Source organism: Aureitalea sp. L0-47, from assembly GCF_026126405.1.
In the GTDB taxonomy this organism is placed as follows: Bacteria; Bacteroidota; Bacteroidia; order Flavobacteriales; family Flavobacteriaceae; genus Pukyongia.
Window position 1 is genome coordinate 1 of the sequence record NZ_JAFMTQ010000019.1, and the last position, 46,226, is coordinate 46,226.

At 43.2% G+C, this 46,226-nt stretch carries 43 protein-coding genes and 1 tRNA gene; 29 read left to right on the forward strand and 15 right to left on the reverse strand.

Features of this window, described 5'->3' with window-relative positions; translation table 11 throughout:
* Positions 1-9 precede the first annotated feature (9 nt).
* Positions 10-84 (reverse strand) — tRNA-Pro (locus J1N09_RS14140).
* Positions 85-268: 184 nt separating this feature from the next.
* On the reverse strand, positions 269-2,086 hold the full coding sequence (locus J1N09_RS14145; protein WP_265200900.1) for a pyruvate kinase: 1,818 nt from the start codon (positions 2,084-2,086) through the stop codon (positions 269-271).
* Between the two features lie 125 nt (positions 2,087-2,211).
* On the opposite strand from J1N09_RS14145, the gene J1N09_RS14150 reads away from it, so the two are divergent.
* From J1N09_RS14150 to scpA, 6 genes are all read left to right on the forward strand, one after another.
* On the forward strand, positions 2,212-3,348 hold the full coding sequence (locus J1N09_RS14150) for a PQQ-dependent sugar dehydrogenase (protein WP_265200902.1): 1,137 nt from the start codon (positions 2,212-2,214) through the stop codon (positions 3,346-3,348).
* An 8-nt stretch (positions 3,349-3,356) separates the two neighbouring features.
* Positions 3,357-3,794, forward strand: a complete 438-nt coding sequence (locus J1N09_RS14155) for a c-type cytochrome (protein WP_265200903.1) — start codon at positions 3,357-3,359, stop codon at positions 3,792-3,794.
* A 76-nt stretch (positions 3,795-3,870) separates the two neighbouring features.
* Positions 3,871-4,488, forward strand: a complete 618-nt coding sequence (gene udk / locus J1N09_RS14160) for a uridine kinase (protein ID WP_265200905.1) — start codon at positions 3,871-3,873, stop codon at positions 4,486-4,488.
* The gene (locus J1N09_RS14165; RefSeq protein WP_265200906.1) at positions 4,485-4,820 is read left to right on the forward strand and encodes an FtsB family cell division protein; all 336 of its coding nucleotides are present in this window, start codon (positions 4,485-4,487) and stop codon (positions 4,818-4,820) included. Before udk ends, J1N09_RS14165 begins: the two co-directional genes overlap by 4 nt.
* Positions 4,813-6,180: a methylmalonyl-CoA mutase subunit beta gene (locus J1N09_RS14170; RefSeq protein WP_265200907.1), complete on the forward strand. Its 1,368-nt coding sequence runs from the start codon at positions 4,813-4,815 to the stop codon at positions 6,178-6,180. Before J1N09_RS14165 ends, J1N09_RS14170 begins: the two co-directional genes overlap by 8 nt.
* 36 nt (positions 6,181-6,216) lie before the next feature.
* Positions 6,217-8,349, forward strand: coding sequence for a methylmalonyl-CoA mutase (scpA, locus tag J1N09_RS14175; RefSeq protein WP_265200908.1), 2,133 nt, complete (start codon positions 6,217-6,219; stop codon positions 8,347-8,349).
* Between the two features lie 35 nt (positions 8,350-8,384).
* Here the strand turns inward: scpA and J1N09_RS14180 are convergent, their stop codons facing one another.
* On the reverse strand, positions 8,385-11,153 hold the full coding sequence (locus J1N09_RS14180; RefSeq protein WP_265200909.1) for a M16 family metallopeptidase: 2,769 nt from the start codon (positions 11,151-11,153) through the stop codon (positions 8,385-8,387).
* 57 nt (positions 11,154-11,210) lie between these two features.
* Between J1N09_RS14180 and J1N09_RS14185 the strand changes: the two genes are divergently transcribed.
* Both J1N09_RS14185 and J1N09_RS14190 read left to right on the forward strand, forming a co-directional pair.
* Positions 11,211-11,861 carry a GNAT family N-acetyltransferase gene (locus J1N09_RS14185; RefSeq protein ID WP_265200910.1) on the forward strand — a complete coding sequence of 217 codons (651 nt, stop codon included), beginning with the start codon at positions 11,211-11,213 and terminating at the stop codon, positions 11,859-11,861.
* A 46-nt stretch (positions 11,862-11,907) separates the two neighbouring features.
* Complete coding sequence (locus J1N09_RS14190) at positions 11,908-12,789, forward strand: SDR family oxidoreductase (protein ID WP_265200911.1); 882 nt, start codon at positions 11,908-11,910, stop codon at positions 12,787-12,789.
* Here the strand turns inward: J1N09_RS14190 and J1N09_RS14195 are convergent.
* A complete protein-coding gene (locus tag J1N09_RS14195) occupies positions 12,786-13,940 on the reverse strand; it encodes a hypothetical protein (RefSeq protein WP_265200912.1) in 1,155 nt (384 codons plus the stop codon). The genes J1N09_RS14190 and J1N09_RS14195 overlap by 4 nt on opposite strands.
* A gap of 136 nt (positions 13,941-14,076) precedes the next feature.
* On the opposite strand from J1N09_RS14195, the gene J1N09_RS14200 reads away from it, so the two are divergent.
* Genes J1N09_RS14200 through J1N09_RS14230 form a run of 7 tightly spaced genes read left to right on the forward strand, consistent with a single transcriptional unit; the run spans position 14,077 to position 19,937 of the window.
* Positions 14,077-14,841, forward strand: a complete 765-nt coding sequence (locus tag J1N09_RS14200; RefSeq protein ID WP_265200913.1) for a ParA family protein — start codon at positions 14,077-14,079, stop codon at positions 14,839-14,841.
* 6 nt (positions 14,842-14,847) lie between these two features.
* Entirely contained in the window at positions 14,848-15,750 is a 903-nt protein-coding gene (locus J1N09_RS14205; RefSeq protein WP_265200914.1) for a ParB/RepB/Spo0J family partition protein, read from the forward strand.
* Positions 15,740-16,336, forward strand: coding sequence for a DUF5683 domain-containing protein (locus J1N09_RS14210; protein ID WP_265200915.1), 597 nt, complete (start codon positions 15,740-15,742; stop codon positions 16,334-16,336). The genes J1N09_RS14205 and J1N09_RS14210 overlap by 11 nt, the downstream gene beginning before the upstream one ends.
* The gene (gene dapB / locus J1N09_RS14215; protein ID WP_265200916.1) at positions 16,333-17,031 is read left to right on the forward strand and encodes a 4-hydroxy-tetrahydrodipicolinate reductase; all 699 of its coding nucleotides are present in this window, start codon (positions 16,333-16,335) and stop codon (positions 17,029-17,031) included. The genes J1N09_RS14210 and dapB overlap by 4 nt, the downstream gene beginning before the upstream one ends.
* Before the next feature lie 45 nt (positions 17,032-17,076).
* A complete protein-coding gene (gene lepB / locus J1N09_RS14220) occupies positions 17,077-18,690 on the forward strand; it encodes a signal peptidase I (protein ID WP_265200917.1) in 1,614 nt (537 codons plus the stop codon).
* Between the two features lie 6 nt (positions 18,691-18,696).
* Positions 18,697-19,311 (forward strand): signal peptidase I, encoded by a 615-nt coding sequence (lepB, locus tag J1N09_RS14225; protein WP_265200919.1) that lies wholly within the window; start codon positions 18,697-18,699, stop codon positions 19,309-19,311.
* A gap of 17 nt (positions 19,312-19,328) precedes the next feature.
* Complete coding sequence (locus J1N09_RS14230) at positions 19,329-19,937, forward strand: WbqC family protein (protein ID WP_321160818.1); 609 nt, start codon at positions 19,329-19,331, stop codon at positions 19,935-19,937.
* Here the strand turns inward: J1N09_RS14230 and J1N09_RS14235 are convergent, their stop codons facing one another.
* The 7 genes from J1N09_RS14235 to J1N09_RS14265 form a co-directional block, all read right to left on the reverse strand.
* Positions 19,938-20,963 carry an endonuclease/exonuclease/phosphatase family protein gene (locus J1N09_RS14235; RefSeq protein WP_265200920.1) on the reverse strand — a complete coding sequence of 342 codons (1,026 nt, stop codon included), beginning with the start codon at positions 20,961-20,963 and terminating at the stop codon, positions 19,938-19,940. It abuts the gene before it with no gap.
* An 18-nt stretch (positions 20,964-20,981) separates the two neighbouring features.
* Positions 20,982-21,848, reverse strand: coding sequence for a rhomboid family protein (locus J1N09_RS14240; RefSeq protein ID WP_265200921.1), 867 nt, complete (start codon positions 21,846-21,848; stop codon positions 20,982-20,984).
* Between the two features lie 2 nt (positions 21,849-21,850).
* The gene (locus tag J1N09_RS14245) at positions 21,851-22,588 is read right to left on the reverse strand and encodes a rhomboid family intramembrane serine protease (RefSeq protein WP_265200922.1); all 738 of its coding nucleotides are present in this window, start codon (positions 22,586-22,588) and stop codon (positions 21,851-21,853) included.
* Positions 22,589-24,442 carry a DNA mismatch repair endonuclease MutL gene (gene mutL, locus J1N09_RS14250; protein WP_265200923.1) on the reverse strand — a complete coding sequence of 618 codons (1,854 nt, stop codon included), beginning with the start codon at positions 24,440-24,442 and terminating at the stop codon, positions 22,589-22,591.
* A 6-nt stretch (positions 24,443-24,448) separates the two neighbouring features.
* Entirely contained in the window at positions 24,449-24,742 is a 294-nt protein-coding gene (locus tag J1N09_RS14255) for a hypothetical protein (RefSeq protein ID WP_265200925.1), read from the reverse strand.
* Between the two features lie 126 nt (positions 24,743-24,868).
* Positions 24,869-25,366: a 6,7-dimethyl-8-ribityllumazine synthase gene (ribH, locus tag J1N09_RS14260; RefSeq protein ID WP_265200926.1), complete on the reverse strand. Its 498-nt coding sequence runs from the start codon at positions 25,364-25,366 to the stop codon at positions 24,869-24,871.
* Positions 25,367-25,368: 2 nt separating this feature from the next.
* Positions 25,369-26,133: a tetratricopeptide repeat protein gene (locus J1N09_RS14265; RefSeq protein ID WP_265200928.1), complete on the reverse strand. Its 765-nt coding sequence runs from the start codon at positions 26,131-26,133 to the stop codon at positions 25,369-25,371.
* Between the two features lie 149 nt (positions 26,134-26,282).
* Here J1N09_RS14265 and recF point away from each other — a divergent pair, with 149 nt between their 5' ends.
* The 5 genes from recF to J1N09_RS14290 all read left to right on the forward strand — a co-directional run bounded on the left by recF (position 26,283) and on the right by J1N09_RS14290 (position 29,478).
* Positions 26,283-27,362, forward strand: a complete 1,080-nt coding sequence (gene recF / locus J1N09_RS14270; protein WP_265200929.1) for a DNA replication/repair protein RecF — start codon at positions 26,283-26,285, stop codon at positions 27,360-27,362.
* A 103-nt stretch (positions 27,363-27,465) separates the two neighbouring features.
* Complete coding sequence (locus tag J1N09_RS14275; protein ID WP_265200930.1) at positions 27,466-27,882, forward strand: lipocalin family protein; 417 nt, start codon at positions 27,466-27,468, stop codon at positions 27,880-27,882.
* A complete protein-coding gene (locus J1N09_RS14280) occupies positions 27,882-28,589 on the forward strand; it encodes a DNA alkylation repair protein (RefSeq protein ID WP_265200931.1) in 708 nt (235 codons plus the stop codon). The genes J1N09_RS14275 and J1N09_RS14280 overlap by 1 nt, the downstream gene beginning before the upstream one ends.
* Positions 28,590-28,657: 68 nt before the next feature.
* Positions 28,658-29,125 carry a hypothetical protein gene (locus J1N09_RS14285; protein WP_265200932.1) on the forward strand — a complete coding sequence of 156 codons (468 nt, stop codon included), beginning with the start codon at positions 28,658-28,660 and terminating at the stop codon, positions 29,123-29,125.
* A 56-nt stretch (positions 29,126-29,181) separates the two neighbouring features.
* Entirely contained in the window at positions 29,182-29,478 is a 297-nt protein-coding gene (locus J1N09_RS14290) for a DUF721 domain-containing protein (protein ID WP_265200933.1), read from the forward strand.
* Between the two features lie 52 nt (positions 29,479-29,530).
* Here the strand turns inward: J1N09_RS14290 and J1N09_RS14295 are convergent, their stop codons facing one another.
* Together J1N09_RS14295 and J1N09_RS14300 are read right to left on the reverse strand one after the other, a co-directional pair.
* On the reverse strand, positions 29,531-29,950 hold the full coding sequence (locus tag J1N09_RS14295) for a nucleoside-diphosphate kinase (RefSeq protein WP_265200935.1): 420 nt from the start codon (positions 29,948-29,950) through the stop codon (positions 29,531-29,533).
* A 65-nt stretch (positions 29,951-30,015) separates the two neighbouring features.
* Entirely contained in the window at positions 30,016-31,068 is a 1,053-nt protein-coding gene (locus J1N09_RS14300) for an alkaline phosphatase D family protein (RefSeq protein WP_265200936.1), read from the reverse strand.
* A gap of 80 nt (positions 31,069-31,148) precedes the next feature.
* Between J1N09_RS14300 and J1N09_RS14305 the strand changes: the two genes are divergently transcribed.
* Genes J1N09_RS14305 through J1N09_RS14315 form a run of 3 tightly spaced genes read left to right on the forward strand, consistent with a single transcriptional unit; the run spans position 31,149 to position 33,841 of the window.
* Entirely contained in the window at positions 31,149-32,171 is a 1,023-nt protein-coding gene (locus J1N09_RS14305; protein WP_265200937.1) for a DHH family phosphoesterase, read from the forward strand.
* A complete protein-coding gene (gldI, locus tag J1N09_RS14310) occupies positions 32,161-32,712 on the forward strand; it encodes a gliding motility-associated peptidyl-prolyl isomerase GldI (protein ID WP_265200938.1) in 552 nt (183 codons plus the stop codon). The genes J1N09_RS14305 and gldI overlap by 11 nt, the downstream gene beginning before the upstream one ends.
* Positions 32,713-32,725: 13 nt before the next feature.
* Positions 32,726-33,841 carry a peptidylprolyl isomerase gene (locus J1N09_RS14315; RefSeq protein ID WP_265200939.1) on the forward strand — a complete coding sequence of 372 codons (1,116 nt, stop codon included), beginning with the start codon at positions 32,726-32,728 and terminating at the stop codon, positions 33,839-33,841.
* Between the two features lie 31 nt (positions 33,842-33,872).
* On the opposite strand, the gene J1N09_RS14320 is transcribed toward J1N09_RS14315, so the two are convergent.
* Entirely contained in the window at positions 33,873-35,333 is a 1,461-nt protein-coding gene (locus J1N09_RS14320; RefSeq protein WP_265200940.1) for an aminoacyl-histidine dipeptidase, read from the reverse strand.
* 85 nt (positions 35,334-35,418) lie between these two features.
* Here J1N09_RS14320 and J1N09_RS14325 point away from each other — a divergent pair, with 85 nt between their 5' ends.
* From J1N09_RS14325 to J1N09_RS14345, 5 genes are all read left to right on the forward strand, one after another.
* On the forward strand, positions 35,419-36,489 hold the full coding sequence (locus J1N09_RS14325) for a DUF3810 domain-containing protein (protein ID WP_265200941.1): 1,071 nt from the start codon (positions 35,419-35,421) through the stop codon (positions 36,487-36,489).
* 86 nt (positions 36,490-36,575) lie between these two features.
* Positions 36,576-39,536: an amidohydrolase family protein gene (locus tag J1N09_RS14330; RefSeq protein WP_265200942.1), complete on the forward strand. Its 2,961-nt coding sequence runs from the start codon at positions 36,576-36,578 to the stop codon at positions 39,534-39,536.
* A 7-nt stretch (positions 39,537-39,543) separates the two neighbouring features.
* Positions 39,544-40,836, forward strand: coding sequence for an amidohydrolase family protein (locus tag J1N09_RS14335; protein WP_265200943.1), 1,293 nt, complete (start codon positions 39,544-39,546; stop codon positions 40,834-40,836).
* Between the two features lie 254 nt (positions 40,837-41,090).
* Positions 41,091-43,481, forward strand: coding sequence for a glycogen debranching protein (locus tag J1N09_RS14340; RefSeq protein ID WP_265200944.1), 2,391 nt, complete (start codon positions 41,091-41,093; stop codon positions 43,479-43,481).
* A gap of 8 nt (positions 43,482-43,489) precedes the next feature.
* Entirely contained in the window at positions 43,490-44,338 is an 849-nt protein-coding gene (locus J1N09_RS14345) for an alpha/beta hydrolase (RefSeq protein WP_265200945.1), read from the forward strand.
* 4 nt (positions 44,339-44,342) lie between these two features.
* Here J1N09_RS14345 and J1N09_RS14350 read toward each other — a convergent pair whose 3' ends face one another.
* Positions 44,343-45,155 (reverse strand): DUF6503 family protein, encoded by an 813-nt coding sequence (locus tag J1N09_RS14350; RefSeq protein WP_265200946.1) that lies wholly within the window; start codon positions 45,153-45,155, stop codon positions 44,343-44,345.
* Between the two features lie 133 nt (positions 45,156-45,288).
* Here J1N09_RS14350 and J1N09_RS14355 point away from each other — a divergent pair, with 133 nt between their 5' ends.
* Positions 45,289-46,074 carry a TrmH family RNA methyltransferase gene (locus tag J1N09_RS14355; RefSeq protein ID WP_265200947.1) on the forward strand — a complete coding sequence of 262 codons (786 nt, stop codon included), beginning with the start codon at positions 45,289-45,291 and terminating at the stop codon, positions 46,072-46,074.
* The last annotated feature ends 152 nt before the right edge of the window (positions 46,075-46,226 follow it).

A 46,226-nucleotide genomic window follows, 5' to 3' on the forward strand; every position in this document is an offset into this window, starting at 1 on the left:
TTTTCTCGGTCGGGGTGGCAGGATTCGAACCTGCGACCTCCTGCTCCCAAAGCAGGCGCGATAACCGGGCTACGCTACACCCCGAGTAAACAGCTTCCGCTGCAAAAAACAATATTCAAATCCCAAATTCCAATAAACTACCAATCCAAGTAGCCCGGGAACCGAGCGGAGTTTATCCGTAGTCTTCATTAGGATATGACTCCTTTTTGAAGTGTGCAAATATATTCTAAATTTTGAAACAGAGAAGTTTTTATAAAGAATTTCCTGCTCAGAGTTTCGCTAGTTTCGGGAGCATGTGTTCGTTCTTCTCATGGAAACGCTCCATATCGATCAAAATGGTATTGAGCAGCCTAATAGCATCAAGGATGTATGCTCCTTTATTCAGCATGACACATTCTGCCCGAAGTGAGGAAGTTGCATCGGTAATTTCAGAACGTGAAGGCAATCCTTTTTTAGCCAGGTTCTCAAGCACCTGTGTGGCCCAAACTACCGGGATATGGGCTGCTTCGCAAAGGGAAAGAATCTCGTTTTGGACCTGGCCAATACGGTCCCAGCCAATTTCCACGGCAAGGTCTCCCCGGGCAATCATGACTCCGATATATCGAGATCTCATGGCTTCAAACAAAATATCTTTTAAATTCTGATAGGCCATTTTGGTTTCAATCTTTAAAATTACACTGATGTCTTCTAAAGCATTCAACGATTTCAATTCGGCGAACAGTTCTCGGACATCTTCAGCATTATTCACAAATGAAAAGTTCACTATATCCGCATGTTTTGCCACAAATTTCAGGTCTTCTCGGTCTTTTTGTGATAATCCATTGATATTCAATTGACTCTGCGGGAAATTCATTCCTTTTTCTGCACGAAGCTTGGTTCCATTATCAAGTGAACGTGTAATGCGAACGATGAAATAATCTGAAGTACATTCAATAATCTTTCCCTCTATCTTACCATCGTCAAAAAGAACGGTCTCCCCTATTCCTACTTGATCTATCAATTCTGGTGTGAGACAAGAGACACGGGCTGGTTCGATCACCTTTCCTTCAGTATCCAATCTGGCTGGGATCCCGGGTAATTGTTCCCTGGTAATGTAAATTTCATCACCAACATTAAGCAATATAGCCTGTTCCATGGCGGGAAGTGTGCCTACTAAGGTGCTCGGAAGATTTATGTTCTTCGGAATAATTCGGGTTCCCGTACTGATATAGCAGGTTTTATATGTTTCTACCAGCACCCGTTCTCCCGTTTCAATGACGTGGAGGCGACGCTTCTTGTCCCTGGTATCAACAAGTTTTAACTTATCTCCTTTTTGCAGTTTTCTCAACCAGGCCGCATCTACCACCAACTCTTTTTGGTTACTGGTTCCCGATAGTTCCTTTACCAACTGAATCAAAGCAGGTTTGAGTATGTGCCCTGATTCATCCCTTTTAGGTGTGAACTTTCGAATTCGCGGTCCCGGTTCAATTGGACCTGTACGAATTTTAGGGCCCGCAAGATCCATGGCGATCTTTACATTCCTTCCAACCATTGCTGCCGCTGCATTCACATTCTTAATTATCTTAAGCCAGGTTTCTTCATTATCATGCGCGCAATTGATTCTTGCGCAATCCATTCCCGAAGACACCATATTTTGCACCATTTCGTAGTTTGTAGCAGCTTCACTGGGTAGAGTGACCATTATTCGAACTCGTCGCTTGTCTTTAATTTCTCCTAATAGGTCGATAGTTCGAGACCTGAGCATTAACTTTCCCACTTGAATCGGGAGACGATTGGGCGATTCGAGCCCCGGTTGTTCCCCTAGAAGTCGCTTCAGGATCAAGATTGTATTCAATAGGCTGGATTCAAGATGGCTTCCAGCATTTGCCAAACGTGAAAGGGCCAAATTTCGTAGTATCTTCTGTATTTCTCTCAGATCCTTCTCCCTAAAGGCATCGTAATGCACCATGTTAATGGCACTATCCCTGTAATAGGGATCCACATTATCTATTCTCAATCTCTCCGCAAGCTCTCTCTGATGAATGTGATCAACTATCGTTTCAATTCTTTTTACGAGATCAGCAACCTGGGATCGATCAATCTTCATTTTCCACCTATTTTGATTAGTAATATTTTGTTAATTCAAGCTTGAATTTGCTGAAAATGTTATAAATTTCAGTTATACTAAGATACGGCTCAGCGCCCTAAAAATCAATGAATACATGTTAAGCTATGAATAAATTTCATTTGAACTATTTCACGCTTTTCTTTTTGATATTTAGCCTGTTAACGTCTTGTAATGACATTAGGAATGAGAATGATATAGCGGTAAGATCTGAGGCACAGAGAACCTACTCGACAGAACGGATTGTTGATAATCTTGACAATCCATGGGGTATGACCTGGTTACCCGACGGTAGTATGCTCATTACCGAAAAAAGGGGAGATATCATTCGTTTCAAGAATGGAACAAAGACCAAAATTGAAAACGTTCCCGGCATCTATGTTCGAGGACAGGGAGGGCTCCTCGACATTGAATTGCATCCCGATTACAAACAGCACCCATGGATCTATTTCACCTACGTATCTTCAGAAGGAAAAGGAAGCGGCGGTAACACTAAAATATCCCGGGCAAAACTGCGAGGGAACTCGCTGGTTGAAATAGAAGATCTTTATAAAGCTTCTCCTAACAGCAGCAGGGGGCAACATTTCGGGTCGAGGATCGAATTCGACGACGAAGGCTACCTTTATTTTAGCATTGGAGACCGAGGAGATCGCGATGTGAATCCGCAGGATATAACTCGCGATGGCGGTAAGATCTATCGCCTGGAAGATGATGGAACCATCCCTTCTTCCAATCCTTTTGTTGGAGATCCCAATGCTAAACACGCTATTTTTACCTATGGAAACAGAAATCCCCAGGGTATGGCGAAACATCCGGAGACCGGAGAAATTTGGATCCACGAACACGGACCAAAAGGGGGTGATGAGATAAATATTGTAAAAAAGGGAACCAACTTCGGTTGGCCTGTAATATCCTACGGAATTAACTACAGTGGTACAAAATTCACCGAAGAAACAAAGCGGGAAGGGATGGCACAGCCCGTCTATTACTGGGTGCCATCAATAGCTCCCTGCGGAATGACCTTTGTTACCGGCAACAGATATCCCGAATGGAAAGGCCACTTACTTGTGGGGTCATTAAAATTCAATTATGTGGAATTAGTAAAACTGGACGGTGATAAAGTAATCGGAAGGGAAAAAATTGCCGAAGATATTGGACGAGTAAGAAATGTAAAACAAGGACCTGATGGTTATATATATATCGCAGTGGAAGGCGATGGAATTTATAAAGTAGTCCCGAATTAATATTAAATATGCGAATACTTATTTCTTTTATAGTCGTAGTACTTCTCTTTGGTTGTGAGTCGAAGCCTAAAAAGCGTGCTTCAGCAGCACAATTGAAACCAGATAGTGCCGAACAACTAGCGGCCAGTATCGAACGTGGTGGGATATTATACACGGATTTCTGTATGCAATGTCATATGGCCAACGGAAAGGGTATTGAAGGAACCTTTCCGCCACTTGCCGGATCGGATTGGCTAACCGATAAGCGATCCGAGAGCATTCATGCTGTAAAATACGGCCAATCCGGAGAGATCGTAGTGAATGGAAAAACCTATAACAGCGTAATGGTAGCCATGGGGTTGAGCGACAAGGAGGTGGCAGATGCTCTGAACTACGTGATGAACTCATGGGGAAACACCCAGCAAAAAATGGTCACTGCAGCGGAGGTTTCGAAAGTAACAGAATAGAGGCTATTGTTAAATAGGACGTGCGTCATGTTTTCGCTTTAACATTATTGCTACTTTTGTACAAACCGTAAAGCCTATGCTTACTATTGGTATTGCCGGGGGTACCGGTAGCGGTAAGACAACCGTTGTCCAACAGATTATCGATCAATTGCCCGAGGGCGAGGTTTGTATTATTTCACAAGATTCATACTATAAAGATACCAGTCATCTAACCTATGACGAGCGTGTGGATATCAACTTCGATCACCCTCAGGCCATCGATTTCGACTTACTCGTTCAACAGCTCAAAGAACTTCAGCAAGGAAAGTCGATAGAACAACCTGTTTATTCTTTCGTTGAACATAACCGAACCAAAGAGACATTAACAACACACCCAAAGAAGGTCGTTATCGTTGAAGGCATTCTGATACTTACACATCCCGAGATACGAGACTTGTTCGACCTGAAGATATATGTTCATGCAGATAGCGATGAACGATTGATCAGACGATTAAAACGGGATATCATGGAACGTGGCAGAGACCTTGACGAAGTGCTAAACCGCTATCAAACTACGCTGAAACCAATGCACCAGGAATTCATCGAACCTACCAAAGAATACGCCGATATCATCATTCCTACGAACCGTTATAATACCGTTGCCGTTCAACTCATAAGGAATATCATTAACCAGAAACTGGAGGACAAAGCGTGAAATTTTCCGAATTAAAAAAGAACAAATGGTTTTTGGTTATCAGCAGTACCTATGTGCTGATACTCATCTTTTTTATCGTGTGGATGATCTTTTTCGACACCAATTCATACTTTATTCATCGCGAACTTGACGAGGATATAAAGGGCCTGGAAGAGAATAAGGAATTCTATAAAAAGGAGATTGAGAAAGACAAGGCATTCATAGAGAAAATGAAGGACAGTTCGGAAATGGAGAAATTCGCACGCGAGAAATATTACCTTAAAAAGGAGAACGAAGATATTTATATCATAGAGGACGAGGACAGCCTTAAAAACAGTAAGGACAATGAGTAAACTATTTGAAGAATTTGAAGGTGTTTCCGCAAAAGCCTGGAAGCAGAAAATTCAGATGGACCTGAAAGGAGCCGATTACAACGAGACATTGATCTGGCAATCTCCTGAAGGTATTCATGTTAAACCATTCTACCATCGTGACGACTTCAAGAATGAATTCAGCCCTGTGCCGGGTCATCCGGATGAATGGCAGGTAATGCAGCAGGTGCATGTAGACGATGTCAAAATAGCAAACAAATTAACCCTGGATGCACTAGACCGCGGTGCCGAAGCGATCTTCTTTACTGCGAATAAAAGCTTCATCATCAATACGCTTTTTGATAAATTCGATTTCAGCAGATGTGCGCTATACTTCAGTTTAGATTTCCTGGATGCTGATTTCATACATTCTCTTGTTTCATTTCTGAAAGGGAATCATGCAAGGGCATTTTACAACGTCGATATCATAGGCCACCTGGCAAGATCCGGTAACTGGTTTGAAAACCTGCAGTCGGACCACACTGTCCTTGATAAACTGATGTCTACATTTCCTTCGGAAAATATACTGGGTGTAAACTCAGGGATATACCAGGAAGCAGGCGCGAATTTAGTGCAGCAACTTGCTTACACCCTCGCACATGCCAATGAATACCTGAATCACTTTCAGCAACAAAAATCAGTGCGAATTAACTTCGGCATTGCTGTTGGGAACAACTATTTCTTCGAAATTGCCAAAATAAGAGCCCTGCGGAAGCTCTACGCAATTGTAGCGCAAGAGTATGGTATGCCTACCGAATGCAATGTGCAGGCAGTGCCTTCGCGAAGGAACAAATCGATCTACGATTACAACGTAAATATGCTGAGAACAACTACCGAATGCATGAGTGCCGTTCTGGGAGGTGCAAATGCAATTAGTAATCTACCTTACGATGCTCTCTATCATAAAAGCAATGAATTCGGTGAACGTATTTCTCGAAATCAATTACTTATTCTGAAATCGGAAAGCTATTTTGATACTGTTTCAAATCCCGCAGACGGCACCTATTATATCGAATCCCTTACGGATCAACTAGCAGAAGCTGCCCTCAAGTTATTCAAGGAGATCGAAGCTTCAGGCGGATTTCTGAAAGCCCTGAAAGAAGGAACCATTCAGAAAAAAATAAAGGAAAGTGCCAATAAAGAGCAGCAAGCATTCGACAATGGGGAAATCGTACTACTGGGAACCAACAAGCACCCCAATCCGGATGATAGAATGGAGGACCAACTAGAACTATATCCCTTTGTAAAAATGGATCCCAGAAAAACATTGATCGAACCGATAATCCCTCGCAGACTAGCCGAAAACCTTGAAAAAGAACGCATCGCTGGCGAAGCAAAGTAAAATAGTATTGCAATCATCCAACAAAATTTGGAAATGATGAGTAGAAAAAACCTGGAACATTTAAACCTGAAAAATATTCCTAACAAAACCTCCGGAAGTGAAGCAAGAAGCAGCTCAACTGCCGAGGATATTAAGATAAAGGGTGAATACAGTGCATCGGATCTTTCTGAATTGGACCATCTTGATTTCGTTGCTGGCATCGCCCCTAACCTCCGCGGTCCATACGCTACCATGTATGTAAGGAGGCCCTGGACGATTCGCCAGTATGCAGGATTTTCAACGGCCGAAGATAGTAATGCATTCTACCGAAGGAATCTAGCGGCCGGTCAGAAGGGTCTATCCGTAGCTTTCGACCTTGCAACCCACCGTGGCTACGACAGTGATCACGAACGGGTAGTTGGAGATGTTGGGAAGGCCGGCGTAGCTATCGATAGTGTTGAGGACATGAAGATACTCTTCGATCAGATCCCGCTTGATAAAATGAGTGTTTCCATGACTATGAATGGCGCCGTTTTACCAATCATGGCATTTTATATCATTGCTGCTGAAGAACAAGGTGTAGCCCCCGAAGCACTAGCAGGAACCATTCAGAATGACATCTTGAAGGAATTTATGGTGAGAAACACATATATCTATCCACCTACTCCTTCCATGAAGATCATAAGCGATATTTTTGAATACACTTCCAGGAAGATGCCGAGGTTCAACTCCATCTCTATTTCCGGATACCATATGCAGGAAGCCGGAGCTACATGTGACATAGAATTGGCTTATACTCTCGCAGACGGTTTAGAATACATCCGTACTGGTTTGGAAGCAGGTATGGATATCGACAGTTTCGCTCCCCGTCTTTCGTTTTTCTGGGCAATTGGAATGAATCATTTCATGGAAATTGCGAAGATGCGAGCTGCTCGTATGCTATGGGCTAAACTGGTGAAGCAATTCAATCCGGAGAATCCAAAATCCTTATCGCTTCGCACGCATAGTCAGACAAGCGGATGGAGCCTTACGGAACAAGATCCTTTCAATAACGTTGCCCGAACCTGTATCGAGGCAGCAGCGGCAGCTTTCGGCGGAACACAGTCGCTTCACACCAATGCACTGGATGAAGCCATTGCCTTACCCACCGACTTTTCTGCCAGGATCGCGAGGAATACGCAGATCTACCTTCAGGAAGAAACCCATATCACTCGTACCGTTGACCCATGGGCGGGAAGTTATTATGTAGAATCACTCACTAATGAGATCGCCGAAAAGGCATGGGCACTTATTCAGGAAGTGGAGGAACTCGGTGGCATGACCAAGGCAATCGAGGCTGGAATTCCGAAGTTGCGAATTGAAGAGGCTGCAGCGAGAAAACAGGCACGTATTGATAGCGGACAAGATGTGATCGTGGGTGTGAATAAATACAGGCTTGAGAAAGAGGATCCGCTTCATATCCTGGATGTCGATAATCAAAAAGTTCGGTTGGGACAGATCGAGCGGCTTAACCGGATCAAGAAAGAAAGAAACAATGAGGCTGTTTCAAAGGCCTTGGATAAATTAACCGAATGCGCCAGCACGGGTGAAGGAAATTTACTAGATTTAGCGGTAGAAGCAGCCCGTGAAAGAGCTACTCTCGGCGAGATCTCCGATGCGCTGGAAACGAAATTCGGAAGGTATAAAGCACAAATTCGATCCTTTAGCGGCGTGTACAGTAAAGAAATTAAGAAAGACCCATCCTTCGAGAAAGCGAGGGAAATGGCAGATAAGTTTTCAGAAATGGAAGGTCGTCGACCCAGGATCATGATTGCCAAAATGGGACAGGATGGCCACGACCGTGGTGCCAAAGTAGTGGCCACTGGATATGCCGATGTTGGCTTCGATGTAGATATTGGCCCATTATTCCAGACGCCATTTGAGGCAGCTAAGCAAGCCATGGAGAACGACGTCCATGTCCTTGGGGTATCATCCCTGGCGGCCGGACACAAAACACTGGTTCCTCAGGTAATTGAAGAATTAAAGAAGCAAGGCCGTGATGATATCATGGTGATCGTTGGTGGCGTAATTCCTCACCAGGATTATCAGTTTCTATTTGACGCTGGCGCAGTGGCTGTATATGGCCCGGGTACTAAGATCAGTGAAGCGGCAATTGAAATGCTGGAAATCCTTATCGATTCTGTAGCATAAAAAAAAGCTGTCTTTCGACAGCTTTTTTTCGAATTTTAGTTCTTCAATTTATCATCCTTGGAGACTTCTAGCATATTCTTAAAGTCACCAGCGTTTACAACTGTCCATTCGGTGATTGGTTTGAAGTATTTTTTGATAATCGCATTGACATCTTCAACGGTGAGTTTTTTCACCTTTTCTTCTATTCCTTTTTGGAACATCATATCGCGCTCGAAGAAAATATTGTTGTTGATGGCACTTGCTAATTCATTATCCTTAGCTCGTCCAACTGCTTGTGCTTCCACCCAACCATTAATGGCATTGTCTAATTCTTCCTGGGTGATACCGTCGGCTATGAACCTATCGATCTCCTCCTTGAATCCCAGCTGAACTTTATCTTCATTGTCAGGTGCGTAGATAGCATATATAGACATTGATGAGTTTTTCTCTTTATTACTATCGTCTACGGTCACGTCTCCTCCGGCTCCATAGCTCACACCATCTTTCTGACGCAGGCGTTCCGCTATCCTCGAATTTAAAAATCCTCCACCAAAGATGGAACCTGCGATTTGCAAGGCTGGATAATCATCATTGTACTGATTGCATTCAAACGTCAAGGTTCCAACGGTAATAGCATTTTTCTTGTCCGGTGTCTTGATCTTTTCGTTTGCTGGTTTAACGGGATGGAAATTCTGAGGAATCTGTGTGAATGGCTTATCCGACTTGAAACCTGAAAATTCTGTATCAAAGAAATTCTTTAGCTTTTCTTCATCGTAGTTACCAATGGCAATCACTGTCGCGTTATTGGATATTCCGTAAAAGTCGGAATGATATTTCTTCATATCCTCGATAGTAACTGCCTTTATTGCTTCTTCTCTCTCCTCTGTGGTCATATTGTATAAGGGGTGCCCTTTAGGGTAATTCTGGTTAATTTGTCCCATTCGAACAGATGCCTGGTATCCTGGTTCACTTTTATTCATTTCAATATTTGCCAGGTCCTGTACACGTATCTTTTCCAGTTCTTCCTCAGGGAAGGCGGGATTTTTCAACATATCCGCTGCCAATGCCAGGGTTTCCATCAGGTTTTCTTCTTTCGAATTTATATAAGTAAATATTTTGCCGTTGTTTCCACCGAAATAAATGGAAGACTTCAATTCGCTTAATTTATCTTCGATCTCCTGCCGTGTTTTGGTTTTAGTTCCTTTGTTCAGCATACTGGCGACATAGGATGCCGTCATTCCCTTGTTCATAAGATCGTCAACCGTTCCGTTTCGCATGGCGAAATTCAAATAAACCGTCTTACCTCGGTTGTCTTTTTTGATCAAGCCATAGTCTATACCGCTCTTTTCCCATTTGCCCTGCTCCAGGCGTTGTTGAATGTTATCATAGGAAACATCAAAGGCTTCTCCGGCGGCATATCCTTCACGGCCTTTGTAGTTGGCCACTAACTCGTCCAATCCATCTGTATGAGGAATTCCAACCCTGACCGGGTTTTTGGTAGGAACAAATCTTCCTACGGTGCGGTTGGTTGGAATAAAATATTTTTTTAAGGCATTGTTTATCTGTTCTAAAGTAGCTTCCTCTACCCTGTCACGGTGTATAAATGCCAATCGCCAATCACCAGCACCAATAAACTCACTCATATAGGTTCCCAGATAGGAAGAATTACGGAATATCTCGTCCATCTCTTTCAGCAAATTAGCTTTGGCTCGTTTTAATTCTTCTTGTGTGATTGGGTTATCCTTTAGTTCATCGAATAATGTCAACATCGTCTTTTCAGCCTCTTCATACGATTTCTCCGAAGGAATATCCATATTGAAATACATAAACGATGGCTCTTTGGTAAATGGTGCAAACGACCAAATAGACGAAGCTTTCTGAGAATCGATCAGGGCTTTGTAAAGTCTGCCCGAAGGTTGATCCGTCAGCACATTTTCAATGATAGACAAGGCAGCATAGTCTTCATGAGACCCGGCCGGTGTGTGATAAAGAGCCGCCATCACCTGAAGGTCCCCTACTCTTTCCAATTTTACCATTCGCTCCCCGTCTTGCGGAGGTTCAATAGTAGGAACATCCCTGAGCGGTAGGGGTGGGTTTTTAAGTGGACCGAACTTCTTCTGAACCAATTCCAGGGTTTTGTTCTTATCGAATTTACCGGTGATCATTAGCACCGCATTATCCGGACGATAGTATTTCTTGTAGAAAGCTTTCAGGTTATCAATAGGTACACGTTCAATGTCGGATCGATTACCAATAGTGGATTGTCCGTAATTGTGCCAAAGGAAGGACGCGCTTATCACTTGCTTCATAAGTACATTGGTAGGTGAATTCTCGCCTGCTTCGAATTCGTTTCTCACTACCGAAAACTCAGATTCGAGGTCTTTTTTGGCGATATAGGAATTTACCATCCTGTCGGCTTCCAGGTCCAGGGCCCAATCGAGGTTTTCATCGGTTGCATTGAAGGTTTCAAAGTAATTGGTCCTGTCGTACCAGGTGGTGCCATTAGGCCGCGCCCCATGAGAGGTGAGTTCCTGTGGAATATCCGGGTGGTTGGGTGTCCCCTTGAAAACAAGGTGCTCCAGAAGGTGAGCCATACCTTTTTCTCCATATCCTTCGTGGCGTGAACCCACTTTATAGGTGATGTTCACCGTGATGGTCTGGGCCGAATTATCAGGGAACAACAATACTTTTAATCCATTGTCAAGCTGATATTCAGTAATACCTTCTACCGAGGCGGTTTGCTTTATTTGAGCGTAGGACACAAATGAAGCAATGAATAGCGTGATTAGAAATATTCGATTGATTGTCTTGAAGTTAGCTTTCATTTTTTATTGAAGTTGATGTTACCGATTAAAATTACACCAAAGACAAAAAAAGTCTAAATGAAAAGCGTTAAAAGTGTGTTAAGCAGGATTATACTGACAAAACCGTGGATTTATCCAACATACTTATTTCTGAAGTTATTCTTTTCTGAAAGAAATATATACATTAGTCAGATGGAATATGTTATTACAACCGAGCGCCTGGGATTACGCAATTGGAAAATTTCAGACGAAAAACCCTTTGCTGAAATGTGCGCGGATTCTGAAGTTATGAAGCATTTTCCTAAAGTACTTGCCAGGGACGAATCCATAGCTCTAATCCGAAGGCTACAGGCGCATTTTGAACTTTACGGTTATTGTTATTTTGCAGTCGATCTTTGGGAAACCGGAGAGTTCATTGGCTTCATAGGGCTTGCAAATCAAAACTGGGAAAGTGAATACACACCTTGTGTCGATATTGGCTGGCGAATGAAACGTTCTGCCTGGGGAAAGGGCTATGCCACCGAAGGGGCCATGGCCTGCATCGAGGCTGCGAAAGACAAATTCGGTATTGATGAAGTACTGGCTTTCGCAACGGATACAAACATCGGTTCACAAAAAGTGATGCAAAAGATCGGGATGAAGAAGATCGGAACTGTTCAGCATCCCCAAATAGAGGGAGATCCCAGATTTAAGCATTGTGTAGTTTATAAATCTATTATGCAAGCATAATAATTTTGATTTATTCCGTACTTTTATCATTCTTAAAATTCAATTCATGGATCTTCATGCTAAAATGCTTCGCGATGACGCACTCAAAGGAAAAACAATAGTTGTTACCGGCGGGGGTAGCGGACTCGGAAAATCGATGACGACCTACTTTCTGGAACTAGGTGCCAACGTAGTGATCACTTCACGTAACCTGGAAAAACTGGAAACGGTGAAGGCAGAACTGGAGGCCCAAACGGGTGGAAAGGTCTTGGCTGTGCAATGTGATGTTCGTCACTACGACCAGGTGGAGGCCTTGCTGGAAGCTTCTGTAAAGGAATTTGGCTCCGTGGATGTACTTCTGAATAATGCCGCGGGTAATTTTATATCTCCTACCGAAAGATTATCGGCCAACGCCTTCGACACTATCATTGACATTGTTCTTAAAGGAACAAAGAATTGTACGCTGGCATTTGGTAAGCATTGGATCGAGAAGAAGGAAACTAACAAAGTCGTGCTCAACATTGTCACCACTTACGCCTGGACCGGATCTGCCTATGTAGTACCTAGTGCCACCGCTAAGGCTGGAGTATTGGCTATGACTCGCTCATTGGCAGTTGAATGGGCCAAATACGGTATGCGTTTTAATGCCATCGCGCCAGGCCCCTTCCCTACCAAAGGAGCCTGGGACCGACTATTACCTGGAGAACTAAAAGAAAAATTCGACCCTGCTAAGAAAGTGCCGGTAAAACGTGTAGGTGAACACCAGGAACTGGCGAATCTCGCGGCCTATATGGTATCCGACTTCTCCTCATACCTCAATGGAGAGGTTATCACCATAGACGGCGGAGAATGGCTTAAAGGCGCAGGACAAATGAACCTACTGGAAGAAGTACCACAACAAATGTGGGATATGCTGGAAGCGATGATCCGCTCTAAGAAAAAGTCCTAGTTAAGATAATTAGTCGATTGAAGGTGCTCATCCATCTCCCTGTCGTACACATACATAAACAGCACTGCCATCATATCCCTAAATTCATCCGAAGGATTGTTTGTAAGTAATTGTAATTCATATTGGTGATCGACGTAGATGGGAATCCCTTCAACACTTGAATAGGAAGAAACGTTTTTGAGTCCGATCTTCTCCTCGTAATTCTCGCATTCGATGGTGTACACCTCCTTATCGGCAGTTAGATCGTAGAGTGTAAATCGCTGGGCATCGGGATGCAAGTGAGCAGTCATGGCATGAATAGTTGTATCCTCTTCAAAGTGAAGTTGATAAGTAACGTCGAATTTGTAGAGGTGTTCTCCCTTAGGTAGTACCCAATGGCCTGCTAATCGAACACCTTCGGCATCTGGGAATGAATGATTTTTAAGATCCAGCGGTAAGCAAAGATTAGGATCGTCGCTTCGCTCCGGGTGATCGGGGTTATCACGGTTGAAATCCTGTAGCAGTACCAGGGCTTTAGGAACCAATGGTTTTAACTGTTTTTCGGCAGGTTCGATTCTAAATTCAATATTATGCTTCACTTTGAAGAAGGCGTCCTCAATATTGTGATTCAGAGTACGGGAAGCGATGATAAATGCATCTTTGCCTGTTATGGGAAAGCCAAATCCTTCCGGAAAATTAACTTCATTAATACCATTGGATAAAGTACCCAGCCTGGGATATCGAACATTAATGCGCTTTGGAAGTTTTAGATTCTGGTAATGAATCCCACTAGAGAAATCGATATTGGTATGGCAAAGAAAATCATTGTTGTGTTCGTAAGTTCCCTCCCTAAACACCTCAGTCTTAAAACCCGTGATCCATTTTAAATTGTCGTCTTCGGGATTCAATTCCAGATTGAGTATGGCCTGGGGGCCATCCATGGATTGGTAAATGTTATCCACGAGCAGATCGGGAGACTCCAGTGCAATAGTGCTATCGGAATGTGAAATTTCCCAATCGTGATCAATAATCCGAAGGCCGTGCAGTAATGTAGTCTTTACAATCGCTTTATGGCGATTGGATAGTTGAGCGTACCAGATTCCTCCGGCAATGATTCCGAAGAGAACAATGCCAGCAATTATCTTAGGGCGGAATAAACTTTTCAACTTCATCAGGTACTTCTTAAAGGCTAAGATACGCAATAGACTGAGACAAACGGACACACTAATTGTTCACTTTCTGTTAACAAAATTGATTTCGATTCCCCGTAATTAATCGTATTTTTAGTGCTTAATTTCAACAAACCTAATGGGTAAAATAATTGCTGTCGCAAACCAGAAAGGAGGCGTGGGTAAGACCACTACATCGGTAAACCTCGCCGCTTCACTGGGAGTATTGGAGAAAAAGGTGCTATTGATTGATGCAGATCCCCAGGCAAATGCTACTTCGGGGCTGGGAATTGATGTGGAAAATGTGCAGCATGGAACCTACCATCTCATAGAACACACTGTTTCAGCAAAAGATGCCATAGTACAGACTTCCTCTCCAAATCTTGATCTTATTCCGGCCCATATAGACCTTGTGGCCATAGAGATCGAGCTCGTGGATAAGGACAATCGCGAATACATGCTGAAAACTGCCATTCGTGAATTAAAGGAGGATTACGACTATATCCTGATCGATTGTGCGCCATCTCTTGGGCTGCTTACCCTGAATGCACTTACTGCGGCAGATTCGGTTATAATTCCCATCCAGTGTGAATATTTCGCGCTGGAAGGCCTTGGCAAGCTTCTGAATACTGTAAAGAGCGTTCAAAAGATACACAATCCTGAACTCGACATTGAAGGTTTGTTACTCACTATGTACGACTCTAGGTTACGACTCTCAAACCAGGTTGTGGATGAAGTAAAAAAGCACTTCGATGAAATGGTTTTTAAAACAATCATTCAGAGGAATGTCCGTTTAAGTGAAGCACCCAGCTTTGGTGAAAGCATAATTAGTTATGACGCCAGTAGTAAAGGTGCCAATAATTACTTAAGTTTGGCAGAGGAATTAATAGAAAAATCCGCATAAGTTTTTATGGCGAAAGCGACGAAAAAACAAGCTCTGGGCCGAGGCCTTTCAGCGCTGCTGAAAGACCCTGCCAACGATATCCAGTCTGTTGAAGACAAAAACGCCGATAAGGTTGTTGGAAATATCGTTGAGCTTGAGCTGGCCAGTATCGAGGTGAATCCATTCCAGCCAAGGACGAGTTTTAATGAGGAAACCTTGAGAGAGTTGGCTTCTTCCATACGTGAATTAGGCGTCATCCAACCCATTACCGTTCGCAAGCTGGGTTTCAACAAATACCAGTTGGTGAGTGGTGAGCGCAGATTTCGTGCTTCCAAGCTTATAGGTCTCGAAACCATACCTGCATACATCCGCATTGCCAACGACCAGGAATCCCTGGAAATGGCGCTGGTTGAGAACATTCAACGGCAGGACCTGGATCCTATAGAGATCGCCTTATCCTATCAACGGCTCATCGAAGAAATACAGGTAACCCAGGAAGCCTTGAGCGATCGAGTTGGTAAGAATCGCTCCACCATCGCTAATTATTTACGACTTCTGAAATTGGATCCCATTATCCAAACCGGTATGCGGGATGGGTTTATTTCCATGGGACATGGACGGGCTCTGATAAATGTTGACAATACTGATACACAGCTGGACATTTACGAAAAGATACTCAGCAATAAGCTTTCCGTTAGGGAGACTGAAGCTATGGTACGAGCGCTAAAGGCGCCATCCACTACCACAACCAAGGCCGCTTCGAAAGCAATTCCTTCTTATGCACTGGACGCAAAAAATGAACTTTCCGAGTTCCTTAACAGCAAGGTCCAGGTGAAAGTCTCAGGCAAAGGAAACGGGCAGTTTGTTGTACCTTTTGCCAATAAAGAAGAATTCCTCCGAATACTGAATCGCATAAAAGGTGAAAAGTAGGCTCGTATATATCCTATTCATACTCTCGGCAACTTCGATCTTCGCTCAAACCACAGATTCCCTGAATGTTTCGAGGGAAGAAGTCCTTGTAGTGCGCGATTCTGTAACCACTAAACAGGTGTATGATCCCCTTGCTCCTTCCAGGGCAGCTTTCTATTCTGCAGTTTTGCCAGGCTTGGGACAAGCCTACAACAAAAAATACTGGAAGATACCAATCATATATGCCGGGATGGCTACCGGGGTCTACTTTTATATCCAAAACGATAATGATTACGATCGATTTCGCAATGCTTACAAACGAAGACTTGCCGGCTTTACTGACGATGAATTCTACGGTAATGGAGACTCTCCGGTGATATCTGATGAACGATTGATAGACGCTCAACGATCCGCTCAACGTAATAAAGATGTAAGCATCATTGTCTCTCTCGCCTTTTACCTGGTAAATATCATCGATGCTAATGTCGATGCGCATCTTAGTCAGTATAATGTGAGCGACGATCTTACTTTGAGTCCGAATCTTTATGTAGATCCGTTGAGTGCACAGGCAAATTACGGATTGTCCTTTAAACTGAATCTCAAATGAAAATTGCACTTCTTGGCTACGGTAAAATGGGTAAGACTATCGAAGCACTGGTAAAAGAAGCAGGGTATGAGGTAGTGTATACCTCAGACAAAGATCTTGAACGGGGAGTCTTTAAAGAGGCAGATGTAGCCATTGAATTCTCTACTCCGGAGGCAGCATTTGAGAATATTCAGAAGTGTTTGAAGGAAGGAATTCCCGTGGTGAGTGGTACAACCGGATGGTTGGACAAATACGATGAAGTGCTAAAACTATGTGAAGACCGTAACGGAAGTTTTATCTATGCGTCCAATTTCAGCATTGGGGTAAACCTCTTTTTCGGTTTGAATGAATATCTTGCAAAGCAGATGAAACAGCGATCCGAATACGATGTTCGGATTTCAGAAACACATCATACCCAAAAGAAGGATGCTCCCAGCGGCACGGCGATTACGCTTGTTGAGGATATACTCGAAAACCTGGGGTACAGCAATTGGTTTTTAGAAGGTACTACAGGAGACGGAGTTCCCATAAAAGCCAGGCGAGAGGGCGATGTGAAAGGAATTCACGAGATCGAATATCGTTCGGAAGTTGATAAAATCAGCATCCGTCATGAAGCGTTCAATAGAGACGGATTTGCTCGAGGAGCATTGTTGGCGGCCGAATGGCTTCAGAATAAAAAAGGAGTTTTCAGCATGAAAGATGTGCTGGGATTATAAAACAACAACATTAGAGGGAAAATTTCCTTCTGAAAAGGATACAAAATGACGTTAACTGGTTGGTTATTATTCGCATTAATATTACAGGTTGTTCACTTTCTGGGAACCTGGAAATTGTATGTCAAGGCAGGTAGGAAAGCATGGGAAGCTGCAGTGCCAGTGTACAATGCGGTTGTCCTGATGAAGATCATTAACCGCCCTTGGTGGTGGGTTATACTGCTGTTTATCCCTATTGTGAATCTTATCATGTTTCCGGTGGTTTGGGTGGAAACCATTCGGAGTTTCGGAAGGAATAATGCCACGGATACGGCCCTAGTGCTAATTACCCTGGGACTTTACATCTACTACATCAACTACACCCAGGATGTGACCTATATTGAAGATCGCGACCTAAAACCACGCACCAGTACCGGTGAATGGGTGAGCTCTGTACTATTTGCGGTTGTTGCTGCTACTATTGTACACACCTACATCATGCAGCCCTACACGATTCCAACTTCATCTCTTGAAAAAACGCTTCTTGTTGGAGACTTCCTGTTTGTGAGTAAATATCATTACGGAGCTAGGGCGCCGATAACACCGGTTTCACTCCCTATGGTACATGATACAATTCCCTTGGCGAAGACAAGGTCGTATTTCAAAGGTCCGGAATACCCTTATTTTCGTTTTCCCGGATTCGAAAATATCGACAGAAATGAGATCGTTGTATTCAGTTGGCCGGTGGATACATTGGTCGATATTGTACGGCCGTATAAAGGTACATACATCAAACCCATCGACAAGAAGACTAATTATGTGAAACGCTGTGTAGGTTTACCTGGTGACTCATTAGAGGTTAGAGATGGCTATGTGTTTATCAATGGCAAACAAAATGAACTTCCAGATCGGGCGAAATTGCAGTTCTCATATGTGGTAGAGTCTAAGAATATTTTGGTACTAGTCAGAGATGGTAAAGCAACGTCCACTCCTACTCCATTTATTGCCAATCGCTATGATATATCAGACGTTCAGTGGGCGGGACAGGATCCGAATACTCAAAATCATCTGCATATCGCCCAATTAACGGACGAAACCGCAGCAAAGTTGAAGAATAATCCGTCTATCGTAAGTATCGAAAGAAGGGTACAGGATTCTTCACAAAGTGACGCAAACACCTTTCCACAGCACCCTGCTTACGCCTGGAACACGGATAATTTCGGACCAGTTTACATACCGGAAGCTGGAAAAACGGTTGCCATAACCCCTGAGAGCATTCCTCTTTACAGGCAGATCATCGAAGTGTATGAAGGACGTGAATTGGGAATTGAAAACAAGATCAGCCAGAAAGGCAACCAGGTATTGCTCAACGGAGAGCCAATAACTGAGTATACTTTCAAAATGGATTATTACTGGATGATGGGTGATAACCGTTCGTACTCACAGGATGCAAGAGCCTGGGGGTATGTGCCGTTCAACCACGTAGTTGGAAAGCCGGTATTCGTCTGGTTCAGCTGGAACACTAATGGACAGGGAATAGCGAACAAGATCCGTTGGGAACGACTATTTACCACAGTTCATGGAGAAGGAAAACCTGTATCCTATTTTAAATATTTCGTTATTCTATTAGCGGGATGGTTTGTGTTTAATTTCTTCAGAAAAAGGAAGAAGAAAAAAGCGTAATTTCAAGTGAATATAAAAAGTAAAATTCTGATTTTTTCGGGCCTTGCTTTTATCATTGTACTTGTTGTTTTTTATCATTTTCAACATTTCTTCAGACAATACCATATTCCTACCAACTCTAATGAACCGGCATTGCCTGTAAATTCAACAATTTGGGCTTCAAGTTTTAAGGATTATGATCGATATGATTTTGTGATCTTTGAACAATCTGACACTACATATTATGTCTTCAGATTAATTGGCTTACCCGGAGAAACCATTACTTTCAAGAATGATGTGACCTATGTGAATGGCAGGAATGTGGATAGCCTTCTAACTTTAAAGCATGCCTATTTGGTAGATCGAAGTGAAATTGAAAACCCACAATACGGATATAATATCAGCCATTTTCCGATCAACGATTCAACCTATGTAAAATTTATGATAGATTCGATCGCACTAAAACGCAATTATAAAAAATGGAAGAATCCATCGGATTTGAACAAGATAGATCAAACCATCAAATTAGGTGATGATGAGATATACGTAATGGGCGACAATCGTGATAATGCAATGGATTCAAGGGAAATCGGTCCGGTAAAGACAAATAAGATAGTTAGTGTAGTATTAAATAAAAGATAGTTATCCAAACTCTATTAATCCATCCAAGCTATTTTCCATCCATCGCCCACATGGTTTCCATAGCTATTGCCGAAGAAGTGATCTTCGAAGTGGAAGACAATTACCAAAAGCAAACCTATCGGAACAGGTCCCATATCGCTCACACCAATGGACGCTTATTACTAAATGTACCTATCAAACACAGTAAGGATGGCAGAAGGCAAAAGACAAAAGATGTTTTTGTGGAAAACAGCTTTCCCTGGCAATCACAGCATTGGAAGTCACTTCAGACAGCCTACCGCACCTCACCTTATTTCGAATTTTACGAGGATGATCTGGAACCTCTGTTCAACAAACCGGTGGAAAAGCTAATGGATCACAACCTGGAGATTTTTAGTGTTATTTCAGAATTGATTGGGCTCGATGTGCACACTTCTCAAACTGATCAGTATGAAGTAAATACCAATTATTTTGACCTGCGCTCCCTTGTAGTTTCCAAAAGTGAAAAGGAGCAGAGTTTTTCTTCCTATACCCAGGTATTTCAGGCGAACCACGGCTTTTTGCCAAACCTATCCATCCTGGATCTCCTTTTTAACGAAGGGCCCAACACATTAGATTACCTGGAAGAACAGAAATTAGTGTTATGATCACTCCGTTCGCCTGGGCCACCCTAAGGTCGCGAAAACGGGCTTGTGATCAGAGAAGGAGGTTTCAAGCGTCTCAAAATTAATTACATCGAAAGAATTTTCTGAAGCCATGATATAGTCGATACGCATAGGGTAAAAATCGAATTTAAAGGTCGACCCTATTCCATTTCCCCTCACAAGAAAAGCATCCGTCATATCCTTCGTGAGCTTTCGGTAAATGTAGGAGAACGCGGTGTTGTTGAAATCACCAGCCATTAATACCGGATAAGGCGATGTAGCCTTGTGTTTCAAGATTTCTTCTACCTGTCCTTGTTGTTTCTTGAAATTACGCGCCATGCGCAACCTGATACGCTCCGTATCGCCATCCTGCAAATAACCTACATCGGGAAGAATGCCGATTGACTGTAGGTGCAAATTATAGACGCGAATAGTATCACTTCCTTTTGCTATATCGACATAAATGCTGTTGTTATAGGATTTATTAAAATCGAAAGCTCCCTTGTTTACAATTGGAAATTTGGAGAAGACAGCATGCCCTAATTTATTCCCTTTTTTAAAGTGAATGAAGCTGTAGGGGTAACTGCTGAAGTCGACGCTGTTTGGGTTATAGTACTCCTGAACCGCTATCACATCGGGTTGTTGTGTTGCGATCATTGTCGAGAGTACTTCTGAAACTTCGGCGGTGTCCACTTCTTTTTCATAGGCATTGAATAAGCGTACGTTGTAGGACGACAAAGACAGCGTTTCGCGGTATTCTTTCGTATCCCCTTCCGAAGAGAATTCAATGAACGGACCAAAATGCAAATAAGCGATAAATAGTACCAGGGCGGTTAAAATGCCTTTCTTCCATCGCTTAAGGAACCAGTAAATCAGGAAGATGATATTCAGAAAGATAAGGGGAGAAACCGCAAGACTCGCCATGGACAGATTGGGAAAACGTTCAGGAGCAAGAAAGGGAACAATGAAGGAAAGTGCCAGTAAAAGCACGGCAATTCTGCTGCCCCAAAGCATTAATCTGTAAAGCATCCCTATATTGGTTTCGTTTTAGTCTTCTTTTCCTGCCTTGAACAGGAAATCTTTTTCCGCCTTTGTCAGGCTATCATAACCACTCTTACTGATCTTATCCAAAATTGCATCCACTTTGCGCTGGTGGTCACTTTTATCCATTGACTTATCTCCGGCCGATCTTTTTGGCGTTCGATGAACTTTCTTAAACGGCTTTTGTTTTCTGGTTTTAAAGAGTCCGGCGAACCAATCCATAATGTTTTCGAACCACTTCCCAATATCGTTTCCTTTTGCCAGTTGAACGGCATACACATATCCGAAGATCGCTCCTCCTATATGCGCCAGCATGCCTCCCGCATTTTCACCGGTTGAAATACGAATAAGATCAGCCACAATAAGAAATACCGCAATTTGCCATAATTTTATATTGAATACAAAAAGCCGGAGCTGTGTATTGGGAGAATAGGTAGCCATGAAGGCTATTATCGCCATAACGGCACCTGATGCTCCTAAAAGATATCCATGTCGTTCGAATACCGGGAAAATATTATATGAAAGCACGTATAGCAGCCCTCCTGAAAAGGCTCCCAGCAAATAGATGGTGAGCAATTTTTTTTCAGAAAATAAATTTAAGATCATCTTTCCGAAAACATAGAGGAAGATCATATTGAATAAAATGTGGAATACTCCGAAGTGGATAAAACCGTAGGTAAAGAATGACCAGGGCTGTGTCACGAATTCCGATACATCATCAGGAAGAGTGAGCCAGGACGTGATATATTGAATATCCGCTTGCATGAAAAAACTCACCAACCGAAATGCCAGGAAGAGGATGGCGTTGATGATGATAAGCTTCATCAGCATATCCGCTGTTCTGTATTTATATGTAAGGGAAGTGGCTGCCATTCCTAATAAAGTCTTGTGTTGTCGAAACTATTCTTTTTCCAATACCACGCCATAATAAATCCAAAGATCGCCCCTCCTATGTGCGCCCAGTGAGCAATACCCATTTGCGTACCGGTAATACCAAATATAAGGTCCATTGCGATCAATCCGGGTACAAAATATTTGGCTTTTATTGGAACCGGAAGGAAAATAAGCATGAGTTCAATGTTTGGAAACATAATGGCAAAGGCTACGAGTATCCCGTAGATTGCCCCGGAAGCTCCTACAGCAGGTGTATGGAAACTTGACGCCATTTTGGTAATTGAATCCATTGGAACAGTTTCAAGTACGGCCCGGCTTCCACCCTCTCCGAAATTAAGATAGCCGGCTATTTCGGCCGGGCTCCATCCTCCCTGCAACAAGGCATCCGATACCGACGTAACATTGTAGTAATTCACTAGTGTATGGATCAATGCTGCTCCCAATCCTGCTGAAAAATAGAAGAACAGGAATTTTTTCCTGCCCCAGCGCATTTCCAAAGGAGTTCCAAAGGCCCATAGAGCATACATGTTAAACAGTATATGCATAAAACCACCATGCATGAACATGTGAGTAACCGGCTGCCATAACTGGAAATTAGGATTCTCAAAATAGTATAATGAGAAAAGCCTGAAAGAGACTTCTTCATTCATCAATGTGCCAATAAAAAACAGCGCATTGATAACGATAAGTACTTTTATAGTTTCCGAAATTCTTCCCATCTACTTAAATCGTTTATCCAGGTCGTTAACATCCAACGTAACTACTACAGGAGTATTGTCGGGAGAGACACTGGGTTCCTTGCAAGCGAATAATCTATTCACAAGATGTTCTCTTTCCTCTATATTTAGAACTGTCCCGGTTCTTACCGCCATTCCACGGGCCATACTTTTTGCTAGCAGGTCGTTCATACTAAAACTGGCATCAGGAACCTCGTTTTTAATATCAGCGATGAGTTGTTCCAGGAGTTCTCCAATGTCTCCGTGCTTAAGTGCTACGGGTGTACCAGCGATGGTTAGTTTCTCTTCTGAAAAAATATCGAACTGAAAACCGGTATTCTCCAGTGCTTCACGAACTTTGGATAGCACGTCCATGTCCGGTTTGCTGAATTCCAGCTCCAATGGAAACAACAGTTGCTGACTCACGGCTTCCTTTACGGTTATATTCTGAAGGAATTCCTCGTACAAAATACGCTGATGGGCCAGGTGCTGATGAATTACCATCAAACCACTTTTTATCGGACTTAAGATGTATTTATTCTGAAGCTGAAAGCTGAATTGCCCTTTTTCCGTTTCATTAGTATCGAAAAGACGACCGCTAACTTCCTCACTTTCGAATTCTATCTCGGTGGCGTCCACTCCCGAAGGCATGGTTCTAAATTCATCTTTCAAACCTACATAGAGCGACTCCCAATTAGCCGATTTATCCTTGAATTTCGTATATCCCCCGGCTCCTTTTCCTCCACCCGATTTGAATGGATTAAAATCCTGATCAACCTCTATGGTTGGCGCCACGGGCGACTTTTTACTGTACTCATAAGGTGTGTCGAAACTACTATCCTTGTCGAAATCGAGCACGGGTGCCACACTGAATTGCCCCAGGCTATGCTTAACCGTAGCCCTGAGCATGGCATATATGGCGTGCTCATCGTCAAATTTTATCTCGGTTTTGGTGGGGTGTATGTTGATATCGATTGAAGTAGGTTCTACTTCCAGGAAAAGAAAGTATCCGGGATGCATACCATCTTTGATCAAACCTTCAAAGGCCGAATTCACCGCATGGTGCAGATAAGGACTCTTAATAAAACGATCGTTTACAAAGAAAAACTGTTCTCCCCTGCTTTTACGCGCAAATTGAGGCTTCAATGCGAAACCACTCACTTTAACAATCTCGGTTTCTTCCGAAACTGGCACGAGTTTTTCGTTTGCTTTACTTCCAAAGATATTTACAATGCGCTGGCGTATGTTGCTTTCCGGTAAATTGAATACGGTGCTGCCGTTGTGGGTCATGTGGAAGGAAACCTGCGGATGTGCGAGGGCCACTCTGTGAAATTCATCAATGATATGACGCGTCTCAACAGGATTACTCTTAAGGAAGTTTCGCCTAGCCGGGATATTATAGAAAAGATTTTTTACTGAAATTGTAGTGCCTACCGGAACTACTTCAGGATCCTGGGATACCACCGAACTCCCCTCAATTGAGATCCTTGTTCCTACTTCTGCCTGCTCGGTCCTGGTTTTGAGTTCTACGTGGGCAATGGCCGCAATGGATGCCAGTGCTTCCCCCCTGAAACCTTTGGTGTGTAAATTGAAAAGATCCTCTGCCGATTTTATCTTGGAAGTTGCATGCCGTTCAAAACTTAACCGGGCATCCGTAGTGCTCATCCCACAACCATTATCGGTAACCTGGATAAGAGTTTTTCCGGCATCTTTTACAACGAGATTGATCTTTGTAGCACCAGAATCAATGGAGTTTTCCAGCAGTTCCTTCACTACGGAAGCAGGGCGTTGAACCACCTCTCCCGCTGCAATCTGGTTAGCAACATGATCCGGTAAAAGCTGAATAATGTCTGGCATCGACAGTTACTGTGTAAAAATTGATAGGTCGAAATCAATAATCCAGAGGAAAATAAATACGAGTACCATAACAATGATCAAAACAGTACGGTTGAGCTGGAAATTTCTCCGACTCCTCATATCTTTCCTCGCATCCCGCCAATGCGCACCAAAATCGTTTTTATTATAGGTGTCAGCAAACTTGTCGAACTTCGTACCAAACTCATACGGAGTGGTATCCTCGTCCTTTCCTTTGTAATACCGAGGTGTATAATTGTATCGATTATTGGGCTTAACGCGTTTTAGAAAACTGATTTTCATAGGAACGGAATTAGGTCAAAGGTACTTAAAAACCTGAAGTTTTTAACCTTCAATATACGGCTTCTTATCAACAATTACCGTACCGTAAATTGTTTGTCAGTCGGGCTCAGAAAGTAGAAGTAAAGATCAGAATCTGGCGTCCTTCCTGAGTTGCGCCATTTTTATGGCTGCTATGGCCGCCTCGGTACCTTTGTTACCATGCTTTCCACCACTGCGGTCTATGGCTTGCTGCATGGTGTTGTCGGTAAGCACACAAAAGATGACCGGAATATCTCCCTGAACGTTCAAGTCTTTGATTCCCTGGGATACAGCTTCACAAACGTAATCAAAGTGTTTGGTCTCACCCTGGATCACAGATCCAATGGCAATTACGGCATCCAGCATTTCGTAGGCTTCGGTCATTTTCTTGCATCCGTATACCAATTCGAAACTTCCCGGAACATTCCACCGAACGATGTTTTCTTTTATTCCACCACAATCGATGATGGCATCGAAGGCTCCCTGGAACATCCCCTGGGTGATATCCGAATTCCATTCAGAAACAACAATCCCAAACCGAAAGTTTTTCGCGTTTGGGATTTCTGTGTTATCGTAAGATGATAAATTTTTATTTTCAGTAGCCATTGCTATTGCATTGCCTCTGCCTGACCAACATAGATCTCGGCTCGAGCCGCTTCAGGTGCATCCGGGTGGTTGTCCTCGATTGTTTTGAAGTGCTTCAAAGCCACATCGGGCTTATTTAATTTAAGTGCGATGATTCCGGCTTTCAGAAGAAAACGAGGAGCCGTAACTCCATTAGCACTCATCGTAGCCGCTTCTTCGTAGTATTTCAGAGCTTCATCGTTTTGATTCAACTGAACAAAAGCATCACCTATAGCCCCTTTGGCAAGTGGGCCTGTCAATTCGTCTTTTCCTTTATACCCGTCCAGGTAGTTAATGGCATTCTGGTAATCATTGAGATTCAGGTAAGCCATTCCTGCATAGTACTTTGCCCTGTTACCGGCACTGGTTCCTCCGTAGTTATCGATGATATCAAGAAAACCATACTTCCCTTCTCCCCCATTCAAAGCAAGGTTATACAACGAGTCGGACGCAGTAGCATTCATTGCCTGCTCATAATATTGTTGTGCCTGGAAGATCTCGTTGGCAGCTTCCGCCTCCTTTGGTTCCTGGATAAATTGCTCGTAACCAATATATCCCAATACACAAATAGCGATGGCTCCAACAACCCCCAAAATGTACTTCTGATTCTTCTCAACCCAAGCCTCCGTTTTGGATGCACCAGTGTCCAGCGTTTTGAACACCTCTGCCGTTGTGCTTCCTTCCTCTATCTTCGCCTCCCGCTCAACTTTGGTTTTTGGTTTGTACCCTCGTTTCTTGTACGTTGCCATAATATCTTTTTTCTGAGGGGCAAAAATATAATTTTTATTAGAAATTTAAAGTGAAAAAAGTGCTTATTTTTCAATAATTTGCAGCCAGTTTTCCCAATTTCTTTGGCCTGAAAGCGACTTTCTAAAATATTCGCAACGCGCTCAGATTTATGATCTTACAGTCTTTGACCTTATTGAACTACAAAAATTTCGAGTCGGAAGCCTTCGACTTCGACCCTAGAATCAACTGTTTTGTGGGGAATAATGGTATTGGGAAGACCAACGTACTTGATGCTATTTATCATCTTTCCTTCGGAAAAAGTTACTTCAATCCTATTACAAGTCAGAATATTAGACATGGTACCGACTTCTTCGTTATAGAAGGCCTTTACGAAAAAGATGAAAAAGATGAAAAGATCGTGGTGAGTGCGAAAAAAGGGCAAAAGAAGATGATCAAACGAAATGGTAAGGCCTATGAGCGCTTTAGCGAACATATTGGATTTTTGCCTGTGGTGATCATTTCACCCGCAGACCGAGACCTCATTATTGAAGGAAGTGAAACCCGCAGGAAATTTATGGATGGCGTGATCTCCCAGGGTGATGCACAGTATCTACGTGACCTGATTACTTACAATAAAGTCCTAGCACAGCGAAATTCCCTGTTGAAATACTTTGCTGCGAACAATACTCACAACCAGGATACCCTCGATATTTACAATGAGCAAATGGATGCCCTGGCAACACCAATTCACGAAAAAAGAAAGGCGTTCCTCGAAGAGTTCACCCCTATCTTCCTTAAGCGTTACGAAACCATCAGCAAACAAAAAGAGGAAGTTGACCTGGTGTATAAGAGTCAGTTGGACGAATCCGGCCTCAAGCAATTGCTCGATGAGAATATCAACAAGGACAGGATCACCCAGTATACCAATTTTGGGATTCACAAGGACGACCTGTTGTTCCAGATCGAAGGCCATCCCGTGAAGAAATTCGGGTCCCAGGGACAGCAAAAAAGTTACCTCATCGCACTAAAATTGGCACAATTCGATTTTCTGAAAAGACACAGCGGTGTGCAACCGATTCTGTTACTGGACGATATTTTCGACAAGCTGGACGAACAGCGGGTTGGGCAGATCATTAGACTCGTGGACGAAGAGAATTTCGGACAACTATTTATCAGCGACACCCACCCGGAGCGAACAGAAGCTGTTGTTAAAGAGGTACATCAATCGTATAAGATGTTCAGACTATAGTGGTTAGTATATTAGTATGTTGGTATTTTAGTACGATAGTTGTCTGTTCGAGTGATCTGCCAGTGGTGGATTGTATCGAGAACCAATGCAAAACTTAATTTTTATGAAGAAACTATTAGTATTGATCGTCCTTTCATTTCTCCTCTCCTGTGGGCAAAACCCCGAAGAGATGAAAACTAAATTAGCCGGATACTGGGTCATTGAAAAAGTTGAAATGCCTGATGGAGCCGAGCGACAATTTCAGATGAGCAACACCATCGATTTCATTGAACTCACCGGCGATTCGGGGGTTCGGAAAAAAGTACAGCCAAGGTTAGACGGTGGATTTACAACCAGTGAATCTGCGGAACGTTTCAAACTAAAAATAGAGAATGATAGCCTGAACGTGTATTACACCACGCCTTACGATAATTGGAAGGAAAGTGTGTTAGAGGCTCGTGACAGCCTGCTAGTGGTTCGGAACAAAGACGGTAAGATCTATACCTACGCTAAATTCAAGGGTTTTTCCTTATCCGAATAATGGAAGAGATTATTTCTGAAATTCGCCGTCGGTTGAATGAGGAGGCTTCTTCAGAAACCAAAAATAATAGTCAGCGATTCTTTAAGGACGAGATCAAGTGCTATGGTGTGCGAAACCCCGCAGTTCACAGTATTGCCAAATCAGCTTTCAAAATATTCAATTCAACAAATAAGCAGGAGATCTTTGCGATATGCGAATCTTTGTTTCAGTCAGGTTACAATGAAGAAGCAATAATAGCGGCAGATTGGACATTTTTCGTAAAACGCAAGTATGAGATATCCGACATTCACATCTTCAAGCGATGGATAGACATGTATATTACCAACTGGGCCAGTTGCGACACCTTTTGCACAAAAAGTATAGGATATTTAATAGATAGATTTCCTGAAACTATTCAGGAGTTAAAGAGTTGGACTTCTTCGGAAAATAGATGGATGCGCAGGGCGGCCGCAGTATCTCTGGTAGCACCCGCCAGGCGAGGGAAGTTTCTACCCGATATCCTGGAAATTGCAAGTATTTTGCTCACAGATGAAGACGATCTGGTTCAGAAAGGTTATGGCTGGATGCTCAAGGAGGCCAGTAAGTCACAGCAGCAGGAAATATTCGACTTTGTAATACAACATAAAGATGAAATGCCACGCACAGCACTAAGGTATGCCATAGAAAAAATGCCTGACGAACGTAAGGCTTTGGCGATGGAAAAGTAATTTCTGGTAAAGGAAATTATTCTCCAACTCACTATCTTTATTCTGTAATCTATTGTATTAATGATCGTATGAATTATAAGAAGTCACAAACCGGATGGCTAATAGTGTTACTACTTGGCCCGATCTTAATCATGTTGTATTTCGCTTATGCGAATCAATGGGGAGACAACCCGCTGCCATTGACCCCATATATCATTATCTCTGCAGTTCTGTTATTTGCTATTGCGCTGTTTTACAAACTTACTATTGAAGTTGACCGGGCTTCTGTTAAGGTGACTTATGGCATTGGGTTGATACGCTTCAAATTTACCATTGATGAACTTCTCGGTACGCAGCTTATAAGAACTCCATGGTATTATGGATATGGAATCAGGATAACTCCTAAAGGCATGTTATATAATATTCAGGGATCTAAGGCGGTGGAAGTAAAATTTTTGTCGAAAGGAAAAAACAAAACGGTACTAATTGGTAGTGCGGAACCTGAAATACTACAGCGGGTCATTGAAGAAAACTTCAAAAAAAGAGGATGGAATTAAGCAGCCTGATGTCTATTTCCCATCGTTAAACAAAACTTTTCCCCTACCTTTACCCTATGCCAAAACGACAAGGTGAAAATACTTCCCTGGGTGAGGTTTTAAAGGAATTCATCCAGGCCAACAGGCTACAAACTGGTCTCGACAAGGTGTCTGTACAGGAGGCCTGGCATTCGGTGATGGGTGAGGCTATTTCAAAGTATACCACTGCTGTGAAATTAGACAGAGAAACGCTGCACGTTAATTTAACCTCTTCTGTTTTACGTGAAGAATTAAGCTATGGAAAAGAAAAGATCATCAAGCTGGTTAATGATGAACTGGGCAAGGACCTCATCAAAAAAATAGTCTTGCGATAAAAAAAACGCCTTTCGATTGAAAGGCGTTTTTAATTTATATAATTTCTACTTATTAAAAAGTATCGCGCCCTGAGAAGTGGAATGCACCTTCGATGGCAGCATTCTCGTCGCTGTCGCTTCCATGGATAGCATTCTCACCTATAGAAGCTGCGTATAATTTACGGATAGTTCCTTCAGCTGCATCGGCAGGATTGGTAGCACCGATCAAAGTTCTGAAATCCTCCACCGCGTTGTCTTTCTCCAGGATGGCTGCAACGATAGGACCTCTGGTCATATATTCTACCAATTCCCCGAAGAACGGACGCTCTTTGTGGATGGCATAGAACTCTTTAGCATCTGCCGTCGTCATATGCGTAAGCTTCATAGCTGCTATACGGAATCCCGCGGAATTGATCTTTTCAAGTATCGCACCGATATGGCCTTTTTCAACGGCATCGGGCTTGATCATGGTAAACGTTCTGTTTGTTCTCATCTGTGTGTTAAAATTTTGTGCAAAAATAGCCATTTGAAAACAGAAACCAAGCAATTAACGTTCATTTAATATTGCTGGGTGAAACGTTCGAAAATAAAGTTATCTTCCCCTCTTATTTCGAAGGTTACCGAATTTTTTTCAAAGTCGAAGAACAACACCCCGAAGTTGAGTCGTTTTATGATGTTACTTACCCGATATTCGTTTCCTTCCGTACTGAAATGCGGCCAGGTATGCGTCATCCCGCTAGTGGTAAAATCCACCAGAGGATAGCCCAATCCCGCGTCTTTATCTACAGAGATCTCTGCCATATGCCTGTCTCCGCTCAGGATCATAATATTTTTTGCCTTAGCATCCTTCAGCATAGACCTCATTTTTTCTACTTCGCCAGGGAAATTCATCCATTTCTCCCAGCCGTGTTCTTTACTTAGAAATTGAATACTACTTATTATAACGGTAAAATCTGCTGAGTCATCTTCAAGTTCCTTCTCCAACCAGTTCCATTGTGTCTCTCCCAGCATAGTCCCTCGGTGGTCCAGGGGCCAATCGTCGTATCGGCGTCCTTTGGTATCACTATTATTTAATTCAGTTCGGAAGTATCGCGTATCCAGCGAAATTAGTTTGATACTACCATTCTCGGTATCGATAATTCTGGAATAGTACACCCCTTCCCTGCTTCTCCTCGGGTCATCATTCGAAACATCCAGGAAGTCGAGCAGGATGTTCTTGGCTTCGTCTTTCTTTTCCCATTCCGCTCCGGCATCATTCTTTCCATAATCATGATCATCCCACGTCCCTTCGATCTCGGCCTGCGCCGCTATCTCAGTATAAAATTCATTCGACTTCACCTTTTCGTAGTCGGACTTCATTTTAGCCATGTCATCGGTATCCGCATACACATTGTCCCCTCCCCAAACAAACATATCAGGTGACACCTCTAAAATGGGCTGCCATAGTGGTTGCGGCCTATCCTGGTGATTACAACTGGCGAATACCATTACGTAATCCGCAGCTTGGTTCAATTCCTGGTCGTTATTTAAATTCTCAGCAGAGTTTACTTCTTGTTTTTCAGCACAGGATAGCAACAGAAACAAGGAAAAAATGGTGGCGATGGCTTTCATAAGATCAGCGATTAAGTTTAGGTCAAATTTAAGGAAATTGGACATGAAATTCGTATTAAGAAATTGTATCTTAGCCGCCTATGAATGAGGCCACCACTGCCAAAGTCAGGCAGCTTCTCGCTGTCCCTAAGAAAATTGTTGTTGTGGGTCACAAGAATCCCGACGGAGATGCCGTTGGTTCTTGCCTGGCGCTCGCGAAGGTGTTGAAAACCATGGGACACCATCCACAGGTGATCATGCCGAACGACTTCCCAAATTTTCTGAAATGGCTCCCGGATTGGGAAAGTATTTTAATTTACGACAAGAATGTGGATTCGAGCAATGCACTAATAGCTTCGGCCGAAATAATATGCACTCTTGATTTTAATGCCCTGAATCGTACAGGCGAAATGGAAGAGGCTCTTGAAAATGCTTCTGCCGACTTCATCCTTATTGACCACCATCAACAACCGGACGATTTTGCAGTAGTTCAGTACAGTGATACCAGTATGAGTTCCACTTGTGAGATGGTATATCACTTTCTGAAGGCATTGGATGCGGATCAACTGATTACTTCGGAAGTTTCTACACAATTATACACCGGGATAATGACGGACACCGGCTCATTTCGTTTTCCGGCTACCACCGCCACCACTCACAAGGTTATAGCAAAACTGATCGAATGTGGCGCAAAAAATTCAGAAATACATCAGAATATTTATGATACCAATACTCCGGATCGTCTGGCACTGCTTGGTGTGGCGCTTCGGAATATGAAGATCTTACCGGAATTTAGAGCAGCCTACATTACCTTATCTCAAAAGGAGTTGGACGATCACAACTTCCGGAAGGGCGACACAGAAGGATTTGTGAATTACGCCCTGTCCTTAGCCGGGGTGGTTTTTGCCGTCATATTCATTGAAAACAAACAGGAGAAGATAATCAAGATCTCTTTCAGGAGTAAAGGTGATTTCTCGGTGAATGAATTCGCCAGGAAATATTTCAATGGAGGTGGACATACAAATGCCGCGGGTGGCCGCTCCACAGACTCTTTAGCGAAAACTATTCGCTATTTTATTAGTATATTGCCGTCCCATAAAAATGAGCTTTCCCATGAATCCTAGATCTTTACTAATCATCGCGACAGGGATTTTTGCGCTTGTTTCCTGTAAAACACCGGAAGCACGCAGGCCGGTTCAGCAAAGTTCCGGAAGCTTCATTAAGCAGTCTGCAGAAAGAAACAAGGTTCTTTACAAAAAAGAAGAAGAGCGAATCGCTACCATCATGGAGGCCAATCCCGAGCAGGAGTACTTATCGTCTCCCAGTGGATTCTGGTACTATTACAATATCAAAGACAGCCTTGACATCCCAACACCTGAATACGGTGATATCGTGACCTTTACATACGATGTAAGATCATTAGAAGGCACCTCCATACTCACCGAAAGTGAAACCGGTTTGCAAATCTATAAAATAGACCAATCCAACCAGGATCTGATCTCCGGGTTAAGGGATGGGGTTAAACTTATGAAGGTAGGTGAACAGGTTACGTTCCTGTTTCCGTCCTATAAGGCATATGGTTACTACGGATTACAAGATAAATTGGGTACTAATGTTCCCATCCAAAGTACTGTTACTCTGAAATCAATTCAACAATCACAATAAATCTATATTTAAAATGAAGAAACTTTCCCTGTTATTGGTCCTTGCATTAGCTTTGGTCGTAACAACTGCATGTGAGGATAAGTATCCGGATCTTCCGGAAGGTGTTTATGCAGAATTCGTAACGAATAAAGGAACTTTTGTTGCAAAGCTCTACAACGAACAAACGCCAATTACCACTGCCAATTTTGTCACACTCGCCGAAGGTACCAACGATTTAGTAGACTCCGTTTATCTGGGCAAGCCTTATTTCAACGGGCTTATCTTTCACAGAGTGATCAAGGATTTCATGATCCAGGGTGGTGATCCTAATGGTGATGGGTCCGGTAGTCCTGGTTATCGTTTTCCGGACGAATTCGTGGATAGCCTAAAACACGATCGCAAAGGAATACTTTCCATGGCTAATTCGGGTCCCGAAACAAACGGGAGTCAATTCTTTATTACTCTTAAAGAAACACCCTGGCTGGATAATAAACACACAGTTTTTGGTGAAATCGTCTTAGGACAAGAGATTGTGGACACTATTGGTGTAACTCCAACTACTAAGCCAGGTGATAAACCCGTTGACGATGTAGTAATGCAAGAGGTAAATATTATCAAGAGAGGTAATGTTTCAGTTATCGCCTTTGCTGAAGAGATGCGACGGGTCGAAGCTGAAAGAGAAGAAGCTCGCAAGAAACTGGAGAGACTGGCGATTGATAAAGCCGTTTCCTTTGTAAATATGAAGCAGGAAGCTGAAACTTCAGAAACCGGACTTCAATATTTGTTCCAGGTAAGAGGCGAGGGTCCAAAACCGAAAGATGGTGAAGACATGTTGATCAATTATACTGGTTACTTCACTAACGGGCAGATGTTCAATACGAGCTATATGGAAGTTGCGGAATTATATCAAAATGTAAATCCGGGTAAGAGAGACAGAGGTCAATACACTCCTATAGTCACCAACACTAATGATCCACGTCTTATCCCTGGATTCAGAGAGGCATTACAGCTGTTACGTGTAGGTGATAAAATTACAGTTTTCATCCCTTCACACCTTGGATACGGAGAAGCTGGCAACAGGCCAATAATCCCGCCAAACACAGACTTGATCTTCGAATTGGAGTTACTTCCAAACGAAACAAACGAATAAATAAAAGCCCGGTTCAACCGGGCTTTTTCTTTTATGAAACCTTTTCGGGAATGTTCTCCAAGATCTCGAGGACGAACTTCCAGAATTTATGTGTGGAAGAAATACTGGCTCTTTCATCTGGCGAGTGAGCTCCCTTGATGGTTGGACCAAATGAGATCATATCCATTCCCGGGTAATTCTGGCCCAGGATACCACATTCTAATCCTGCGTGACATGCTGCTACATTAGCCTTTTCACCGTTCATCTCTTCGTAAAGTTTGTCCATTACTTTCAGAATGGGGCTATCCATGTTTGGTGCCCAACCCGGATACGAACCTGTAAAGGACACTTCATAGCCGGAGAGCTCAAAGGCAGCTCGTAAGGATTCTGCCTGGTCGAACTTTGAAGATTCTACTGAGGATCGTGTTAAGTTGTCAATCTGTATTTTTCCTTCGGAAACCATCACCTTGGCAATGTTGTTTGAAGTTTCAACTAGATCGGCTATAGCGGGGCTCATTCTGAACACTCCGTTATCCGCCGTGTGCAAACTTCGAAGCAATTTCATTTTATCTTCGGAAGACATCACCGCCGAAGGTACTGCTGTTTCCACAGTTGCTATTGAAAGCTCCTGCTCCAGCAATTTGTATTCATTCAGAATTGCCTCCTTCATAGTATTGAAAGTAGAGAGGAAACCTTCTTCAGCATCATTGGGAACCACCACAACAGCAAGACTCTCCCGGGGTATCGCGTTTCTAAGGCTTCCACCTTTGATCTCTGAAAGTTCCATGTAATTGGCAGTGGTATAAAGCAGACGGTTCATCATCTTATTAGCATTTCCCAGCCCTTTGTCGATATCCATACCACTGTGACCACCCTGAAGGCCTTTTACTTTGATGGTGTATCCTTTCGAATTCCCAGGAGCAGCCACACTTTGGTAGGTGCCTCTGGCAGTAACATCAACACCACCAGCGCAACCCACACCTATTTCGTCATCTTCTTCAGTATCGAGGTTAAGTAGGATCTCTCCTTTCAGCACACCTCCCTGCAATTCCATAGCGCCTGTCATTCCGGTTTCTTCATCAATGGTAAAAAGAGCTTCCAGATCCGGGTGTGGAATAGAATCACTTGCCAGGACTGCCATAATGGTTGCAACACCCAGGCCGTTGTCCGCTCCCAGCGTTGTGCCGTTGGCTCTCACCCAATCGCCGTCGATCAACATCTGTATTCCCTGGGTATCAAAATCGAATTCCGTATCGTTGTTCTTCTGATGTACCATGTCGAGGTGCGACTGCATGACGATGGCTTTTCGGTTCTCCATACCTGGAGTTGCCGGCTTTCGGATGATCACATTTCCGATGTGATCGACAACAGTTTCAAGATTCAGATTTTCTCCAAATTCCTTCATAAAGGCAATTACTCTTTCTTCCTTCTTGGAAGGTCTGGGAACCGCGTTGAGATCGGCAAAATAAGACCAAACTTCCTTGGGTTCGAGTTGGCGTATAGCTTCGTTCATTTCAGTATAATTTACACTTCAAATTTAAGGTTTTCAGAAGGGGAGAAAAAATATTAGATACAAGAATTCTTTGTATGTTTGGCACATGCCCAAAAAGAGGACAAGACTCATACTCGCCCTACTGCTGCCAGCTCAAATACTGCTGCTCCAGTTGTTGAAATTCTTCCCTGAGTTTGTAGAAACCTATTATAGCAGAGGGTTTTATCCAATCCTTTCCAAAGCATCCCGATACCTTTTTGGATGGATCCCCTTTTCCCTGGGGGATCTGTTCTACTTGCTAATAGGTATAATGGCGATTCGTTGGCTGATAAAGAATTTCAGACGATTATGGACAGAGCCCGTCCGTTTCCTAATTGATATAGTTGCTACCGTATCCATAGTTTATTTCATGTTCCATATACTCTGGGGACTCAATTATTACAGACAGCCTTTACACAAGACATTAGATCTGGACTACGACTATACCACAGAGCAATTGATTGAAACAACGAAACGACTAATTACAAAGTCGAACAACATGCACCGTGAGCTTGGTTACGCAGATAGTGTGAAAATCGACCTGCCTTATTCTCAAAAGGAGATCTTTAAAAAATCCCTGGATGGCTATGAGACTCTTTCAAAACAATACCCGGATCTGGCGTACAGTCCGAAAAGCCTTAAAAAAAGTGGTTGGAGCCTGGGGCTCACTTACATGGGATACAGCGGATACTACAACCCTTTTTCGGGAGAAGCACAGGTGAACAACCTCATTAAAACCTACAAATTCCCTGTTGTAAGTTGCCATGAAGAGGCTCACCAAATTGGCTTTGCCGCTGAGAATGAGGCAAATTTCATTGCTACCCTTGCCACAATTAATAATAGTGATCCCTACATACAGTACAGTGGATATATTTTTGCGCTTCGATACTGTGTGAACGAGATAGCGAGAAGGGATATTGACACTTATCACCAATTGATTGAGACTATTAATCCGGGGATATTGGCGAGCTATAAAGAAATGCGGGATTTCTGGCTGAGCTACGAAAATCCCTTTGAAAATATATCCAAGGGTTTTTGGGACCAGTTTCTGAAAGCAAATAACCAATCCAAAGGGATCATGAGTTACAGCTATATGGTGGCCCTGGTGGTGAACTACTTCGAAGACCGTCGGTTCTAGGGGTTTTCGGCTGTTAAAGGAAGGTTAAGAATTCAATACTTGCGATATCGCTTCCTTATCTTTAGCTTCTTTAATAAATCAACCAAATGAAAAAACACTATCTATTCTTAGTGGTGTTCTTCGCTTTTACTTTTGTTCACGCACAGGAATATTTTCCCAAAAATGACGGGGTAAAAGAGAAAAATACCAACTTCACTGCATTTACAAATGCCACAATTTACATTACTCCATCTCAGAAAATAGAGAATGGAACCTTACTCATCCGGGATGGAAAAGTAGTTGCTGCTGGTAAATCGGTTAGAATTCCCGGCAATGCCGTGACCACCAACCTTGATGGTAAATACATTTATCCTTCTTTCATAGATGCGTACACGGGCTTTGGAGTCGAAAAACCAAAACGAGCTGAAGGCCGGGGTAGGTCACCTCAGTATGATCCTTCCCGAGAAGGATTCTACTGGAACGACCATATCAAGTCGGAGCAGCAGGCCATTTCTAAGTTCAAATACGATAAGAAGAAAGCCGGTGATTTCCGAAAGGCCGGATTTGGAGTTCTGAATACTCACGTAATGGATGGAATTGCCAGGGGAACAGGAGTTCTTGTAGCGCTGAACGATGAAGACGACGCCGCAACACGCATCCTGGACGATGCTTCCGCTCAATTCTTTTCGTTCGATAAAAGTGTTACCAGCCGACAGTCATACCCTTCTTCCCTTATGGGTTCCTTGGCGCTACTTCGTCAGCTTCACTGGGATTTGGATTGGTACGAAAAAGGCAACTCTACTACCCGGGACAGGTCTTTGGAAGCTCTATTGGCCAACAAAGGACTCCCCGCAATCATAGAGGCGGGTGACAAAGGCAACAATTTAAGAGCCGATAAGATCAGTGATCAGTTCAATCGCAACTACATCATCGTTGGTGGTGGAGATGAGTATGAACTAATAGACGAGATCAAAGCGACGAATGCGAATTACATCATTCCTATCAATTTTCCCGATGCGTACGATGTAAGTGATCCGTTTGCGACAAAATATATTTCTCTTGAAGATATGCGTAACTGGAACCAGGCGCCGGGCAATCCTAAGGCCCTGACGGATAAAGGTGTGAATTTCGCATTAACTACTTTTGAATTGAAGTCACCTTCAGCCTTCAAAGGGAAGTTAATGAAGGCATTCGAATACGGCTACGACAAGACAAAAGCACTAGAGGCGCTAACTACCGTGCCGGCAGCAATACTGGGAAAAAGTGACGAAATAGGCACATTAGAAAAAGGAAAGTACGCCAACTTCCTGATTACCTCGGGACCTGTTTTTGAAAAAGAGACAACGCTCTACGAGAACTGGGTTCAGGGACGTAAACATGTGATCAATAACATGACCCAGAAGGACATTCGTGGAAAGTACAATTTAAATGGCGGAGGAAAGACCTATGAATTGACCTTGTCCGGGGAAGCTTCTAAACCTAAGGCAGAAGTGAAACTGGGAGAGAAAAAATTTCCAGCCAAACTCGAGTATAAAGATAACTGGCTCACCTTGTCCTTTAAGGATGATGAAAAGGGAGAATCGTATCGCACTAATGCAGTTATTCCCTCGGAGGGAAGCTCTTTCTCAGGAAAAATGGTTTTGCCTAGCGGAGTAGAGACTAGATTTAGCGCATCCAGAACCGGCGAGGCAGACCCTTCAGAAAAGAATGAAAAGAAAGATGAAAATGAAGCTCCTGAAATAGTTGCGGTTACCTATCCGAATGTGAGCTACGGATTCAAGTCGAAGCCCAGACCGCAAAACATGCTGTTTAAAAATGCAACCGTATGGACCGGTGAAGATGCAGGAGTTCTTAATAATACAGATGTTCTGGTTAAAAATGGAAAGATCGTTCAGGTAGGCAAAAACCTAAGCGCGTCAGGTGCTTTGGTGGTAGATGCCACAGGTAAACACCTTACAGCAGGTGTTATTGATGAGCATTCTCATATTGCGGCATTGTCCATTAACGAGTCGGGGCAGAATTCATCTGCAGAAGTATCCATAGAAGACGTTGTGGATCCCGAAGATATAGGCATCTACCGAAACCTCGCGGGCGGTGTTACATCCATACAGGTCCTTCACGGTTCGGCTAATCCAATTGGTGGGCGTTCTGCTATCTTAAAACTAAAATGGGGTGAGAGTGCCGATAAACTTATCTACGACAACAGTCCGAAGTTTATCAAATTCGCTCTGGGTGAAAACGTGAAACAATCGAACTGGGAAAGTTATTCGCGATTCCCTCAAACCCGTATGGGTGTGGAACAGCTGTATGTAAACTACTTCAACCGTGCCAAAGAATATGAAGCGAAAAAGAAAAGTGGACAACCCTACCGCTATGATGAAGAGATGGAAGTACTTGTTGAAATACTGAATGGCGAGCGCTTCATAAGTTGTCACTCCTATGTACAGAGTGAGATCAATATGTTGATGAAAGTTGCCGAGAAATTCAATTTCCGGGTGAACACGTTCACGCACATATTGGAAGGTTACAAGGTTGCAGATAAAATGGCGGCCCACGGTGTTGGCGGCTCTACCTTCAGTGACTGGTGGGCTTATAAATACGAAGTGAATGATGCCATTCCTTATAATGCGGCAATCATGGCGAGCCAGGGAGTGACTGTTGCCATCAACAGTGACGACTCAGAAATGTCCCGAAGGTTGAACCAGGAAGCGGCCAAAGGTGTAAAATATGGTGGAATGAGCGAAGAAGAAGCCTGGAAGATGGTAACCATCAATCCGGCTAAATTGCTACATATTGACGACAGAACCGGAAGTATCAAGGAAGGTAAAGACGCCGATCTTGTGCTGTGGAGCGATCATCCGCTTTCGGTATATGCAAAAGCTGAGAAGACCATCATCGATGGAACTGTTTATTTCGACATAGAACAAGACAAGGCAAAGCGACAGGCAATCAAAACTGAACGCACCAAGCTTATCAACATGATGCTTTCAGAAAAAAACGGAGGCGCAAAAACGAGACCTCCGAAAGGAAAAGACAAGATTCGTTTTGAATGTGAAACCATAAACTAATCCAACCATGAAAACAGTTAAACAAATTTTAGTAGCCTTAGTTGTGAGTGTTGGATTACAGACATTCGCGCAACAGACACCGGCCCCGGCTCAATCGGAGGCCATAACCATAACAGGTGCCGCCGCTCATATAGGTAACGGCTCTGTGATCGAGAACAGCGTGATCGTATTCGAAGATGGCGTTATTACTGCCATTGGCGGTTCAGGAACAGCCACGAAAGGAAGAGTAATAAATGCCACTGGAAAACATGTTTATCCGGGGTTCATTGCTCCCGGGAAGTCGCTGGGACTGGTAGAAGTAAATGCCGTAAGAGCGAGTAACGACCAGGATGAGATAGGGAATTTCATCCCAAATATACGTTCGCTTATCGCCTACAATGCGGAAAGCCGTGTGGTAGAGAGTATGCGTCCTAATGGGGTGCTATTGAGCCAGATAAGCCCAAAAGGTGGTAGGATCTCAGGGACCTCATCCATTGTGCAATTCGACGCATGGAACTGGGAAGACGCCGCTGTTAAAGTAGACGACGGCATCCACATGAACTGGCCGGGTAGCTTCTCCAGAGGGAGATGGTGGCTGGGTGAACCAAGAGGATGGAAACCGAATAAGAACTACAGTTCCAACCTCAGTGAAATAAGAGATTATCTGCGAAACTCGAAAGCCTATGGTATGAGCTCTAAGGAATCAATGAACGAAGGTTTTGAAGCCATGCAGGGATTGTTCGACGGCAGCAAGAAGTTATACATATACACCCAGGGAGAAAAAGAAATGACCGATGCAGTGACCCTGGTAAAGGAAGAAGGTGTGAAGGATGTGGTTATCGTAGGTGGTTATGAAGCTTATAAGATCATTCCATTCCTAAAACAACACAATATTCCTGTTTTAGTACGACAAACTCATTCTCTACCACTAAGGGCAGATGATGATTACGATTTACCTTTCAGACTACCTAAAATGCTTGTGGACGGAGGTTTATTAGTGGGGTTGCAGAATGCCAGTATGTCTAATTTCCAAACGAGAAACTTACCCTTCTATGCGGGTCAGCTAGTAGGTCAGGGTATGGATAAGGAGACAGCTCTGCAATTGATCACAGGAAATACCGCCAAAATCCTTGGGATAGATGACGCCTACGGTACACTGGAAACAGGGAAAAGTGCTACGCTATTTGTGAGCGAAGGAGATGCCCTGGATATGCGAACCAACCAGCTTTCCCATGCCTTTATCGATGGTAGGGAAATTTCCCTTGAAACCCACCAAACCGAGCTATGGCAACGGTATATGGAGAAATACTCACGTAAATAAAAGTAAATGCAAAGGCGGCCTTCGGGCCGCTTTTTTATTGAATTATTAGTTTTTCTGAAAATGATCCAAAGTAATTATCTTTATTGCTTAAGTTCTTAATATTCAGAAATGACCGAAAGAGAAAAGATCATTGAATGTATAAACAAGCTCTTTGTTTATACCGATGAACAAAATTGGAATGGCGAATACACTCCATGAAAAACAACCTTAAATACACCCAGGGCAATATGCTCCTTGATTAAACTCTTCACCTTATGAAAAAACAGCTGTTGGTTTTTGGGGCGATACTGCTTATTGCTGCTTCCTGTAATAAGGAAGAAAAGCAACTGTCCATTGCTGAAATCTTAAAGGACAGTCCCAGCATAGAAGGAAAAAAAGAATATTTGGCTTCACCCTATGTCACTGCGGGAGACCGGGTTTATATGGTAGGACAGCAGGACGGATCTTTTCCTGAATTAGGCTGGCATATCCAGGGTGAAATGAGTGGAATCTGGAACCATCCAATCAAATTAATGGATGGTTTTGAGATCGATATCATGGTAGACAGCACCCTGACGCGCTTAAACAAGGCTTCAAAATTCACCAATTTTCCCTACGCGAATCAACACGAATTTGACCTTAAGGAAATAGGCCTTAGTGCAACACGATCACAATTTGTTCCCGACGGAAAGCAAGGATTGGTGGTTCAGGTTGCAATTACCAATAGTGAATCCACCGCTAAAGATTTAAAGATCAGTTATCGGGCAAATGTTGATCTTCGGCCTACCTGGCTGGGAGAGCGCACCGAAATGAATGATGAAAGTGATACAGGTACGTATAACGCCATTGAAGAAACTATGACATTTAAGGATGGTGGCAATCCCTGGTATGTGAAATTCGGTGCGGATGTCAAGGCCACCACTGAAGCTTTTATGGCCCCTAACTACAAAGGAAAAGGTCAGGGTGGATTGCTGAATTACGAGCTGCCTCTAGGTGCAAACGAAACAAAGACCATTTCATTCTTTATAGCCGGTTCCTACCAATCAGAAAATGATTTGAACGCTACTTATAAGCAAATCAGTTCGAACTATGGCCGAATGATCAGGGCAAAAAAAGAACGCTATGAAGGCCTGGCAAGGCAAACGAAACTCACCGTGCCGGATAAAGAAATTGAACAAGCATTCGAATGGGTGAAGTACAACTGCGACTGGCTGGTTCGTTCTGTTCCCGAAGTGGGTACTGGTATCGGTGCCGGTATCCCCGATTATCCCTGGTGGTTCGGAGTGGATAGCGAATACGCACTGCAAGGCTATATGGCAATCGGTCAAAGAGATGCGGTTTACAATACGATTAAATTGCTGGACAGTGTTTCTGAAGCAGTAAATGGCAACGGCCGGATCATACATGAGATGTCTACCAACGGGGCAGTGTTTAATCCCGGGAACATCAATGAAACTCCCCAGTACGCAACCCTTATCTGGAAGATCTATCAATGGAATGGTGACAAGGAATTCCTCCAAAAATATTTCCCAACGATTAAAAAAGGGCTTAACTGGCTGATGACAGAAAAGGACGCCGATGGAAACCTATTCCCCGATGGTTTCGGGATGATGGAGATCCACGGACTCGACAGCGAGATGATCGATGTAGCCGCATACACCCAAAAAGCATTCAAGGATGCATCCTACATAGCTGATGCTCTGGGAGACTACAAATTAGCACAGGAGTATTTCGAGAAAGCCGAAGCAATTCAGAAGAAAATAAATGAAGAGTTCTGGAGTGAGGAGTTCAGATCGTACGCAGATTTCATCGGCACGGACGAACAGGCCCTTCATCTTATCGAAGATGCTATTGTAAGGGCAGACACTCTCGGCAAGCCCTGGGCCGTTGAAGAATTGAAACAAACAAGAGAGGCCATTAAAAAGAATCCTTCGTCTACAGCGCGGCCTTTTGTGCTCCACCATAACTGGGTGGTGAATACCCCAATGGAAGTTGGGTTGGCGACCGACGATAAAGCACAGCTAGCCCTGGTCACCGCAGAAAAATATGTAAATCCTTTTGGTGTATTTGTGACGGGGATAGACAGGGACGAGTCGGCAGGATCTGATGACGGTTCTTTCAAGGGGAGCAAGATATTCTCCTATACCGGTGCAGTGATGACCCTGCCCACAGGCGTACAGATCGTTTCTGAAAATAACTACGGAAGGCCTGATAAGGCCCTGAATTACCTTAAACGTATGACGCGCTCTTTCAGTTACGCCCTGCCCGGAAGTATTTACGAAGTTTCCCCGGATTACGGTATGATGACCCAGGCCTGGAATGTGTATAGTTATGCCGTTCCCATTGTGGAACAATTCTTCGGAATTCGCCCGGACGCCGCTAATAAAAAGGTAGTAATAGAACCAAAGCTGCCGTCCACCTGGAAGGTAGCTGCTTTGGAAAATGTACCCATTGGGGATAATGAGGTTTCTGTTTTCATTTCAGAAGGAAAAATAAAACTAATTCAAACTAAAAACGACTGGCTCGTCGAACTACGACTACCGATGACGGAAGATTCACAGATAAATCCTATTTTGGGTGAGGTCGATATAACGGAAGATTCCGAAGCAGGGGTCTATATAGTGAAATCGGTGAATGCCATGATTGAAGTTAATTACAACAACTAATCACCACCATGTACAAAGTCCTGTCTGCCCTATTTCTAATTGTCTTTATAGTTGGGTGTACTGATAATGATACTGAAATTAATAGTGAGGTTTATTCAGAAAGCCTTTATTCCGACATTCTCAAAAAAGAGATTCAATACAACCTCTATATTACGCATCGTGAGATGAAGAACATTCAGATGGAATCTCACATTATCTATTTACTTCACGGTCATGGTGGAGATCATAACGACTGGTTCCAGGAGGAAGAAGGAAATGTCGCTACATTGCTAGATTCTCTTTTTGTAATGGATGCGATTCCTCCACTAATCGCAGTTAGTATCAGTGCTGGAAATTCATGGTACGTGGATAGCGTAGAATCCATGGAGACCTTCTATTTGCAGGAGTTTATTCAAGAATTCGAGGAGCTGTATAACCTCAACCCCACGCGAAGAATTATCGCAGGTAATTCAGCTGGAGGCTATGGGACATTGCGTTTTTCGCTAGGGCGGCCTGAGTTATTTGAAAGCGTTATATTACTTAGCCCCGCGGCTTATGAGCCACTGCCACCGGCCGTTTCCTCCTCCCGGAAAGTAGAAGCCTTTGCAAAGGATGGAAATTTCAATGATTCTATATGGCGATCGTATTCGTACACCCGTCGAATCGAATCCTTTCTTCAGAAAAAACAAAAACCGAAATTCTACCTGTCGGTGGGCGATGACGACAATTACAATATCGTCCCTGTGGTATCAAAGCTTCAGCAATTATTTCTTGAAAACAATGTCCCTAATGAACTCAGGGTCATGGATGGAGGACATGACTGGACCTTCTGGAAGAAGTCCTTTGCAAATTTTCTTACGGAAATTTATACTGAATAAAATATTAATTCCTAATCACCTTAGTAGCACCCTCAGGCATTTCGAAAAAAGAGTCATTGATCTCAGTTTCTGAAAGCGTAACATTTTCGAAGTTTCGGTAATTCCGCGCCTGTATGGGTTTCCCATCCTGAATTGTATACCAGGTGAGGGTTTTTGGCAGCTTTAAACCGTTGACTTCCTGCCATTCGGAGTATTTGATATAGCGCCAGTCTTTGTTGGGCTGATCATCATTATAGGTCACTGTATACGCCAACCAGGTCATCATGTGGGTTTCGGGATGATAATAGAGAATATATTCGTCCTTAGATGAGTTACCAACTCCTTCGTTATAGCTAATCCTAATTCCCTCGAACACCTCACCTTCCAGCTCGGTAGCTTTTAATTCTTCATAGATAATACCTTCATCGGCCAGGACAAAGGGCATTGCGTAGAAATAGAACATTAGATTATAGTAGAACACAGGGTCACCTCGATACGCGTTTTGCGATTGTTCAAGTTTCCACACCTCGTTCCCATCAAAACCAATTGCCCATTGCTCGGCTTCGATCTTTGTTCTTCGATCCTTTAACGATATAGTATGTGTTTCAACTTTGTTTTGGTTTAACATGTCAAAAGTAAGGCTGCGCATATCAATCCATTGATCGATCCTTCCATGCGCTCTGAAGACCTGTTTCAATGAAACCGGATAGTCCAAAGCAGTTTTGTTTATATCGGAAATAGAAACTGTGTCGTGAATCACGGATTGATCATCTCTCTTTTGCTCATTGCAGGAGATATATAGCAAGCATACTACTAAAAGCAGACGGAGAGGATTCATTTAAGTCGGGTTTGAATGATAAATATAACAAACCAATAGCTTAGACTAAAATAATTATAAAAGGTTTAATATTTTGGAATCGCATGCCTTCAGTAAATAATTTGGCAACAAAATACTTCCGTACCTTTACCACATGATCAAATCCATTACCAGCCTTCAAAACCCCCTTGTAAAGCAGGTGATCCAACTCCTGGATAAGTCCCGGGAGCGCAGGAAAACAGGACTATTTGTTGCAGAGGGTAATCGGGAGATCGAATTGGCCCAAAAGGGTGGGTATTCAATGGAGACCGTAATGATCTGTCCTGAAATTTACGGTGAAATTCCTTCGGAAATGGATACAGAAAACCTAATTAACATTAGTATCGAGGTATATCAGAAACTGGCCTACCGAAAGACCACCGAGGGAATAATTGCAATACTGAAAACCAAAGTACACAATCTAGAAACGCTTCAGCTTAGAGATAATCCGCTCATACTTGTAGCCGAAGCCCCTGAAAAACCCGGAAATATCGGTGCGCTGCTTCGAACCGCGGACGCAGCCAACCTGGACGCGGTGATTATCGCAAATCCGAGAACGGACCTGTACAACCCCAACATCATACGAAGTAGTGTGGGCTGTCTCTTTACGAGACAAATAGCAACAGGAAGTACAGAGGAGATCATTTCATTTCTGAAAAAAAAGAACATTTCTATCTTTTCTGCGGCTCTTCAGGCATCGAAGCCATATCACAATTGCGACTATACCAATGCCACTGCTATCGTGGTTGGTACGGAAGCCGACGGACTTTCGGAAAAATGGCTGGAAAACAGCGACCAGAATATCATCATTCCCATGCGCGGTGAGATCGACAGCATGAATGTATCCGTAGCAGCAGGAATCCTTATCTTTGAGGCTGGCCGACAACGGAATTTTGAGTAAGTTCAGTGAGCAGTGAGCAGTGAGCAGTGAGCAGTGAGCAGTGAGCAGTGAGCAGTGAGCAGTTAGCAGTTAGCAGTTAGCAGTTAGCAGTTAGCAGTTAGCAGTTAGCAGTTAGCAGTTAGCAGTTAGCAGTTAGCAGTTAGCAGTTAGCA

Coding starts and splice junctions, on each gene's coding strand:
- J1N09_RS14145 (WP_265200900.1), bottom strand. CDS start 2,086: ATGAAGATTGATCGATCCCAGGTTGCTGATCTCGTAAAAAGAATTGAA.
- J1N09_RS14150 (WP_265200902.1), top strand. CDS start 2,212: ATGAATAAATTTCATTTGAACTATTTCACGCTTTTCTTTTTGATATTT.
- J1N09_RS14155 (WP_265200903.1), top strand. CDS start 3,357: ATGCGAATACTTATTTCTTTTATAGTCGTAGTACTTCTCTTTGGTTGT.
- udk (WP_265200905.1), top strand. CDS start 3,871: ATGCTTACTATTGGTATTGCCGGGGGTACCGGTAGCGGTAAGACAACC.
- J1N09_RS14170 (WP_265200907.1), top strand. CDS start 4,813: ATGAGTAAACTATTTGAAGAATTTGAAGGTGTTTCCGCAAAAGCCTGG.
- scpA (WP_265200908.1), top strand. CDS start 6,217: ATGAGTAGAAAAAACCTGGAACATTTAAACCTGAAAAATATTCCTAAC.
- J1N09_RS14180 (WP_265200909.1), bottom strand. CDS start 11,153: ATGAAAGCTAACTTCAAGACAATCAATCGAATATTTCTAATCACGCTA.
- J1N09_RS14185 (WP_265200910.1), top strand. CDS start 11,211: ATGAAAAGCGTTAAAAGTGTGTTAAGCAGGATTATACTGACAAAACCG.
- J1N09_RS14190 (WP_265200911.1), top strand. CDS start 11,908: ATGGATCTTCATGCTAAAATGCTTCGCGATGACGCACTCAAAGGAAAA.
- J1N09_RS14195 (WP_265200912.1), bottom strand. CDS start 13,940: ATGAAGTTGAAAAGTTTATTCCGCCCTAAGATAATTGCTGGCATTGTT.
- J1N09_RS14200 (WP_265200913.1), top strand. CDS start 14,077: ATGGGTAAAATAATTGCTGTCGCAAACCAGAAAGGAGGCGTGGGTAAG.
- J1N09_RS14205 (WP_265200914.1), top strand. CDS start 14,848: ATGGCGAAAGCGACGAAAAAACAAGCTCTGGGCCGAGGCCTTTCAGCG.
- dapB (WP_265200916.1), top strand. CDS start 16,333: ATGAAAATTGCACTTCTTGGCTACGGTAAAATGGGTAAGACTATCGAA.
- lepB (WP_265200917.1), top strand. CDS start 17,077: ATGACGTTAACTGGTTGGTTATTATTCGCATTAATATTACAGGTTGTT.
- J1N09_RS14235 (WP_265200920.1), bottom strand. CDS start 20,963: ATGCTTTACAGATTAATGCTTTGGGGCAGCAGAATTGCCGTGCTTTTA.
- J1N09_RS14240 (WP_265200921.1), bottom strand. CDS start 21,848: ATGGCAGCCACTTCCCTTACATATAAATACAGAACAGCGGATATGCTG.
- J1N09_RS14245 (WP_265200922.1), bottom strand. CDS start 22,588: ATGGGAAGAATTTCGGAAACTATAAAAGTACTTATCGTTATCAATGCG.
- mutL (WP_265200923.1), bottom strand. CDS start 24,442: ATGCCAGACATTATTCAGCTTTTACCGGATCATGTTGCTAACCAGATT.
- J1N09_RS14255 (WP_265200925.1), bottom strand. CDS start 24,742: ATGAAAATCAGTTTTCTAAAACGCGTTAAGCCCAATAATCGATACAAT.
- ribH (WP_265200926.1), bottom strand. CDS start 25,366: ATGGCTACTGAAAATAAAAATTTATCATCTTACGATAACACAGAAATC.
- J1N09_RS14265 (WP_265200928.1), bottom strand. CDS start 26,133: ATGGCAACGTACAAGAAACGAGGGTACAAACCAAAAACCAAAGTTGAG.
- recF (WP_265200929.1), top strand. CDS start 26,283: ATGATCTTACAGTCTTTGACCTTATTGAACTACAAAAATTTCGAGTCG.
- J1N09_RS14275 (WP_265200930.1), top strand. CDS start 27,466: ATGAAGAAACTATTAGTATTGATCGTCCTTTCATTTCTCCTCTCCTGT.
- J1N09_RS14280 (WP_265200931.1), top strand. CDS start 27,882: ATGGAAGAGATTATTTCTGAAATTCGCCGTCGGTTGAATGAGGAGGCT.
- J1N09_RS14285 (WP_265200932.1), top strand. CDS start 28,658: ATGAATTATAAGAAGTCACAAACCGGATGGCTAATAGTGTTACTACTT.
- J1N09_RS14290 (WP_265200933.1), top strand. CDS start 29,182: ATGCCAAAACGACAAGGTGAAAATACTTCCCTGGGTGAGGTTTTAAAG.
- J1N09_RS14295 (WP_265200935.1), bottom strand. CDS start 29,950: ATGAGAACAAACAGAACGTTTACCATGATCAAGCCCGATGCCGTTGAA.
- J1N09_RS14300 (WP_265200936.1), bottom strand. CDS start 31,068: ATGAAAGCCATCGCCACCATTTTTTCCTTGTTTCTGTTGCTATCCTGT.
- J1N09_RS14305 (WP_265200937.1), top strand. CDS start 31,149: ATGAATGAGGCCACCACTGCCAAAGTCAGGCAGCTTCTCGCTGTCCCT.
- gldI (WP_265200938.1), top strand. CDS start 32,161: ATGAATCCTAGATCTTTACTAATCATCGCGACAGGGATTTTTGCGCTT.
- J1N09_RS14315 (WP_265200939.1), top strand. CDS start 32,726: ATGAAGAAACTTTCCCTGTTATTGGTCCTTGCATTAGCTTTGGTCGTA.
- J1N09_RS14320 (WP_265200940.1), bottom strand. CDS start 35,333: ATGAACGAAGCTATACGCCAACTCGAACCCAAGGAAGTTTGGTCTTAT.
- J1N09_RS14325 (WP_265200941.1), top strand. CDS start 35,419: ATGCCCAAAAAGAGGACAAGACTCATACTCGCCCTACTGCTGCCAGCT.
- J1N09_RS14330 (WP_265200942.1), top strand. CDS start 36,576: ATGAAAAAACACTATCTATTCTTAGTGGTGTTCTTCGCTTTTACTTTT.
- J1N09_RS14335 (WP_265200943.1), top strand. CDS start 39,544: ATGAAAACAGTTAAACAAATTTTAGTAGCCTTAGTTGTGAGTGTTGGA.
- J1N09_RS14340 (WP_265200944.1), top strand. CDS start 41,091: ATGAAAAAACAGCTGTTGGTTTTTGGGGCGATACTGCTTATTGCTGCT.
- J1N09_RS14345 (WP_265200945.1), top strand. CDS start 43,490: ATGTACAAAGTCCTGTCTGCCCTATTTCTAATTGTCTTTATAGTTGGG.
- J1N09_RS14350 (WP_265200946.1), bottom strand. CDS start 45,155: ATGAATCCTCTCCGTCTGCTTTTAGTAGTATGCTTGCTATATATCTCC.
- J1N09_RS14355 (WP_265200947.1), top strand. CDS start 45,289: ATGATCAAATCCATTACCAGCCTTCAAAACCCCCTTGTAAAGCAGGTG.